Below are 57,671 nucleotides of genomic sequence, written 5' to 3'. Positions count from 1 at the left end.
TTGGTTTATTGCCTGCGGATATTGAGCCAACCGTTACCGGCCATATGCAGCCGATTATTGAGCTTATTCAGACACTGCAAGACAAAGGTTATGCCTATGTCAGCAAAGATGGCGATGTGCTGTTTGATGTTAGCAAGTACGATGCTTATGGTAAGTTGAGTCAACAGAACCTGGAGATGCTGCAGGCCGGTGCCCGGGTGGATGTCAATGACAACAAAGATGACCCGCTGGATTTTGTGTTATGGAAATCAGCTAAGCCGGGCGAGCCCAGCTGGGAGTCTCCCTGGGGCAAAGGTAGACCAGGCTGGCACATTGAATGTTCAGCCATGAGTGCCTGCCACCTGGGATCGCATTTTGATATTCATGGCGGTGGCTCGGATTTGCAGTTCCCGCACCACGAAAATGAGATTGCCCAGTCTACCTGTGCTCATGACAGCAAATACGCCAATACCTGGATCCACACCGGCATGGTGCAGGTGGATAAAGAAAAAATGTCCAAGTCGCTCGGCAACTTCTTCACGGTGCGTGAAGTCTTGGCGAAATACAATGCTGAGTCGGTACGTTATTTCTTGCTCTCAAGCCACTACCGCAGCCAGCTGAATTACAGTACCGAAAACCTCGAACAGGCGCATGCAGCACTCAGCCGTTTGTACACGGTACTGCGTGATTTGCCGCCAGCAGAAGAAGTCGAGCTGAGTGATGACGAAAGCTTGCAGTATGTCGATCGCTTTCAGCAAGCGATGGATGATGACTTTAATACGCCGGAAGCCTTGCCGGTACTGTTTGAGCTGGCGCGTGAAGCCAATCGCTGCAAAGACACTGATGTAGAAAAAGCACGCCAACTTGCAAGTCTGCTGCATATGCTGGGCGGCGTGCTGGGCATTTTACAAGGCGATGCCGGTGCATTCTTGCAGGGTGGCACAGCGGGTGCTCAGCAACAGGATGATGTGGCCGATATCGAAGCTCTGATCACCAAACGGAATAATGCCCGTGCGGAGAAAAACTGGGCTGCCGCGGATGCGGCCCGTGATCAACTCAGCGCTATGGGGATTATTCTGGAAGATAAAAATGGTGTTACCAGTTGGCGTCGTAGCTAATCTTTAAGAACTTAGCCCCTTGGATTCAGGCCACCAGCAAAACTGGTGGCCTGTTTTATTTCAGCTAGGCTTAATGGAGCCTGTAAGCCTGTCAGAGCAAACTACCTAAAAGGTGGTATACTGTTGATCCGGCGAAGAAAGTTAAAGCTAATTTTAAGGTAGGCGTATGCGCAATAACCAGCCAGTGACACAGCGAGAGCGGACATTTCCTAAAGAACAAAAGCTGATTTCAGCCACAGATACCAAAGGGGTGATTCAATACTGCAACGATGCCTTTGTTGAAATCAGTGGCTTCAGCCGTGAAGAGCTGATTGGCCAGCCGCACAACATTGTACGTCATCCGGATATGCCGACAGGGGCATACCAGGCCATGTGGTCGTATTTAAAGCAAGGCAAGCCCTGGATGGGATTGGTTAAAAACCGGTGTAAGAATGGCGACTACTACTGGGTAAATGCCTATGTGACGCCGGTGCATCAGAATGGCAAAGTTATCGGCTATGAGTCGGTGCGTGTTTGCCCTAAGCGTGACGATGTAGCGCGGGCAGAGGCTTTGTACGAACGTATTCGCACAGGTCAGTCAACTGATACCTGGCTGGCAAAAGCAAAGCGTTGGCTGCAAGTGAGCTGGGTACCGGCGACAGCGCTGCTGCTGGCTTTTGGCTTGTGGCAATTGGTTGGGGTGGGGGCTGCCGCCGTCTCTTTGGCTGCAACAACTTTGTTGGTGTATGCGCTATCCCAGTGGCAGTGTGCTGCCCGGCTTGGCCGGCTCGACGCTCTTTTGCCCCAAGCTTTTCGGGACCCTTTGGCCATGTTGTCTTACACCGACGCCAAAGGGGTAGAAGCATCTTTTGAGGTTGCTATTTTGGCAGAGCAGGCGCACTTGACTACCGTACTGACGCGCATTGAAGATGCTGCTGAACGGGTGTCTGGTTTTTCTACCGATGCCAAGGTGACGTCTGAGCAAGCCATTGCCCAGATTGGCCGGCAACAACAAGAGACCGAACAGGTGGCAACGGCGATGAATGAAATGACCACCACCATTGCCGAAGTGTCGGTGCATGTACAGGAAACAGCTTCGCAAGCCGATGATGCCGACAAGTTGGCACAATCCGGCTTGCAAATTGCCGGTGATACCCGTGGTGCCATCGTGCATCTGCAGCAGTCGGTCAATCAGATCAGCAATTCGGTGCAGGAGCTGGCGGCACAAACTGGCAGTATTGCTAAAGCCGCGCAAATTATTGAGCAAATTGCCGATCAAACCAATTTGCTGGCTTTGAATGCGGCCATTGAAGCGGCCCGGGCCGGTGAGCAGGGCCGTGGTTTTGCGGTAGTTGCTGATGAAGTGCGGCAACTGGCGGCACGCACGACTGAGTCCACCAAAGACATTCATGGCATTATCACCGAGCTAACCCGTAAAGCCGAAGCGGCTGTGCATGTTGCCGAAGCAGGTAAGGGCGATGCCGACAAAGGTGTCGCTATGGTAGCCGATGCAGAAAAAATGCTGGATGGCATCAGTCAGGCCATTAACAGCATTGCTGCTATGGCAATGCAAATGGCGACTGCCGTCGAGCAGCAGGCGCATGTGGCCGATGATATTAACCGTCAGGTGGTGAGTATCTCAGAACTGGCACAGGACAGCACCGGCAAAGGCCAGCATGCAGCCGACAGTGTGTCCCGCTTGCAAGGTACAGCGCATGATTTAAAAGATTTGGTGCAGCGTTTTAGCCGGCTGCATTAAAGTAAAGCAAAGGCTTTTCTGAAAAAACGCAGCAAGTTGCTGCGTTTTTTTGTACTTAGATTAAGGCTGGTCGTGATAGCGCTCGCAGGCTTCCAGCGTGTTTTCAATCAGACAGGCGACGGTCATAGGACCAACACCACCCGGTACCGGGGTGATAAAGGCAGCACGCTCGGCGGCTGTAGCAAAGCCAACATCGCCTACCAGCTTGCCTGATGGCAGCCGGTTGATGCCAACATCAATCACCAGGGCACCGGGTTTTATCCAGTCACCCGGAATAAAGTCGGGCTTGCCCACGGCAACCACTAAAAGCTCAGCCTGGCGCACATGGTATTCCAGATCGCGGGTAAAACGATGGCAAATGGTGGTGGTGCATCCTGCCAGCAGTAGCTCCAATCCCATTGGCCGGCCAACGATATTGGAAGCACCTACTACGACTGCATGCAAGCCTTTAATGTTCTGACCGGTGCTTTCCAGCAGCGCAATAATGCCTTTGGGGGTACAGGGGCGCAGTGCCGGCATCCGCTGGGCCAACCGGCCGATATTGTAGGGATGAAAGCCATCGACATCTTTGTGCGGATGAATGCGCTCTAAAATCAGCGATGCATCCAGTCCGGCTGGTAGCGGTAATTGTACTAAGATGCCATCCACCTCTGGATCCTGGTTCAGTTGATCAACTAAATCCAGCAGTTGTTGCTCGGAGCTGTCAGCGGGTAAATCGTAAGAAAAGGAGCGAAAACCAACTTCGTCACAGCTTTTGCGTTTGCTGCCAACATACACCTGGGATGCCGGATCCTGGCCTACCAGCACCACGGCAAGGCCGGGAGCGCGTTTGCCTTGCTGAATTCTGCTTTGTACTTTGGCGGCGACTTTGGCTTTTATCGACTGGGCGACGGCTTTACCATCGATCAACTGGGCGGTCATAACTTTTCTCAGCATAAGTGAATGCTGTTATTTTCTCATACCCACCGGCGGATGACCAGAGACTTGCGGTTGATCCAACCGAATGGTGTTGGCGTAATGTTTTGTGGTTAATTTTGCTTTTGTCGCCCGCCTGGTATAAATAAGCAGCAATTGATTGTCTGGACAAAAAAAAGGTTTGACGATACCTTGTCCGGGCGTTAATATTCCGCCCCGTTGCAGCGATGCAGCACAGTCGGTGATTGGCGCAGCTTGGTAGCGCACTTGGTTTGGGTCCAAGGGGTCGCAGGTTCAAATCCTGCATCACCGACCACTATCTCTCCCGCGTAGGCGTTTGACATGTGCGCCCGTAGCTCAGTTGGATAGAGCAACGGCCTTCTAAGCCGTGGGTCATAGGTTCGAATCCTATCGGGCGCGCCATTTGGGTGCAAGGCAAGTTTACATTGTGGTGGTTGTAGCTCAGTTGGTAGAGCCCCGGATTGTGATTCCGGTTGTCGTGGGTTCGAGCCCCATCATCCACCCCAACTCGTTCGAAATGTCGGTGATTGGCGCAGCTTGGTAGCGCACTTGGTTTGGGTCCAAGGGGTCGCAGGTTCAAATCCTGCATCACCGACCATTTCTCCTCTCTTTTTCTATCATTCAAATTATTAGTTATTCTTGCTTGCTATGTTCTTCGTAGCACGGCCAGGCTGGCGGATCTTTTTCCGGAACACGCTGTGAACCCATCCCTGGGCGCTCTTGACACGCCGTCCGGGCGTGTCAGGTTTCCGGAAAAAGTCCGTCCAGCCTGGCCTGATCCGGACTCAGCGTTTGGTTAGCTAGGGAACAGCCAGCTTTTGACAAAGCCGTAATAAGGTCTCCAGTGCCAAACCACTGGCTTGCACTGGGCTGTAGGCCAAACCTATCCGCCGTTCCAGCCCTGTTATGGCAATAGGGCGCAGTACCAGATCCTGGCGTTGTTGCAATTGCTCAAAATCCGGCACCAAAGCACAAGCCACTCCAGCGGATACCAAACCAAGCGCATACTCAATGGTATGAATATCGGCCCGGATATCCGGTTTGATGCCTTGACGCACCAACTCTGGATACAACTTTTGCCAGGCTTCACAAGGGGTACGTTTAATCAGGGCCAGCCCGGAGAAATCCTGCAAATGGATCTGTTGTTTAAGCGCTAACGGGTGGCCGGCTGGCAAGGCCAGCTGAAAGTGGTCATGGTACATCGGCTGAAATTGTTCGCCACTTTTTAACAGTTCCGGGCTGATAATGCGGGCATCACAAGGATCATCCGGCTCCACCAGCTGCAACTCCAGGCCGGGTAATTGCAGGCTGAACTGTCGTAATAAGTCACTCATTCGCTCAACGCCCAGCGCTCGAATTAAGCCAAGCCGAAAACGAATTTTATCGACCGGTTCGGTAAAAGAGCGCTGCAGCGCCTGAAACTGCCCCAGCAACCGGCAGGCATGGCCATAGAGCCGCTCGCCATCCTCGGTCGGGGTAACCCCTTTGGGCTGGCGCAGAAACAAAGTGACATTCAGTTGCTGCTCCAACTGGCGAATGGCGGCCGAAAGCGAAGGCTGGGCTACAAAGCACTGGCGCGAAGCGGCGCTGACACTGCCTTGTTCGTACACCGCGACAAAATACTTCAGATGGCGTATATCCATAGTTTAAATCTATACCAGATACCAAAATAATATATTTTAACTTTACACCAAGGCTGGCTAATCTGGCTAGTAACCGATCTGTTTTTTAAGGAAAACACACCATGAGCAGAGCCCCATTCAACTGGCAAGACCCGTTCCATTTATCCGACATGCTGAGCGAAGAAGAGCGGATGATCCGCGACAGCGCCCATCAGTATTGCCAGGAGCGGTTGATGCCGCGCATTTTGCTGGCTAACCGTAACGAACACTTCGATCGCGCCATTATGACGGAATTGGGCGAGCTCGGCCTGCTGGGGGCTACCTTACCGGAAGAATATGGCTGCGCTGGCGTAAACCATGTCTGTTATGGGCTGGTTGCCCGTGAAGTAGAGCGGGTCGACAGTGGCTACCGCAGTGCCATGAGTGTGCAATCCTCCCTGGTGATGCACCCCATTCATGCCTATGGCACCGAAGCCCAGCGTCAAAAGTACCTGCCGAAACTAGCCACCGGTGAATGGGTAGGTTGCTTTGGTTTGACCGAGCCGGATGCAGGCTCTGATCCGGCCAGCATGCGGACCACGGCTAAGAAAATTGATGGCGGCTATCTGCTAAACGGCAGCAAGATGTGGATCACCAACTCGCCAATTGCCGATGTGTTTGTGGTCTGGGCCAAACTGGACGGTGAAATCCGTGGCTTTGTGCTCGATAAAGGTTTAAAGGGCCTGAGCGCACCGAAAATTGAAGGCAAGTTTTCGCTGCGTGCTTCCATCACTGGCGAAATCGTGATGGATCAGGTGGAAGTCACCGAAGAGGCATTATTGCCTAATGTCAGTGGTTTGAAAGGCCCCTTTGGTTGCTTGAACAAAGCCCGTTATGGCATTGCCTGGGGCGCGCTAGGCGCCGCCGAATTCTGCTGGCATGCAGCCCGTCAGTACACCCTGGATCGTACCCAATTCAACCGGCCACTGGCAGCCACTCAACTGGTGCAGAAAAAACTGGCCGATATGCAAACCGACATCAGCTTGGGGCTGCTGGGTTGTTTGCAGGCTGGGCGCCTGATGGATGCCGGTACCCTGGCACCGGAGACCATTTCACTGATTAAACGCAACTCCTGTGGCAAGGCGCTGGACATCGCCCGTCAGGCCCGCGACATGCACGGTGGCAACGGCATCGCCGATGAATACCATGTGATCCGCCATGTAATGAACCTGGAGGCAGTCAATACCTACGAAGGCACCCATGATGTGCATGCCTTGATCTTAGGCCGTGCCCAAACTGGTTTACAGGCTTTCGGTTAACAGTCCCTTGGGGCTTAGGCCCCAATACGATCCAACAGGAGTTCCGATGGCCAGTTCACAGCATCCCTGGCTGCAGGCCTATTTGCAGCGTATCGAGCAGCAGCAGTTACCCGAAGTTGCTGCCAGTCGGGGTGATTTAGCCCCAGCCTTGTTGTTTCAGTTGTTTGAAAGCCAGCTGCAAAGCCGCTTGCTGGATTTACGCTCGCGGCTGATGCAAGCCAAGGGGCAGAGTTTTTACACCATCGGCAGCAGCGGCCATGAAGCCAATGCCGCCGTTGCCGCAGCACTTCGCCCGACCGATCCGGCTTTTCTGCATTACCGCAGCGGTGCCTTTTTTATACAGCGCAGCAAGCAGGTGGAAGGCCAGACACCGCTGTACGATATGCTGCTGTCATTCGCCGCCTCGGCCGAGGATCCTATTTCCGGTGGCCGCCACAAGGTACTTGGCAGCCTGGCGCTAAATATACCGCCCCAAACCAGCACCATAGCGTCGCACTTGCCCAAAGCCGTTGGGACGGCGTTTGCCATTGCGCTTTCCAAGCGCTTGCAGCACCAGGGCAGCTGGCCGCATGACAGCATTGCTTACTGCAGCTTTGGCGATGCCTCGCTCAATCACTCCACCACCCAAGGGGCTTTGAATGCCGCTTGTTGGGCTGCTTTTCAGCAGGTGCCGGTGCCGGTGCTTTTTGTTTGCGAAGATAATGGGCTGGGTATTTCCACCCCAAGTCCCACCGGTTGGGTGCAGCAAAACCTGAACAACCGACCAGGTCTGACGTATTTTCATGCCGATGGCCGCGATCTTGCCGGCACCTATCAGGTGGCGCAGCAAGCCGCCATTTATGTGCGGCGCTACCGCAAACCAGCCGTACTGCATTTGGCCACAGTACGACTGTTTGGCCACGCCGGCTCCGATGCGGAAGTGGCCTATCGCAAAAAAGAACGGATTGCCGATGAGCTGGAGCTGGATCCTTTGCTGTTTAGCACGGCACAGATCCTCGAGCAGGGCTGGATGAACCCGACTGAGCTAAGCGACTGGGTGCAGGCGCTGGATCAGCGCATTGAGCGCATTGCCGAACAGGCCAGCAGCCGGCCAAAACTGAACTCAGCCGCAGCGGTGATGGCGTCCATCGCACCAGATCGGCCAGCACAGCCATTGCCAGCGCTACCGGATGCGGCTCTGCGCCAGGATTTATTTGCGTTTGATAAACACAATCAAGGCAAACCGCAGCATCTGGCCAAGCTGCTGAACTGGGCGCTGCACGATCTGATGGCGCAATACCCTGAGATAGTGCTCTGTGGTGAAGACATTGCCAAAAAGGGTGGGGTGTACAACGTGACTCAGCATTTGGTGCATGCCTTTGGCTACAATCGGGTGATCAACACCTTGCTGGATGAGCAAAGCATCCTGGGGCTGGCAATAGGGCTGGCGCAGCAGGGCTTTGTCGCCATGCCGGAAATTCAGTTTCTGGCTTATGTGCACAATGCCGAGGATCAAATTCGGGGTGAGGCGGCCACTCTGCCGTTTTTCTCCAATGGCCAGTACCACAATGGCATGGTGATCCGTATTGCCGGCCTGGCTTACCAGAAAGGTTTTGGCGGTCATTTTCATAACGACAACTCCTTTGCGGTGTTCCGGGATATTCCTGGTCTTATTCTACTGTGCCCGTCCCATGGCGAAGATGCGGCTTTGCTGCTGCGCCAGGCGGTGCGGCTGGCACACGAGCAAAAGCGGCTGGTGGTTTTTTTGGAGCCGATAGCACTTTATATGACGCGGGATCTGCTGCAGCCGGGCGATGGCCTCTGGCTGCGTGATTACCCAAGCCCGGATACGCCACTGCCCGCTTTAGGCGAGCCTGCGGTGTTTGGTGATGGCAAGGAGCTCTGCATTCTGAGCTACGGCAATGGCTATTATCTGTCACGCCAGGCCGAGTTGGATTTGCGAGCCAAAGGCTATGCACTGCGGCTGTTGGATCTTCGCTGCCTGATCCCATTGCAGCTGGATGCCATCCTCAGCGCCATCGGGCCTTGCAGCAAGTTGTTGATGGTTGATGAGTGCCGTCGCCGCGGCTCAGTCAGTGAAGAGCTGATGACCTTGCTGCATGAAGCCAAACCCGGACAGTTTCAGATGGAACGGATCACGGGCGAAGACAGCTTTATTCCGCTTGGGGCTGCTGCCTATCAGGTGCTGCCATCGAAAGAGCAGATCATCGCCAGCATCCAGCGCATGCTGGGTTCAGGGGCAAACACAGAACCACAGGAGCGCAGAGCATGAAAAAAACCGCTGTGGTGGTATGCCCGGGGCGGGGCAGTTACAACAAACCGGAGCTTGGCAGCATTGGCCGCTGGCATGGCGATAAAGCCGCTGTGCTTGCTGAGCTCGATAAAGTGCGGGCTGAGCTTAGTCTGGCTAGCATTGCTGAGCTGGATGGTGCGGCGCATTATGCCAGCCGGCTGCATCAACAGGCAGAAAACGCTGCCGGCCTTATTTTCAGTGCCGGTCTGTTGGATTATCAGAGCATCAATCCGGCAGAGTACGAGGTGGTGGCTATTACCGGCAATTCGATGGGCTGGTACACGGCCCTTGGCTGCGCCGGTGTCTGGCACCCGGCGGCCGCGATGCAGTATGTCTGCCAGATGGCTACACTCACCGCTGGCGCAGCAGGAGGTCAGTGCATTTACCCACTGGTCAACAGCGATTGGCAACCCGACGCGGAAAAAATTGCGCTGGTCAAGGCGCTGCTGGCCGACTATGCCGGTGAGCTGTTCGAATCGATTCGCTTTGGCGGCTATGCGGTGCTGGCAGGCAGTGAAACAGCAATGCAAGCTGTGCTCAGCCGGTTACCCAAAGTCGATGAGCGTTTCCCGCTGCTGTTACCTGGCCATGCCGCCTTCCACTCACCATTGATGGCAGAGGCCGCTAGCAAAGCCATGGCCGCGATCCCTGAGAGCGCTTTTGACCGGCCCAGGCTGCCGTTAATCGACGGTTGTGGCCACATCTGGCAGCCTTATAGCACCGAGGCCGCAGCGCTCAAACGCTACACCCTGGATCGCCAGGTGCAGGGCTGTTACGATTTTGGCCTGGCGATTGAAGTCGCGGTTAAGGAGTTTGCTCCTGATGCACTTATTCTGCTTGGGCCGGGCAGCAGCTTAGGGGGCGCGGTGGCACAAAGCCTGATCCGGCTGAACTGGCAGGGGCTTGGCAGCAAAGCCGATTTCAGTGCCCGCCAGCAACAGGACCCGTTGTTGCTTTCGATGGGGCTGGCCGAGCAGCGCAGCCTGGTGCTGTAACTGCTGCTTTATTGCAGTGCCTGAGCACTCCCTTAGATTGTTCAACCACTGCTATCCTTTAGAACCGCAGTCGGGATGCTGCGGTTTTTGTAATTTTATTACAGAATAATAAAGCGGGATAATACTACTGTTTTGGCCAAAAAATAAGCGCTAATCAGTTTTGCGTGAGTAAATTCATGTTTAATATAGGTATTTTTGTAGGTTATAGTGTCTATAAGTTAGCTGCTTTCTGAAAGCCGGTGGTGCCGAGTTACAAAATTTGCTATCATAGCCACGGTTTCAAAAACGGAGGAGCTATGTTGAACCCATCCTGGCGCAGGATAGTGCTGAAAGTCGGTAGTGCATTAATTGCCCCCGATCCCCAGGCCGGTTGCAGTGAAAAATATTTAGGCCCCATCGCTGATTTCATCCGTCAATGTCGTGACCGCGATATTGAGGTGATCCTGGTTTCATCAGGCAGTGTTGCTGCAGGCAGGCATCATTTTAATTTCAATCATCACCGGGTTCCCATTGCCTTAAAACGGGCCATGGCCGCGGTTGGTCAAAACCAGATGATGAATTTCTGGTCCAACTGTTTTGATTTTCCTTGTGCTCAGGTATTGCTGACCCATGGTGATCTGAGTGATCGGGTGCGTCATGTCAATGTGCGTAATACCTTCAGGCGTTTATTGGATCATCAGGTGTTGCCGATCGTCAATGAAAACGACACCATTGCCACTGAAGAAATCAAAGTAGGAGACAATGATAACCTGGCTGCCATGGTCGCCACCGTTGCCAATGCGGATGCGCTGATCATTTGTTCGGACATTACCGGGCTTTTTACCGCCGATCCCAACAAGGATCCATCAGCCCAGCTGATCCCGGAAGTACGGACCATTGATGAGCGTATTTATAGCCTGGCCGGCGGGGCCAGCTCGAGCGTTGGCACAGGCGGCATGCGGACCAAGGTACAGGCGGCCGAAAAGGCTACCACCCATGGTGTGGATACCCTGATTGTCGATGGTCACCAGCAGGATACCTTTACCCGTTTGCTGGATGGCTTTAATCCGGGCACTATTTTTCATGGCCACAAAGACCCGATGTCCGGTAAAAAACATTGGGTGCGCCATACTCTGCGCGCCAAAGGCGAAATTTGGGTGGATGATGGCTGCATGAAAGCATTGTGTCATCAGGGGGCTTCCCTGCTGTGCAGTGGCATTGTGCATGTGCAGGGGGAATTTGAACCCGGCGATGCGGTGATTGTTCGTTGCGGCAGTGGTAAAGTATCCATTGCCAAAGGCGTCAGTCGTTACAGTGCCCGTGAGCTATTTAGCATCAAAGGTCAGCAGACCAGTGAAATCGCAGAGCACCTGGGGGATATCCTGCCGGGCAGCACCTACGAAGTGATTCACCGTGATGAGATGACATTATTGGAGAGATTATGAGTACCCTTAGTTTGGGAACCAGTGCGGCGAGTCTTGCCGCTCAGGCTGCCAAAGCAGCCAAAGCCGTTGCGCATTTATCAACGGAACAGAAGAATTACGTGTTGCAAAGCATGGCCAATGCCATCCGCTCTGCAACCCCGGCGATTTTAAAGGCCAATGCGGCGGAGCTGGAAACGGCCCAAAGCAACAATACCAGTGCAGCCATGCTGGATCGCCTTACCTTAACCCCAGAGCGGATTGATGCAATGGCTGCGGCCATCGAGCAAATCATTCATTTGCCGGATCCGGTGGGCAGTAAACGCTTTATTGAAGAGCGTCCCAATGGCATCCGCATTGAAAAACGCCGTATTCCACTGGGCGTGATTTGTATGATTTACGAAGCACGGCCCAATGTCACCGCCGATGCCGGTGCCTTGTGTTTTAAATCCGGCAATGCGGTGATTTTACGCTGTGGTCGTGAAGCTATTCAAACCAGCCTGGCGATTGCCAAAGCCATGCACCAGGCACTGGCCGAGCATTCGTTACCCGAAGAGGTGATCACCATAGTGCCGGATCCGGATCGGCAACTGATGCTGGACTTGATTCAGCAAGATCAGTTTATTGACCTGGTGATCCCGCGCGGTGGTGAAGGCTTAATCCGCTTTGTCACCGACAACAGCCGGGTACCGGTGATCCAGCATTTTAAAGGCGTGTGCCACCTGTATGTGGATCAAAGTGCCGATCTGAATATGGCGTTGGAATTACTGTTAAACGGCAAAGTGCAGCGTCCTGGCGTCTGCAATGCCTTGGAATGCCTGTTGGTCAATAAGCATCAGGCTGCCGACTTTTTGCCAATGGTGGCTGAAGCCTTCCGTGCTCATCAGGTCAAAGTGCATGCCTGTGAGTACAGCATTGGTTACTTTGATGGCGCCGAGCCGATTGCCGCTGGTGATTTTGGCCAGGAATACCTGGCGCCGGAAATCGCCATCAGGCTGGTGGATGACTTGGATGCAGCCATGGCGCATATCGATCAGTTTGGCAGCTACCATACCGAGGTGATCTGTACTCAGGATCAGGCCAGTGCCGATACCTTTATCAATCAGGTCGATGCGGCCGTGGTGATGCACAATGCCTCATCCCGTTTCTCCGATGGCGGCGAGCTTGGCCTTGGTGCTGAAATCGGCATCTCGACCAGCAAGCTGCATGCGTACGGCCCAATGGGCTTGGAAGCGCTGACCACAGAGCGTTTTGTGGTCACCGGCCAGGGCCAGACCCGTTAACAGGTTGAGCTCAGTTACAACAAGCCGCCTACGGGCGGCTTGTTGTTATCTGGAAGCACTGATTTTAGGGGCAAATGACGAAACTGGAGCAGGGGGCTCGACTTGCTGTTTTACGCTCGCTATAATGCCGCGTCCTATTTAACTACAAGTCTGTTGAGCTGCGGCTCAGGCGAGAATCAGACTCGATTTTTTCGGCGTGACATCAAGCGCCTGAATTTGATTTTGAGGTAACAAGATGCAAGTTTCTGTGGAAACCACTCAGGGTTTAGAGCGCCGTTTAACCATTACCGTACCGGCTGATGCCATTCAGTCTGAAGTTAAAAACCGATTGCGTGATCTGGCTAAGCGTCAGCGCATCGACGGTTTCCGTCCAGGCAAAGCGCCTGTATCCATCATTCAAAAGCGTTATGGTCAAGCGGTATTGCAGGAAGTTGCTTCCGAGCAAATGCAGCGCAGCTTCTACGAAGCCATTATTGAGCAGAAAATTACCCCTGCTGGTTCTCCAACCTTCGCACCACAGGCACTGGAAGCAGGTAAAGATTTGCAGTTCGCTGCCACTTTTGAAGTCTATCCTGAAGTTGAAGTGCAGGCACTGGACAAAATTGAAGTTAGCAAGCCGGTTGTCGAAATCAATGACGCCGATCTGGACAAAATGCTGGAAACCCTGCGCAAGCAGCACGCGACCTGGGCTGAGAAGAAAGGCAAAGCAGCTAAAAATGACCGTATCATTATGGACTTTGTTGGCAGCATTGATGGTGAGGAATTTGAAGGCGGCAAAGCCTCTGACTTTACGCTGGAACTTGGCCAGGGCCGCATGATCCCAGGCTTTGAAGAAGGCCTGATTGGCAAGAAAGCCGGTGAAGAAACCACGCTGGAAGTCACTTTCCCGGAAGATTACCATGCTGAAAACTTAAAAGGCAAAGCTGCCAGCTTCGCAGTGACTGTGAAGAAAGTGGAAAAGCAGGTATTGCCAGAGCTGAATGACGAGTTTGCTGCTTTGTTTGGTTTAACCGAAGCTACGGTGGATGCACTGAAAACGGAAGTGCGTAAAAACATGGAGCGTGAGTTAAAGCAAACGGTACGTGGCAAAGTCAAAGATCAAGTGATCAAAGGCCTGTTAGCCAACAACGAAGTAGAAGTTCCTAAGTCGTTGATTGCCGGTGAAGTTGATGTGCTGCGTAAGCAAGCCATGCAACGCTTTGGTCAGAACCTGGATCCGAAGCAATTGCCAGAGCTGCCAGCGTCCTTGTTTGAAGAGCAAGCCAAAGATCGCGTGAAAGTTGGTTTGTTGTTGGGTGAAATCATCAAGACCAATGAGCTGAAAGTAGACGACAGCCGTGTGCAGGAGCTGATTGCCGATGTGGCGTCTGCTTACGAAGACCCGCAGGAAGTCGTCCAGTACTACAACAGCAATCAGGAGCTGCTGCAAAGCATGCGTAACGTTGCGTTGGAAGATCAAGCCATCGAGCTGGTACTGAGCAAAGCCACTGTGACCGATGCCCCTGCCAAGTTTGATGAGATCATGAATCCACAACAGGCTGCCAACTAAGCTGGCTAAGTCAACTAGGATTGACTTCTGCTGGTAACGCAGTTTTAATGGCTCGGACATTTTGTTCGGGCCATTTCATTTTCCGGCGGTAAACCGCCACTCATCAGGAAGCTATCTATGTCGTTTCAAAACACGCCACATCAGGATCTTATCAACGCTTTAGTTCCCATTGTGATTGAACAAACCGCCAAAGGTGAGCGCTCTTTTGATATCTACTCCCGCTTGCTGAAAGAGCGTGTTATTTTCCTTACCGGTCCGGTGGAAGATCACATGGCCAATCTGATTTGCGCTCAGCTGTTGTTCTTAGAGTCTGAGAACCCGGAAAAAGACATCTACATTTACATCAACTCTCCAGGTGGTGTCGTCACAGCCGGCATGTCGATTTACGATACCATGCAGTTTATCAAGCCGGATGTAGCTACTGTCTGTATGGGCCAGGCTGCCAGCATGGGTGCTTTTCTGTTATCCGGTGGTGCCAAGGGCAAACGTTTCTGTCTGCCGAATGCCCGGGTGATGATCCACCAGCCGCTCGGCGGTTTTCAGGGGCAAGCTACCGATATTGAGATCCACGCCCGTGAGATCTTAAGTATAAAGGAACGATTGAATCGTTTACTGGCAGAGCATACCGGCCAGAGCTACGAGAAAATTTGCCATGACACTGAGCGCGATAACTTCTTAACCGCCGAGATGGCAAAAGAATATGGCCTGGTTGATGCAATTTTGACACAACGGGACGCGAAATAACGGCATTTTTTTGCTATGGTATGAAGTAGCAATGCCCCCAGTACGTTACTGCGGGGGAAGTGAAAGAGGAAGTTACATGGCTGATAACCGCACTGACGGTGACAAAGGCGGTAAATTGTTGTACTGCTCCTTTTGTGGCAAGTCACAGCACGAGGTGCGCAAGCTGATCGCAGGCCCGCAGGTTTATATCTGTGATGAGTGCGTCGATTTATGCAACGATATTATCCGTGAAGAAATCAAGGATATCTCGCCCAAGCGTGAAGCAGATAAACTGCCTACTCCGCATGAAATCCGTCATCACCTCGATGACTATGTGATTGGTCAGGAGCATGCCAAAAAAGTCCTGGCTGTCGCTGTGTACAATCACTATAAGCGGTTGCGTAATGCAGGCAACAAGCCGGATGTTGAGCTGGGCAAAAGCAATATCCTGCTGATTGGCCCAACTGGCAGCGGTAAAACCTTGCTGGCAGAAACCCTGGCCCGTTTGCTGGATGTGCCTTTTACCATGGCCGACGCCACCACTTTAACCGAAGCAGGTTATGTCGGTGAAGATGTGGAAAACATCATTCAGAAGCTGCTGCAAAAATGCGACTACGACGTAGAAAAAGCCCAGCGTGGCATCGTCTACATCGATGAAATTGATAAAATTTCCCGCAAGTCCGATAACCCTTCTATCACCAGGGATGTATCGGGTGAAGGTGTGCAGCAGGCCTTGTTAAAACTGATTGAAGGCACCATTGCTTCGGTACCTCCGCAAGGTGGCCGTAAGCATCCGCAGCAGGAGTTCTTGCAGGTAGATACTTCCAAGATCCTCTTTATCTGTGGTGGTGCTTTTGCCGGGCTGGATAAGGTGATCGAGCAACGCTCTGCCAAAGGCGCCGGTATTGGTTTTGGCGCTGAAGTGAAAAGCAGAGAAAGCAGCCGCAGTCTGACCGAAACCTTCAAAGATGTTGAACCGGAAGATTTGGTGAAGTACGGTCTGATCCCGGAGTTCATTGGTCGTTTGCCAGTGGTTGCTACCTTAACCGAGCTGGATGCGGATGCGCTGGTGCAAATCCTCAGTCAGCCAAAGAATGCACTGGTCAAACAGTTTGCCTCTTTGTTTGATATGGAAGGGGTCGAGCTGGAGTTCCGTGAAGATGCGTTAAAGGCCATTGCGCAAAAAGCCATGGAGCGGAAAACCGGTGCCCGTGGTTTGCGCTCCATCGTCGAAGGTGTCCTGCTGGATACCATGTACGAGCTGCCATCGATGGAAGATGTCAGCAAGGTAGTGATTGATGATACCGTGATTCGCGGTGAGTCCGATCCTATTTTGATTTACCAACGTAAAGATCCTGCGGTCGCTGAATCGCATTAAACCTTCACCGGGCAGCGAGCTGCTGCCCGGGCTATTTCAGGCTTGGCACATGCAGATGCAGGAAATCAGCAGCAAGCAATTGAAGTTCTGAAAACCGGCCTCATATAGTTACCATATCCGTTTGCAGCTGCATGCAACTTATTCGAGAGTGAAAAATGACTGAACAACAGATTGAACGTCGTCATATGCCGGTGTTGGCTCTGCGCGATGTGGTGGTATACCCGCATATGGTGATCCCTTTGTTTGTCGGTCGGGCGAAATCCATCAAATGCCTGGACGCCGCCATGGACAATGACAAGCAAATTTTTCTGGTGGCACAAAAAGACGCCAGCCAGGATGATCCTAAAGCTGAAGACCTGTACCAGATTGGTACTGTGGCCACCATTTTGCAACTGCTTAAATTACCGGATGGCACTGTAAAAGTGTTGGTGGAAGGCAGCCAGCGGGCCCGTTTGCTTGAATTTACCGAAACCGAACACAGTTTTGCTGCTGATATCGAAATGGTCGCTACCTCGGATGTCGACAGCAAAGAGCAAGAGGTATTCCTACGCTCTGCTATCAATCAGTTTGAAGGTTACATCAAACTGAATAAGAAGATCCCGCCGGAAGTCCTGACAGCCTTAAGTGGCATCGAGGATGCCGCCCGCTTGGCCGATACCATGGCTGCTCATATGCCGCTTAAAGTCGAAGACAAGCAAAAGGTGCTGGAAATCAGCAATGTCACCGAGCGGCTTGAATTCTTAATGGCGATGATGGAAAGCGAAATCGACATCCTTCAGGTCGAACGTCGTATCCGCAGTCGTGTTAAAAAACAGATGGAGAAAAGCCAGCGCGAGTACTATTTGAATGAGCAAATGAAAGCCATTCAAAAAGAACTGGGCGAGTTGGAAGATGCGCTGGACGAATTTGAAACGCTGAGCAATAAGATAGAGCAAGCCAAAATGCCAGCCGAAGCGGCGGATAAGGCTAAAGCCGAACTGCAAAAGCTGAAGATGATGTCGCCGATGTCGGCGGAAGCTACGGTGGTACGTAGCTACATCGACTGGTTGAGCAATGTGCCCTGGAAAACCCGTAGTAAGGTGAAAAAGGATTTGGCCGGTGCTGAGAAAATTCTCGACTCGGATCACTACGGTTTGGAGAAAGTGAAAGAGCGCATCATCGAGTATTTGGCGGTGCAGCAGCGGGTCAATAAATTAAAAGGCCCGATCTTGTGCCTGGTTGGCCCGCCTGGGGTGGGTAAAACCTCGTTAGGGCAGTCGATTGCCAAAGCCACCGGCCGTAAGTACGTGCGAATGGCGCTGGGTGGTGTGCGGGATGAAGCAGAGATCCGTGGTCATCGCCGTACCTACATTGGCTCAATGCCAGGCAAGATTATCCAGAAAATGGCCAAAGTAGGGGTGCGTAATCCGCTGTTTCTGTTGGATGAAATCGACAAGATGGCCTCAGATTTCCGGGGCGATCCAGCCGCGGCGTTACTGGAGGTGCTGGATCCAGAGCAAAACACCAGCTTCAGCGATCATTACCTGGAAGTTGATTACGACTTATCCGATGTGATGTTTGTTGCTACGTCCAACAGTCTGAACATTCCGGCACCCTTGCTGGATCGGATGGAGGTCATTCGTCTGTCCGGTTACACCGAAGACGAAAAGCTGAATATTGCCAAGCAGCATCTGATCAGCAAGCAGGTAGGACGTAATGGCTTAAAACCGCATGAAATCGACATTAAAGACGATGCCATTATCGGTATTATCCGTTATTACACCCGGGAAGCCGGGGTACGTAGCCTGGAGCGGGAAATTTCCAAGCTGTGTCGCAAAGCAGTCAAAGAAATTTTGCTGAACAAAGACACCAAAACCGTGGTAATAGAGCAAGCGAACCTGGAAAGCTATCTGGGGGTGCAGCGTTATGACTATGGCAAAGCAGAAGACAACAACCGCATTGGTCAGGTTACTGGCCTGGCCTGGACCGAAGTGGGTGGTGATTTACTGACCATTGAAGCTGCCGCCGTAGTTGGTAAAGGCAAACTCACTTTTACCGGCTCGCTCGGTGATGTGATGAAAGAATCGATTCAGGCGGCAATGACCGTTGTGCGTAGCCGGGCAGAATTGCTGCGTATTAATGATGACTTCTACGAAACCCGTGATATCCATGTGCATGTACCAGAAGGTGCGACACCAAAAGATGGTCCGAGCGCTGGTATTGGCATGGTGACGGCCCTGGTCTCCAGTTTAACCGGCAATCCGGTAAGGGCAGATGTCGCCATGACGGGTGAAATTACCTTGCGCGGTGAAGTACTGCCGATTGGTGGTTTGAAAGAAAAACTGCTGGCAGCACATCGTGGTGGTATCAAGCGGGTGTTGATCCCACATGATAACCTGCGCGATTTAAAAGAAATTCCTGACAACGTCAAAGCCGATCTGGAAATTAAAGCGGTTAAATGGATTGACGAAGTGTTGGAGTTGGCTCTGCAAGAGCCGATAAGCCGCTTTCAGCCTGAGATCCTGACAAAAAAAGCAGCAAAAAGCGCAAAAATAGAAAAAAATGCCCATTAAAGGCTTTTCATTCTCTATGGCTGTGCTAACTTAGTGAAAGTTCTCCAGCCCTTATCTGATAAGGGCTGGGCTCAAAGTGGAAAAATTGTTGTATGAAGCTCTCTTCTGCTTGCAAGCGCTCTGAATGCTTGTTATAACAAGGAGCGTGATTACAACATCAATACGTGTAGTTGTTGAAAACAATAACAATTGAAGGGGATGATATTGTGAACAAGTCTCAACTTATCGACAAAATTGCTGCTGGTGCAGAACTGTCTAAAGCCGATGCTGGCCGTGCGCTGGACGCTTTTATCGGTGCTGTGACTGAGGCTCTGAAAGAGGGTGATTCTGTTGCTCTGGTTGGTTTTGGTACTTATGCTGTTCGTGAGCGTGCTGCCCGTACCGGCCGCAACCCACAAACGGGTGCGACCATCCAGATCGCTTCAGCGAAGATTCCTTCATTCAAGCCAGGCAAAGCGTTAAAAGACGCAGTCAACTAAGAATGAGCTTTACTCGGCGCGCCGGGTAAACCAGTCAGGCATCCGAAGTAGTGTATTGGTAGCGAAAGCAACTAATTTTAAGGCTTCAGGTTTCATCGCCAACTGCTTCGCCAGGACTTCAATCAGAAAGGCGCATCTGTTAAGATGCGCTTTTTTTATGACGTGATTTTATGCGTTGCAAACAGAGATAAAGGCACGATGTTAGAGAAAATCAGAGAAGGTTCACAGGGACTAACCGCCAAGATTATTCTTGGTTTGGTGATCCTGACATTCGCCCTGGCCGGGGTGGGTGGCTACCTTGGTTCAACCAAGGAAACACCGGCTGCAGAGGTGAATGGCGAAAGCGTATCACGGGTTGCTCTGGAGCAGGCTTACCAAAGTGAGCGGGCCCGGATGGAACAGCAGTTTGGTGAGATGTTCGAAATGTTGGCATCCGACCAGGCGTATATGGCGGGTTTTCGTGCCGATGTACTGGAGCGGTTGATTGACGAGACATTGCAAAAGCAATACGCCAGACAACTGGGGCTTCGCGTCAGCGATGACGTGGTGCGTGATTTGATACGTTCATTGCCTGAATTCCAGATCGGTGGTCAGTTTAATAATGAACGTTATCTGGCATTGTTACGCCAGACGGGCATGCAAACCGGAGAATTCCGCGATATGCTGCGGGAGCAAATGACCCGCCAACAGCTGATCCGTGGCCTGATTTTATCTGAGTTTGCCACTCCGCGAGAATTGCAGCGTTTGCTTGCCTTGCAACAGCAAAGCCGGGATATCCAGCATGTGATATTTTCTGCTGGAAAATTTGTTGATCAGGTGGAACTGACAGATGCGATGATCGAGCAGTTTTATTACGACAACTTACAGCGCTATGAAACGGAAGAAAAAGTAGCGGTGCAGTTTATTGAGTTGTCGGTAGAGCAGATCGCACGGGAGATTTCAGTCTCTGAAGCCGAAGCACGGGCATTTTATGACGCAAATCTGGCTTTATACAGTACTGAAGAACGTCGTCAGGTGGCGCACATCCTGTTTGAGAGCAATGGTCGCAATGATGAGATCAAAGCCAAAGCAGAACAGGTACTGGCTGAATTACAGGCTGGAGCCAACTTTGCCGAAGTTGCCGCCCGAGAGTCTGACGATACTTTTTCCGCAGCAGAAGGTGGAGTGCTACCTTGGTTAAATCGCGGGGATATGGAAGCTTCTTTTGAGAATGCTGCTTACGCATTAACAGAGCAAGGTGCTTTGAGCCCGGTAGTACGAAGCAGCTTTGGTTACCATATTATTCAACTGCACAATTTTGAACCGTCAGTACCACAAGATTTTGCTGAGGTGAAAACGGATATTATCCATAGTCTGCAGCAAGAGCGTGCTTATGATCGCTTCTTTGAGATCCAGCAATTGCTTGCGGATGTCAGCTTCGATGTGCCAGACAACCTGCAGGAAGCAGCTGATGTGACTCAATTGCCCCTGCGCAGTCAGGCTTTATTCTCACGTCAGCAGGCCCCAGCCCCATTAAACCATCCGCAGGTACTGCAGCGTTTGTTTAATTTGCGCTTTATTGGCCAGGCTTTGAACAGTGAGCCGATTGAAATTGGTGCCCAACATCAAGTGGTGGTCCGTGTGACCGAGCATCAGCCTGCCCGCACACAGTCGCTGGACGAGGTGCGGGATCAGGTAGTGGCATCACTGCGCCGTCAGCAGAGCTCAGAGCTGGCTCGTCAGCAAGCGGATGCGGTATTGGCGCAGTTCCGTCAAGACGGTGATTTTGCTGCGGCTGTTAAAGCTGTGGGGCTGGAGCCTCAAACGGCCAACAACGCTTCACGTTTTGGTGGCAGCCTGGACGCGGAGATCCGCGCCAAAGCTTTTGCTCTGCCTCGACCGAATGAGGAGCAAGCAGTGAGTGCCGAACTGGTTGAGCTGATGAGTGGTGATATGGCTCTGGTAGCGGTCACAGCAGTTCGCGATGTTGAAGTAACTGAAGAGCCAGGTGTCGAAGATCTGGAGCGCTTTGCTAACCAGCATGCGCAACAGACTTACGAAGCCATGCTGGCGGCATTGAAAGCCAATGCAAAAATTAAACGGCCCCGCCTGGATGTCACGGATGAGCGTTTCTAACACACGGTAGGGTAGCAATAAAACCCCGCGCTTTGTCGCGGGGTTTTTGTTGGAGAAGCTGCGTACTTAACTTAGTCCCATCAGTTTTTTCGTATGCGGGTGCTGTGGTTGCAGCAACAGCTGCTCCGTTGGACCGGACTCGACAACCTTGCCATGCTGCATCACCAGGCAATAGTCACTGATATGGCGAACCAGCCGTAAGTTCTTACTGATCAGCAAATACGACAAGCTTCTTTGTTGCTGTAACTCCAGCAGCAAGTTGACAATTTGGGCCCGCAATGTCGGGTCCAGCACTGTCAGGGCTTCATCCAGGATCAGGATCTTGGGGTCCAGGATCAAAGCCCTGGCCAGAGCCAGCCGCTGTTGTTGTCCGGCTGAAAACATATGCGGATAAAAGCTAATGTGCTCATCCAGCAAGCCAACTTGTTGCAGGCTCTGCAGGACTTTCTGCTGGCGCTGTTTTTCATCCAGTACTGTGCTAAAGCGCAGCACATCGTCCAGCATAGCTCCAACTTTCTGACTTGGGTTCAGCGCCCGCTCGGCATCCTGGAACATGTAGCGGATTACATGATTGTATTTCCGATAATGACTGAGGGTAACGGACTGACCAGCCAGGCGGATTTCCCCCTGATCAGGTTGTTCTATGCCAACCAGCACTTTAGCCAGCGTACTTTTTCCTGAGCCAGTCTCTCCTACCACCGCCAGGGTTTCACCAGCATTCATGGAAAAACTCACTTGGTCCAGTGCTGTAACCGTGGTTTGCCGGAATAACCCCTGCTGTTTGCGGTAACTCTTGCTTAGATCGACCACTTCCAACAAATGACTCATCGTGGTTCCTTGTACTGCAGTGGGAAATGGCAGCTAAAGTAATGATGCTGTTTGCGCTCCAGGCTGGGAGTATGCACACATTCACGGCGGGCATTGGGACAACGTGGGCCCAGCCGGCAACCCACCGGCAGATGTTGCAAGGTGGGGATACTTCCCGGCAGAGCGTACAATTGGCTTTTGGGTGCCAAATCTGGTTGAAACTCAGGCACACTTTTAATCAGTGCATCGGTGTAAGGGTGATAGGGTTGTGCTAATAGTTTAGCGGTTTCGCCGGATTCAACCAACTGGCCACAGTAGAGGACCGATAAACGATGGGTATAGCGGGCGATACTATCCAGCTCGTTGCTGATCAGCAGTACGGACATGCTTTTTAGTTGATTCAGGCTGCTGATTAAACGAAACAGTTGGGCCTGGGTCGAAGCCTCCAGTGCCGTGGTGGGCTCATCGGCAATCAGTAACTTCGGATTTTTCGCAATGGCCATGGCGATCATCACTTTTTGACAGACACCTTCCGATAACTGATAAGGGTAGCTTTCCAACACCGATTGATGTTCCTTGATACCTACTTTATGCAGCAACGCGATGGCTTTTTTACGCTTTTGCCGGGCTCTGTTCCACCAGCTTCCTTTCAGCTGGCTATTGGGGATCGACTCATGCAACTGCTCCGCTATCAGAGCGGTAGGATCTAGACATTTACTCGGTTCCTGGTAGATCATCGCAATGTCACGACCAATAATCTTTCGTTGCTGATCGTACGGGAGTTGCAGCAAATCGACACCGCACCAGTGGAAGCGATCGGCTTTGATGCGCCAGCGTTGATTCAGTACCCCGACAATGGCTTTGGCAATCAGACTTTTACCTGAGCCAGATTCACCGACCAAACCACGTATTTCACCTTCCCGCAGGCTTAGGCTCACCCGATCAACTGCTCTTATCAGGCCCTGGCTGGTTTCCAGCTCCAGCGTCAGATTTCGGATATCCAGTAGTAACATCAGCTTTCCTGTCGTTTGCGCACAGCAGTTCTCAGGCCATCAGATACCAGATTGACGCTAAGCACTGCAATAAAAATAAGTAAGCCAGGCAAAGCAATACTCCAGGGTGACAGGTAAATCAGATCCAATGCATCTGCCACCATCAGGCCCCATTCAGCTGCGGGTGCCTGAGCACCAAGACCCAGAAAGCCCAAGGCAGCAATATCCAGTATAGCGGTGGATAAGGCCATACTAAACAGAACGGTGAGTTGCTCCCAGGTATTGGGGAAAATGACATGACGTAAGATTTGCCAATTGTTGGCACCATCCAGCCGGTAGGCAACAACATAATCCTGCTCCAACTGCTGCAAAATAGTGTTGCGTATCCCATGCACAAACTGGGGTAGCAGTGCCAGCATAATGGCCCAGATGGTATTCATCAGACCAGGGCCAAGGATCGCGACAATAATGATAGCCAGCAGTAAGGACGGAATGGTTAATGCCAGATCCAGGATATGATTAAAGACACTGGCACGAAAACCTTTACTCATACCTGCCAGTACTCCCAACAACAGGCCCAGCAAAAGAGCTCCTAATGCCGTAATGAGTGCAATGCCAAAGGTATAACTGGCCCCTTTGATCAGACGTGAGAACTGGTCCCGACCCAGATCGTCTGTGCCAAGTAAGTAGCGTACATCCCCCATATCATCCCAGGATGGAGGCAACAGCAGAACATCCGGGTTTTGCAGGTAGGGATCATAAGGGGTGAGTAGTGGACCAAACAAAGCGATTAAACCAAAAAAGCCAAACAAGATCAGGCCAATCACCGCAGAATGCTGTTGACGGAAACTGGCCCAGAGCTGACTCAGTGGTCCATGTTCTGTTTTGTGCTGCAACCACTGAAATTTAGCCATTGGCTTGCTTCCTTGCCAGTGGGTTTAACAAGGTATGGAGTATATCCATCAGGATATTCACCAGAATCACCAGACTGGAAATCACCAGCAAACCGCCCTGAATGGCCGGATAGTTGCGTTGGCTGATGCTGTCGAGCAACCAGAGACCGATGCCGGGCCAGGAAAAAATCAGTTCAGAAATCATCGCCAGGGTGACCAGAGTGCTAAATTGCAGGCCAAGTTGACGCAGTACCGGCAGCATGGCATTGCGCAGGGCATGCCGATACAGCACCTGACTGCGGCGCAGACCTTTGGCTCGCGCAGTCTTAATGTAACTCTGTTGCCAGACATTCAGCATCGCATCCCGGGTAAAGCGAATCATTACCGTAGTCGGATAGGTCGCCAGTACAAAAGCGGGCAGCCACAAGTGACGGATGGCATCCTGCATTGCAGCCTGCCAGTAGGTTTGGCCAGATAACAGGATATCCGGCAGCATAAAGCCAGTAACGACAGGGATCTCATAGAGCACACTAATGCGGCCAGAGGTTGGGAACCAACCTAAGCCAATACTAAATAGCATGATCATCAACAAAGCCCACCAGAAAATGGGCAGCGAATAGCCAAGCAAAGCGATGGTTGAAATAGCCCGGCCAGACCAATGGTTGACTTTGATAGCCGCCAGAAGGCCAAGAGGAACACCCAGTACAAAGGAGATCAGCAGTGCATAAGCCACTAGTTCCAGGGTTGCAGGAAACACCTGCATCAGCTCATGCAGCACAGGCTGCTGGCTTGCCAGCGATAAGCCCCAATCCCCTTGTAAAATCCGTTGTAAAAAAGCGATGTATTGCTGCAAGTAGCCATTATCCAACTGGTATTGTTGCACCAGTATCGGCAGCAGTTCATCATCCGGCTGCTGAATACCACTGAAGTTCACCAGCGCATCGCCCGGAAACAAATGGCCAAGACTGAAGGCAAAGCAAGTCAGAGCAAAGAATACAAAAGACAGTAAAAATAAACGACGTATCAGATAATGCCAGATCATGGCGTATCCTCATCAGCCGTCTGTTTGTATGCTTTGGACAGGTCAATACCCCCATAAGGGTTGATGGTGATACCGCCGATATTGGCATTCACCGCTTGAAAACGTTTGGCATGCGCCAGCGGCAGCAAGGGCAGATGTTCCGCCAGATACTGCTGGGCGGCCCAGTAGTAACTGCGGCGTATTGCTTGATCATCCGTCAGGAGTGCCTGTGCCAGTAAGGCATCGAAGGCCGGATCGCACCAGAGCGCTCTGTTTGTGCCGCTGTTTACGCCGTTACAGCTTAATAGTGGCCGGAAGAAGTTATCCGGATCGGTGTTGTCGGCATTCCAGCCCAACAACACCGAATCGTGCTCACCCAGGCGTAACTGGCGGCGAAATGCATTCCACTCCAGAGTGATAATACTGGCCCGGACGCCAATACGGGCCAGATCCGCTTGCATCATTTCAGCCATCCGTGGGGCATTGGGATTGTACAACCGTTGTATCGGCATGGCCCAGATGGTCATAGTAAAGCCATAGGGATAGCCCGCTTCACTGAGCAACTGTCTGGCGGCATCGGGGTCGTAGCGCTCAGCAACCAGGGTAGGATTATGACCCCAGGATGTAGGGGGCAGCAGGGTTGAAGCCGCCTCTGCCTGACCAAAGTACACCGCTTGTAAAATAGCATCGCGGTTAATGGCCATGGCCAGTGCTCGCCTTACCCGTGCATCATCAAAAGGAGCCCTGCTGGTATTAAAAGCCCAGAAGCCAACATTCATGCTGGTTTGTTGTTGGACCCGGATATCCTCCCGTTTGCTGATCAGCTCCAGCTCAGCCATTCGCGGGTAAGCCGTGATGTCGCATTCGTGGGTTAGTAAACGCGCCATACGCTTGGCATTATTGGGCTCAATATCGATCACCAGCTGTTCCAACTGGCTTGGTACTCCCCAATAGTTATTATGACGGTAATAGCGTATAAACACATCTTTACGGTATTCACGAAACTTAAAGGGGCCGGTACCTATTGGGTGGGTATCCAGCCGCTGTCGTTGGTTTTGCTCCAGCAGTTGTTGCGCGTATTCAGCCGAATGGATCACGGCAAAATCGGTTGCCAGATTGGATAAGAAAGAGCTATCGCGCTGGCGCAGATAAAAGACCACCTGATCCGCTGTTGGGGTCGCAATACGAGTGACGCGGTTGCCCCAGTCGACGGTTTGAAAATACGGGTATTCACCACCGCTCACGGCATGGTAGGGGTGGTCCTGTTGCATCACCCGTTCAAAACTAAAGCGCACATCTGCGGAGTTGAGCGCTCTGCTGGGGGTAAAATAATCGGTTTGGTGAAACTGTACCTCAGGTCGCAGATAAAAGGTGTAACTAAGACCATCTTCGCGGCGTTCCCAATGAGTGGCAAGGGCGGGGACAAACTCACCGGTCTCAGGGTCAATATCCAGCAGACGGTCATACAATTGACGGCTGGTGGCATCAATGGTGGTGCCCGAGGTAATCAGTTGCGGATTAAAGCTTTCTGGCGAGCCTTCACTGCAGTACACCAGGCCAGAGCGAACTTCCGCTGGCATTTCAGGCTGACATGCGGTGAGCAGTAAGCCAACAAGTGCGACGGGGGCGATGGCATTAATCGCTGGTTTCGGCATGAGAGTCCTGCTGGCTGTCCAATAACTGGTATTTTTTCATGTAACCACGTAACTGATGATAGGTTAAACCCAGGCATTCGGCAGTTTTTTTCTGATTGTATTGGCAAGCCGCCAAGGCTTGCTTCAGTAAATTGATTTCAAACTCTTGTGAGAGCGTTTTAAAATCTACCGGTTGTTCCGGGTTCAGCGCTGGTGTTTGAGGCTGCACTGGATGGTTGCTTTGGTCCGGGGCGTTGGAAGCATTTTGCAAAGAGCTGGTTTTGGTTGCCGTGGTCTGGCGATCTCTGGTTTTGACCCGCTGCTTTGGACGGAAAGGAGACTCAAAGGGATCCAGCAAAATCTCATGCACGGGTACATAAGGGTTGTTGGTGCGGTAGACACTGCGCTCCACCACATTTTTTAGCTCACGTACATTGCCTGGCCAGTGGTAGTCCAGCAGCACTCTTTTTGCTTTCTCGCTAAAGCCACTGAACAATTCAAACTCAAGTTCACGTGCCATGTTGATGGCAAAGTGTTCGGCCAGCAACAGAATATCTTCCCGTCGCTCGCGCATTGGCGGCAGGGTGATGACATCAAAAGCTAACCTGTCCAGCAGATCAGCCCGGAACTCGCCTTGCTCGGCCAGCGCCGGTAAGTCTTCATTGGTGGCGCATATCAGTCGAACATCGACTTTAACGGAGCGACTGCCACCGACTCGTTCAAATTCGCCGTATTCAATCACCCGCAATAATTTTTCCTGCACCAGGCTTGGGGTATTGGCCAGTTCATCCAAAAATAAAGTACCGCCATTGGCGCGTTCAAAGCGGCCTTCATGGCGCTTACTGGCACCGGTAAAAGCACCTGCTTCATGGCCAAAGAGTTCACTCTCCAACAAGTTTTCATTGAGGGCAGCGCAGTTCAGTGTCAGGTAATTCTGATCCCAGCGTTGCGACAAAAAGTGCAAGCGGGCAGCTATCAATTCTTTACCGGTGCCGCGTTCACCGATAATAAGCACCGGTTTACTTAGCGGGGCGGCTTGCGATACCTGCTCCAGCACGGTCAGAAAACTGTTGGACTGGCCGATCAGATTATCTTGTTGTTGTGTTCTGCGCATCGGATTACTTTAGCGAAAATGACCAAATAGTAGTGTATTTCATTATAGAGCTAAGCCCTAGTGCTTTCTGCATAATTTATTTCATTAATAAAATCAGTAGTTAAGCAATAGATAAAAGTTGGCAAGAAATGTGAATGGTCTCTAGTGTATCCCAACCAATTGAAGAGGTAACTACGATGGGTATTTTCAGTCGCTTTACAGACATTATCAACTCAAATTTAAACTCGCTGCTGGATAAAGCCGAAGATCCGGAAAAAATGGTGCGGCTGATCATTCAGGAGATGGAAGACACTCTGGTAGAGGTGCGTTCTTCTTCTGCCAAGACCATTGCCGAGAAAAAAGATTTGCAACGGGCGTTGAATCGCCTGAATGATGAAGTCACCGACTGGCAGAGCAAAGCCGAGTTAGCATTATCGAAAGAGCGGGAAGATTTAGCTCGTGCTGCTTTGGTCGAGCGTGAAAAAGCGGCCGATCAAGTCAGAGCGGCGGAAGCGGATATTGCGCAACTGGACGAGCACATCAACAAATTGCAGCATGAAGTGGCGCAATTGCAGGAAAAACTGGCGGATGCCAAAGCCCGGCAGAAGTCGATGCTGATGCGGCAAAAAACCGTCGCCAGCCGTCTGGATGTGAAGCGGACGCTGAACAGCGATAAGCTAAACGATGCCATGCACAAGTTTGAGCGCTATGAGCAAAAGATTGATTCGATGGAAGCGCAGGTCGAATCCTACGATCTGGGTAAGAAAACCCTGAAAGATGAATTTGCCGAGTTGGCCGCGCAAGATAAGATTGATAATGAGCTGGCAGCATTAAAAGCAAAAGTTGGCAGCAAAAAAGACAGCAAAGCGGACTAAGCGGACCAGGCAGACAAGGAGCCAGCTATGGACATTCAGCAAATGATTTTTGTGCCCATGATCTTATTTATGATCTTTGTGGCACCGCTATGGGTGATTATGCACTACCGTAGCAAAAACAAGATTGGTCAGGGACTGACCGATCAGGAACTGGGCCAGCTCAATGAGCTGGCGCGTAAAGCCGATAAAATGGCCGAACGCATTAAAACGCTGGAGGCGATTTTAGATGCCGAAAGCCCGCGCTGGAGGCAGCGTCATGACTAAGTCACGCAAACCGCTATTACGCGATGATCGCAATGGCAAACTTGCCGGGGTCTGTGCCGGTGTTGCTGATTACTTTGGTATGGAAAACTGGCTGGTTCGTATCATTACCCTGGCCGCTTTGTTCCTTGGTATGGGTAGCTTTGTGCTGGTGCTTTATTTTGCCGCCTGGGTGGTGCTGGAGAAGAAATCCAAGTACGAGGCCAACCATGGCAGTATTGCGCCGGGCAGGGACGAAGACAGTGTCGAGGTAAAAACCCAAGTGTGGCAAAAAGGTGAGCCGCCAAAGCAGGCACTGCAGCATCTGAACCATAAATTTACCAGCCTGGAATTACGGCTGCGGGATATAGAGCGTCATGTGACTTCCAGTACTTTCCAACTGAACCGTGAGTTCAATAACTTGTGAACTTTGGTTGACACTTTGCCGATGGCCTGCTGAATCATCCGGACAGCAAGCCGTCTGGCTTGCTTCCAATCACGGTAATTTCTGCTATCTGTAGTGCATCCATCCATCCGTTGAATAATGAACAGGTCGTATGCACAGCACGTCAAAATCCCCAGCCACTTTATGCATTCATGCTGGTAAAACACGCAATGAACATGGCAGTTTAGCCACCCCTTTGTATCAAAGTTCTACCTTTATTTTTGACAATGCCGAGCAAGGTGCCGCCCGCTTTGCCGGCGAGGAAGGCGGTTACATCTACACCCGGCTTGGAAATCCTACCACCCGTGAGCTGGAGCTGAAAATTGCTGCGCTCGAAGGGATGGAAGATGGCGCTGCAACAGCCACGGGCATGGCCGCCGTATCGGCTGCTACGCTGACGTTCTTGCAGCAGGGCGATCACATGATATGCAGCAAGGCCGTCTATGGCTGCAGTTTTGCTCTGTTTAGTCATCAGTTTGCCCGCTATGGCATCGAGGTGAGCTTTGTGGATATGACCGATCATGCGGCGGTGCAGGCTGCGCTTCGACCCAACACCAAATTGCTGTTTGCTGAGACCCCGATTAACCCCAATCTGGTGGTGCTGGACTTAGCGTTTTTGGGCAGCTTTGCCCGCCAACATGGCTTGCTTTCAGTGATTGATAATACCTTTTTAACGCCGTTACTGCAGCGCCCGGTCGACTTTGGCATTGATATAGTCATTCACAGCGCAACCAAGTATCTCAATGGCCATGGCGATGTGGTCGCCGGCCTGGTGGTAGCGAGCAGTGCTTTGATCCATCAAATCAAAATGACCACCTTAAAAGACATTGGCGGAACCATTAGTCCGCATGATGCCTGGCTGATCATTCGTGGCATGAAAACCCTGGCTGTGCGGATGGAGCGCCATTGTCAGAATGCGCAGCGGGTGGCTGAGTTTTTACAGCAACACCCGGCAATAGCTAGGGTTTACTATCCCGGCTTGCCAGATCACCCCGGGTACCGTTTTCTAGGTACACAGATGAAAGCGGCGGGTGGGGTGCTGGCATTTGAGCTCGATGGCAGCCTGGAAGATGGCCGCTACTTTATCAATCAATGTCAGTTGCTTAGCCTGGCAGTTAGCCTGGGCGATGCCGAGTCACTGATCCAGCATCCGGCTTCAATGACACACAGCCCTTACACCGCGGAAGAGCGTGCCATGGCCGGCATCAGCGATGGTTTGATCCGGGTCTCGGTAGGACTGGAACAGGTGGAAGATATCATGGCTGATCTGGCCCAGGCTTTAGCCGCCATGCAGGCTCAGCAGGCTAGCTCAGCCTGATTGACGACCACTCGGTAAGCCCCGTTGTAATTTAATCTTTACGACCAGCCGCAGGCTAAGTTGCGCTGGCCTGATTAACAGCCGAACCCATTTCGACTAGTATCGGTCACAGCTACAAGGGCTGGTCCCGCAAAAGAATACAAGCAACAGGGTGTCTATGAGTAAGTCAAGCAACTATGTGTCGAGGCAGTCCGACGAGCATGGTGTTATTGCCTGGTCGGACGAAGAAAATCAAATCTGGCATGAACTGATCACACGTCAGCTCAGCTGCATTGAAGGTAAAGCCTGCGATGAGTTTATGGCCGGGTTGGAGCGGCTGCAACTGCCGACGGATCGCATTCCGCAACTGGAAGAAGTGAGCAAGGTGCTGCGGGAAACTACCGGCTGGGAATGTGCCGAAGTGCCGGCACTGATCAGCTTTGATCGCTTTTTTGAGCTGCTGGCCAACAAGCGTTTTCCGGTCGCGACCTTTATTCGCTCGCGCGAAGAGTTCGATTATCTGCAAGAGCCGGATATTTTCCACGAAATCTTTGGTCATTGCGCCATGCTCACCAATCCGGCTTTTGCCGAGTTCACCCACGCTTATGGCAAAATTGGCCTGGCTGCCAGCAAAGAAGACCGGGTCTACCTGGCGCGTTTGTACTGGTTTACCATTGAGTTTGGTTTGCTGCAAACCCAAGACGGCCTGCGCATCTACGGGGGCGGCATTTTATCCTCCCCGGGAGAAACCATTTATGCGCTGGAGTCGGAAAAACCGGAGCGGAAGTCCTTTGATGCCATCGATGTGTTAAGAACTCCGTACCGCATTGATATCATGCAGCCAATATACTTTACCATCAGCCAAATCAATGATCTGTTTGATATTGCGCACCTGGACATGATGTCGCTGGTGCAGCAGGCCAAGCAGTTGGGTTTGCATGCGCCTAAATTTCCGCCTAAACAAAAACAAGCAAGTTAGAGAGGAATCGATGTCAGAGTTAACCACCATGAAGTGCGAGGCATGCCGCGCCGATGCACCCAGAGTATCCGATGACGAATTGCCGGTATTGATGCGACAAATCCCGGATTGGACCCCTGTCGTGCGAGACGGTATTTTGCAACTGGAGCGCCAGTACAAGTTTAAAAACTTCAAAACGGCCTGGGCTTTTCACCATAAAGTGGCCGAGATGGCGGAAGAAGAAGGCCACCACCCAGCCTTGCTGTTGGAGTGGGGCAAACTAACGGTAACCTGGTGGTCGCACTCCATCAAAGGCCTGCATAAAAACGACTTTATCTGTGCCGCTAAAACCGACGCTTTGCTGGCTGAGTAAAGAAGTCAAAGCGACTGCCGAGGCAGTCGCTGCTTTATTCTGTCATTGGTTAGACAAGACAACTTGAGCTCTCTAAATCCTTTTGATTCCCTGGATCTTCCATGTCTTCTACCCACTCAGATGCTTTTCTGGCAGCATCGATAGTGTTATTCAGTACTTTGAACACTAGCTTGCTTTGAGCAATGTCTTTATCTAAATCACTAATCTCACTAAGCAAATCAAGGACCTGAACTGAGCCATTAATATGCTCAGTAACCAATACCCGGATAAAGCGTTCAGCTGTTTCTGTTGGCGTGCCTTTTTCATAATTTGCTATGGTTTGATCGGTAACTCCTAACAATTTACCCAAGCTGCCTTGAGACAAATCAAGATATTTTCTCAAAAAACGAAACTCCCGACCAGACAGTTCACTTTCCCGCCTGATGATAGTTTCTGCAATTTTTGCATGCAGCCCTTCAATATCCTCAATGGATACAGCCTCTCCAAAGGGTGTCTCTTTTTTAATGTATCCATTAACTAAGTACACGTTCTCAAGACCGCAACTCTTGTAATGAAACATATTTTTCTCCGTCATATCACGGTGACTATTACAGCAAAAGACCGGTTTTCGGGTTCGACAGGCTGCACAGCGACTGCAACCCTTATCCATCTCCCGGAAGTTTTACCTTCGACCGTCAACCTATAGTTGCCCTTGCTATTATCAAAATACGGGCCTTCAACGATTGCACCTGCCCTTAATATTCTAATGACATCCAGTCTATCTATATCGCGTTCAGCTGCTCGTTGTTCTGCGTGGGCAGTGTAAAAGACTTTACCACTATCCTCTGCTGCATTTCGTAAAAACTGCTTAACTTCAGCATCTGTAAAAGTGTCAGATTGGATGTTCACTCATCTATCTCCCACTTACAGGCGCATTATGCCCATCCTTGGTAACGACAGTGACTCTGCATAATGAGAACTCCCCCAGAAAACTATAAATATTATAGGTTCATTGCGCTGGAATTGCCAAGTAATATCAGTATTGCTTTAGAGGCTTTATTGCCACTATTTTAAGAGTGTAAGCAGGGAGCGGGAAGTAACTTCATGCTAAGGTTCCTTTCTTTTTATCAGTGCTACGCTCAAAGATTGATTATGAATCAATTATTCGTTATTTTGATCGTGTCGAGTAAATATATATACCATCTGAGCTTGTATAGAACAAGCGCTGATGCAGTAGCTGCTTTGGCAGCTAGCTGTTTGCAATTTTTTTGTAATTTTAAGCTGTCTGGTTGGCGCTCTTTGGCTATGATCAACCGCAGTAAGTAGAGGAATACTATGCACCAGCACATCGAGACGCTTTATCAAACTGCCGCAAAAAGCCAGCGGAAGATCATTGGTCTGATGAGTGGTACCTCACTGGATGGTCTGGATATCGCTTTATGCACCGTGACCGGTGAAGGACTGAATACCGAGGTGGTACTGGAACGCTTCACCACCCTGAGTTATCACGATGATTTTCGTAGCCGGGTGCGTTCAGTATTTTCAAAGCGTGCTGTTGATTTACAAACCGTCACTTTATTAAACCCCTGGATAGGCCAGGAACATGGTCGAATGGTAAATGAGTGTCTGGCTTTGTGGCAGATCCCTCATACAGAAATTGATGTGATTGCCAGCCATGGACAAACCATTTTCCATTGCCCCAGCCGGCAACACAACGACAACCGTTGGGGCAATGCAACTTTACAACTTGGTGATGGCGATCACCTTGCGGTCACTACGGGTATAACGACCATCAGTGATTTCCGGCAAAAGCATATTGCAGCCGGAGGTGAAGGAGCACCCTTAGCAGTCTACGGTGACTTTTTATTATTCAGCTCCTCTGCTGAAAACCGTATCATGCTGAATATTGGTGGTATTGCTAACCTTACCTGGTTGCCAAAGTCTCAGGATGCGACCGCTGTATTTAGCAGCGATATTGGCCCGGGTAATACCATCATGGATGCCTACATACAGCAGAATTTTCCTGGCCTGCTGTATGATGAAGGCGCAAAGGTTGCTGCCAGTGGCAAGGTCTCTGCCGAGCTGCTGATGGCTCTGCAGCAGGATCCTTTTTTTGCACTGGATTTCCCGAAAACATCCGGACCAGAGGTGTTCAACCTGGATTATCTGGCGCGGGCGCAACAAGACAGTGCTACCCAGGACCTGGCTCCGGCTGATGTGATGGCCACGCTAAACCGCTTTAGTGCCGAGATGATTATCCGTGCGATACAGCAAAGCTGCCAGGGACAAAATTGCACCATTTATGCCAGTGGGGGAGGGATTCACAACCCTTTATTAATGGAACAGTTAGCTGCTGCCCTGCCACACTATCGGCTCACCACCACAGCAGAGTTAGCCATTAATCCTGATGCGAAAGAAGCGGTGCTCTTTGCGGTATTAGCGAATGAATGTTTGGTAGGCGGTAAGCAGCCGTTTAGTAATGCACGCGAAGGGATCCCGGCCGTTACTATGGGTAAAATCAGCTTTGCCGATTAAGTATGAACCAGAGCCTGGCTCCTGGCCGGTCAGGCTATTCGGGGATTAGCCTGACTTTTTCCGCACTCCCCAAGCAATCATTACCGCGCCTGACGCAAACATAATTAAGCTATAAATCGCTGAAGGGATGGCCATGGTGCTGTTGTTTAGCAGCAGTGGGGAAGTCGCAATGGCGATGCCCAAAGTACCATTTTGAATCCCCACTTCGATGGTCATGGAGCGGGTTTGCGGGCCATGACAGCCAATACTGCGAGCCGCCAGGTAACCAGCCAGCATGCTCAGCAGGTTCAGCAACAAAGCTGCGATGCCAATGGCGAGGAAAAAGCCCAGCAGCCTGTCCATCTCACGCAGCAGGGCGCCGGCTACCACCGCAATTAAAAAGAATGAAGAGAGCCATTTCACCGGTTGCTGGCAGCGTCTGGAAAAATCGGGCCAACGGGCTCTTAGCCACATCCCCAAGGAAACCGGCAGCAAAATAATCACCAACAGCTGCAACACGGTGCGGGGTACCGACAGGGCTACGTACTGACCTTCGCCCAAAAACAGCAAGGAGGCCAGATTCACCAACAGCGGCAGGCTGATTATCACAATCAGGCTGCTGATAGCGGTCAGGCTGATGGAAAGCGCGGTATCGGCATGGGCCAGATGTGCAATCAGATTGGAGGTGGGGCCTCCCGGGCAGGCTGCTATGAGCACCAAACCTACTGCCAGCTCCGGCGGCAGTTGCAGCAGAGAAGCCAGTAGAAACGCCAGTGCCGGTATGGCGATAATTTGCATGCAAAGACCGGTCAGCACAGGTTTGGGGGTTTGCCAAAGCTGTTTGAAATGCACCGGTTTGAGCGACAAGCCCATACCGAGCATGATCACGGCCAGCGCCAGCGGCAGAAAAACCTGGGTAAAAATATTGGCTTCCATAATGACCTTAGCAGCACTTCGTTGCCGTTACTATGACAAAGCATGTCTGTTAAGACAAGATGTTCATAATTCTTTACAAAAAATCTGGTCTAATTGAAGGGCTTTGTCGTATGATGCTGCAACTGATTAAGCATGAGGTTACATCATCGCTATGCGCCTTGAAATACATTGTCAGGACCGGTTAGGGATTGCACAGGAAATTCTGAATATTCTGGTTAGCTATCAGCTGGACTTACGTGGCATCGAAGTCGATGCTGCCTCCAGCCGCATGTTTGTCTCGTTTCCCAGCATTCATTTTGAACAGTTTCAGGAGCTGATGGCCAAGATGCGGCGCATCCCAGGTGTGGCGGATGTCAAAACCACGGCTTTTATGCCATCCGAGCGCCATCAAAACGAACTGACTACGCTGTTAAAAACACTGCCGGATGGCATTATTGGTATTGATACCAAGGCGCAGGTCAGTGTGATCAATGATGCCGCGTTGGATGCGCTGGGAGTGGAGCGCCAGGCTATCAAAGAAGAGCAACTGCCAAATCTGGTTAAGGGCTTTAACTTTCTGCGCTGGCTGGAAAGCGATGATGTGCTTGCGCAAACCCGGCGGGTGGAGATCCAGGGCAAGCACTTTATTGCGGACTTATTGCCGGTGATGGTACCGGATGAAAGCGGCCATGAGGTGCTGGCCGGTGCGGTCATCAACCTGAAATCGGAAAGCCGGTTGGGCCAACATATGCTCGCCTTTAACAAGGGCAATCAGGAAAGCTTTCAGACACTGCAAGCGAACAGCCCGCAAATGCGGAAAGTCATTCGTGAAGCCAAGAAAATGGCGCTGCTGGATGGGCCTTTGTTGATCACCGGCGAAACCGGTACCGGCAAAGAGCTGCTGGCGCGGGCTTGCCATGCTGCCGGTAGCCGGGCAGGCAAACCCTTTTTAGCGGTGAACTGTGCCTCGATGCCGGATAATGTGGCCGAGTCTGAGCTGTTTGGCTATGGCCCTAATGCCTTTGCCGGTTCCACTGTGGGCAAAAAAGGCATTTTTGAACAGGCCAATGGCGGCATTGTGTTTCTGGATGAAGTCGGCGAGATGTCGCGTGAGCTGCAAACCAAGTTACTGCGTTTTTTACAGGATGGCTCCTTTCGCCGTGTCGCCGATGAAAACGAGGTGAAAGTCGATGTGCGGGTGATTTGTACCACGCAAAAAGACTTACCGGCCATGGTGCAGGAAGGCAAATTCCGCGAAGATCTGTATTACCGGCTCAATGTGTTCACGCTGGCCTTGCCGGCGCTGCGCGAGCGCAAGCAGGATATCGTGCCGCTGACCGAACATTTTGTTGCCCGTTTTGCCGCCAGGCTGGGGCGTAAAGCACCCAAGCTCAGCGATAGTTGTGTGCAGTTTTTGCAAAGCTACCCCTGGCCAGGCAATGTGCGCCAGCTGGAGAATGCGTTGTACCGGGCGGTCACCCTGCTGGAAGGGTATCAACTGGATAAAGAGCACCTGCAGTTGCCCAGCTTTACCAGTGATTTTGGATATCTGGAGCAGGACTTTGATGGCACCCTGGATGAAGCGGTCAAACGCTTTGAAGCCAGCTTGCTGCGCAAGTTGTACCCGGCGTACCCCAGCTCACGGCAACTGGCAAAAAAGCTGGGGCTTAGCCATACCGCGGTGGCCAATAAACTGCGTGATTACGGCATAAATCGCAAGACTGTAAAAATTTAATGCCACTTTGTGCGTAAAACGATACTCCGAGCCGCCAGCTCAAGCAGGCTGGTGGCTGTTACCTGCTGAATACCTCATAAAACCCTGCGTTGTACTTATTTCTTTACGATTTTTGGCGGCCGCTGTGATGCCAGCAAAAATGACAGTGGATGTTCATTCTGGTCAAACTAAAGCAAGATAGCGCCAACCGCAGCTAGGCTGCAGAGACTGGGCATAATTAGCATAATTAGATCGTGGAGATGTCGCATGCAAGACGTGTATAACCCTTTAGGTACCGATGGTTTCGAGTTTGTTGAATACACCGCCGCTGATGCACAGGGGATTCAAAAGCTGAAAGATTTGTTTCATGGGCTTGGGTTTACTGAGGTCGCCAAACATCGCTCGAAAGAGGCCTGGTTGTACAAGCAGGGGGATATTAACTTTATCATCAATGCGCAGCCGAACTCGCAGGCGGAAGAGTTTGCCCGCAAGCATGGCCCAAGCGTCTGCGCCATGGCATTCCGGGTGCAGGATGCTGCCAAAGCTCTGCAGCATGCACTTGCTAATGGTGCCAAAGAGTACAAAAACCAAATCGGCCCGATGGAGCTGAATATTCCGGCTGTGTACGGTATTGGCAGCAGCCTGCTGTATTTTGTTGATCGCTACGGCGCCTCTTCGGTGTACGACATCGATTTTAAATACTACGACAACTGGCAAACCGAGATGGCCAAGCATGGCGTTGGTCTGGAAGTGCTGGATCATTTAACGCACAATGTGATGCGCGGCAACATGAATGTCTGGTCTGGTTTTTACGAGAAGATTGGTAACTTCCGCGAGATCCGTTATTTTGATATCGAAGGCAAGCTCACCGGCCTGGTATCCCGCGCCATGACCGCGCCTTGTGGCAAAATCCGTATTCCAATCAACGAGTCATCGGACGATAAATCACAGATCGAAGAATTCTTGCGCGAGTACAATGGCGAAGGCATTCAGCATATCGCCCTGACGACCGAAGATATTTATCAGACAGTACGTACCCTGCGTGAGCGTGGTATGGACTTTATGCCAACGCCGGATACTTACTACGACAAAGTAAACAGCCGGGTCGAAGGGCATGAGGAAGATTTGGATCAACTGCGCGAGCTGCGTATTCTGATCGATGGCGCGCCAATGAAAGACGGTATCTTGCTGCAGATCTTTACCAAAACCGTGATTGGTCCGGTCTTCTTTGAAATCATTCAGCGTAAAGGCAATGAAGGCTTCGGTGAGGGCAACTTTAAAGCCTTGTTCGAGTCGATTGAAGAAGATCAAATCCAGCGTGGAGTGTTAGCGAATGCGTAAATGGGCCTCTTTTCCACTGCGGGAAGGTGATGTGTCGCGTCAGGCACATGCCGACTTCCCGGAACAAGCGATTTATGAGCGTGAAACCGGTCGTAGTGGTTTTTTTGGTCCGGCTACACATTTCCATCACCGCCATGCCCCAACCGGCTGGAGCGATTGGCAGGGGCCTTTGCGCCCCCGCTTGTTCGATTTAAACCAGCTCAATGAAAATCAGGTTGAGTCGCCCTGGCAGGTGCCTTTGTTGCTGCACAATGCTCACTGCAAAATGCGCACCTGGCGTGTGCAGGAGAAGATGCCCTATCTGGTGCGCAATGCCGACGGCGATGAGCTGTTGTTTGTGCACGAAGGCAGTGCTGATCTCTACTGCGACTATGGCCATCTGGAAATTGTCGAAGGCGATTACGTGGTGATCCCACGCAGTACCATGTGGCGGCTGGAGCCCAAAAGCCCCATGTTGCTGCTGATGATTGAAGCCACCAACGACTCCTACCAGCTGCCGGAAAAAGGCCTGGTGGGAAACCATGCGATTTTTGACCCGGCCATGCTGGATACGCCAAAAATCAATGAGGCCTTCAAAGCGCAGTACTCAGAGCAGAGTTGGCAGGTGCAGATCAAGCGTCACGGTCAGACCTCGGTAGTGACCTACCCCTACAACCCGCTGGATGCCATCGGCTGGCACGGTGATTTGGCGGTGATGCGTATCAACTGGCGCGATATCCGGCCGCTGATGAGCCATCGCTATCATTTACCGCCATCGGCGCACACCACCTTTGTGGCGCAGCGTTTTGTGGTCTGTACCTTTGTACCCCGGCCGATTGAGAGCGATCCGGGGGCCTTGAAGGTACCTTTTTACCACAACAACGACGATTACGATGAAGTGCTGTTTTACCATGCCGGTGATTTCTTCAGCCGCGATAATATCGAAAAGGGCATGGTCACTTTCCATCCGGCCGGTTTTACCCATGGCCCGCATCCGAAAGCCTTTCAGGCTGGCCAGGAGTACCGGAAGAAATTTACCGATGAAGTGGCGGTGATGCTGGATACCCGTGATGCGCTGGAGATTGGCGAAGCTGCGCTTGCTACCGAGAACCCAGCCTACGTTAACAGCTGGCAGGTTAAATAATTTGGGCATCTGATTTGGGCACTGACTAATGAGTGCCGCAGTACAAGGATTAACAATGAAATTTGCAACATTAAATACCGGCGGCCGTGATGGTCAGCTGGTGCTGGTAAGCCGTGATTTAACCCGCTGTGTCGCTATCCCACAGATCGCGACCACCTTGCAACAGTTGCTGGATAACTGGTCGGAAAAAGCACCGCAGGCAGAGGAAGTCTATCAGGCGCTGAATGCCGGCACCGTGCAGGGCAGTCAGCCGTTTGAACAAACGCAGTGCGCATCGCCATTGCCACGTGCCTATCACTGGGCCGATGGCAGCGCTTATGTCAATCATGTCGAGCTGGTGCGTAAAGCCCGTAATGCCGAGATGCCACCCAGCTTCTGGACCGATCCGCTGATGTATCAGGGCGGCTCCGATGCGTTTTTAGCGCCTTATGCACCGATTGAAGTGGCCAGTGAAGATTTTGGCATTGATTTCGAAGGTGAAATCGCCGTGATTACTGACGATGTCGCCATGGGCATACCGGCAGAGCAGGCACGTGATCGTATTCGCCTGGTGATGCTGGTCAATGATGTGTCGTTGCGGGGCTTGATCCCGAATGAGCTGGGCAAAGGGTTTGGTTTTTATCAGTCCAAGCCATCGTCCAGCTTTAGCCCGGTGGCCGTGACCCTGGATGAGCTGGAAGGTGTCTGGCAGGATGCCAAGTTGCACCTGCCGCTATTATCCACCTACAATGGCGAAGCCTTTGGTAAACCCAATGCCGGTGTCGATATGACCTTTGATTTTGGCCAGCTGATTGCGCATGCCGCCCGCACCCGGCCGCTCTGTGCTGGGACTATTATTGGTTCAGGCACCGTTTCGAACAAGCAAGGCACTGAGTATGGTACTGCCATTGCTGAAGGTGGGGTTGGTTATAGCTGCATCGCTGAAATCCGTATGATTGAAACCATCCGTGATGGCAAACCGGGTACCAGCTTTATGCGCTTTGGCGATCGTATTCGCATTGAAATGCTGGATCAGCAGGGCCAAAGTATCTTTGGTGCCATCGACCAGCAAGTGGTAGAGTATCGCTATCAGGGCTAATGCCTTTGGCAGTATGCATTAATTAAAGAAAGAGCTGCTGTGGCAGCTCTTTTTGTATCAAAGGAACAATGAATCGATGAAACTTTATGGTTACTGGCGCTCCTCGGCGGCTTACCGGGTGCGCATTGCTCTGGCGCTTAAAGGCATGGCATACGAGTCCATTCCGGTGCATCTGGTAAAGGACGGTGGTCAGCAGCATCAAGCGAGCTATCAGGAACTGAACCCGGCTGAGCTGGTGCCCACTTTGGTCGATAACGAGCTGACACTGAATCAGTCGCTGGCGATTGTTGAGTACCTGGATGCCGTGCAGCCAGAGCCTGCTTTAGTGCCGGCAGAGCCTAAGAAGGCCGCCCTGGTGCGAGCGATGGCGCTGGATATCGCCTGCGATATTCATCCGCTGAATAACTTGCGGGTGCTGCAGTATCTGACCGGCCCGTTGCAACTTACCGAACAGCAAAAAACTGCCTGGATCCATCATTGGTTGAACACCGGCTTTCAGGCCTTAGAGCAGCGTCTGCAACAAAGTGCCGGCCGCTGTTGCTTTGGTGATGCCGTCAGCCTGGCGGATATTTGCCTGGTGCCGCAAGTCTACAACGCGCTGCGCTTTGGGCTGGATATGACGCCATACCCGACCATTCAGGCCATCTATCAGCACTGCAACAGTCTTGCCGCCTTTGCACAGGCAGCACCGGAAGCGCAAGCCGATGCGCAGTAACTGGATCCCCTGCTTTCCAAAACGCTGGCTGAACCGGTCATTATTTTTGATTGGGGCTGCAGGCATTGCTTTGCAGTGGCTGGCGGTGGGTTACGCCTGGTGGCAGGGGTTCAGTGTGTCTTTTCATTGGTGGTTTCACTGGCTGGCGCCCCTGATGTGTGTGCTCTGGGGCACCATCCCGAGATTGCAGCTGCAGCCAGAGCCCAAGCATTGACCACTGTCGTGTGGTGCTTACTGGCGGGGACGTAACAAGCTTTTGGGTTCGACCCCGGTAATACCGGTATCATCGAAAGTAAAATCAATCTGCCCAATGTTGCGGCTAAAATGATGCCGCACCCCATCAATCTCAATCACAAAACTGCCGGGCATGCGCAAGCCGTCTTCCTGGTATAGTTTGAGTTGATGGCCGGCAATTTTAAACTCAAACCCCAGCAGCGGCGCGTCGGCAAAATCAGTGACCCAAACCGCCTCGTTGTTGTGCAGCACCAGGGACAATGAATACTTTTGTGGTACCTGAGGAACTGCCAGCTTGTGAGGGCCGGCAATAAAGGTGTGACGTCCATCAATCCGGGTATAAGTAAAGCCAAACTCTATCAGCCGGCTGCTGCCGTCTTGCAGCTGAACTACACCGCTGCCACGTACATCGAAATAAGCCTGAGCCGGGAAACACAGTACCAGCCCAAACAGAGCGCTGAGTAGTAAAGTTTTCATCCGATCTCCTTGCTATCAGGATTGAGTAATATCAACCAGCAAACGAAGTTGCTGCCCAGGTTGCAGGTGTTGGTCAATACTTAGTTGGTTCCACTTCAGTATATCAGCTACCTGAACCCGGTAGCGTTGCGCAATGCGCGACAATGAATCACCACGACGTACCCGGTAGTTGATGGTACGGGTTACGCCGGGGCTGCCTTGCGTTGCTGCAGTCGAACTGGTTTGTGCCTGCACAATCACCAATTGCTGGCCTGGCCGAATTGTATCCCGTGCGGTCATGCCATTCCAACGAGCCAGTTCGTTAACACTCACCTGGTGTGCCCGACTGATATCCCACAGGGTATCTCCCTGTTTGACCGTGTAGTGGATGCGTTGTTCCGGATTGGTGCGTTGTTGTGCCTGAGCAATGCGTCCTGGCTGGCTTAGCTGGTAGGCATCCGCATTTTTAGCAGAAACCGGTACCAACAAATGCTGGCCAATCCGAATGGTATGGCCATTGATGTCATTCAACCGCTGAATAGCTGCCACAGAAGTCTGATACTGCTGTGCTATTTTGCCCAGGGTGTCACCACGGACCACGGTGTGTCGTTGCCAGCTTAACCACTGGTCGGTTGGTGTGTTGGCCAGTTGTTCACGGAATTGAGGTTTGTTATCCAGCGGCAATACCAGCCGGTGGCTGCCATCCGGATCCGTGGCCCATTGATTAAAAGCCGGGTTTAATGCATGCAGTTCATTCAGGCTAAGGCCTGCCATTTCGGCAGCCACCGCCAAATCGATTTGACGGCCAACCTCGACAATGCCGATTTGGCGCTGATTCGGGATCGGTTGCCATGCAATATTGTAGGTTTCCGGCTGGCGCACCAGGTCTACCAGCGCCAATAGTTTTGGTACGTACGCGGTGGTCTCCCGCGGTAAGCTGAGCGACCAGAAGTCGGTTGGCAGATTGCGGTTTTTATTGTGCCGAATAGCCCGGAGCAAACGGCCTTCACCAGAGTTGTAGGCGGCAATGGCGTTGAGCCAGTCGCCTTCCAGGCGATCGTGCAGGTATTGCAAGTAATCCAGAGCGGCGCGGGTCGATTCAATCACATCACGGCGGCCGTCATACCAGAAGTTTTGCTGCAAACCAAAACGCTTGCCGGTGGCAGGCATAAACTGCCAGAGGCCAGAAGCACGGGCATGGGAGTAAGCAAAGGGATCAAAGGCGCTTTCGACGATAGGCAGTAGGGCCAGCTCCAGTGGCATATTGCGGGCTTCCAGTTGCTCGACAATATAATGCAGGTAGGGCTCTGCCCGGGTGGAAACCCGATCCAGATACGCCTGATTACGGGCAAAAAAGTTGCGTTGCTCGGCAATAGCCCGGTACTCAGGCACTTCAAAGGTTAATTGCAGTTGGATACGTTGCCACACATCATCGACTTTGGTTGGATCCAGTGGCGTAACGGTGGGGGCTTGCTGATTGGCGGCTGTAAGCAAGTTGGCAGCAATCAGCTCTGCACTGGCAGCCTGGTCGAAAGACGCATGGGACGTTTTACTGACGGGTTCGGTCGCTGTTTGCGGTTGATTGGTGCTAGCACAACCTGCTAATAGAGCGGTCGCAACAACAGTTAAAACGCGTACTTTCATGCAATAGTCCTGTCAATTTTTCCATCAGCTTGCATGTTACCTGCTTGCAGACTGATTGCAAGTCAGGATTTAAACTGGTCTTTATCCGTGCGTAATGCTGTAAAGGTAGCCTGTGCCGAACTGCAATCATATTTTCTTTGCAGATCAGGTAAGTGGCAACGAAGAAAGGGGTTGATTGCTTTTTCTGTTGCCAAAGTGCTGGGCAATGTTGGCTGTTGATTATGGCGCAGTTGTTGGCAATGCGCCAGGTGTGCAATGACGGCCTGGTTGTCAGGCTCGACTGCTCGGGCAAAAGCCAGGTTGGCTAAGGTGTATTCGTGGGTGCAATAAACCCGGGTTTCATCCGGTAAGTTGACCAATCGCTGCAAGGACTGATGCATCTGCTCCGGGCTGCCTTCAAATAAGCGGCCACAACCGGCGCTGAACAGAGTGTCGCCGCAAAATAACCAAGGGGCATGATGAGGCAGGGCAGCGTAATAGCCGATATGTCCGAGCGTATGGCCTGGCAGATGCAGCACGTTCAAAGTGAGGCCAAAGTCGGGGAGTGTAAGGCTATCGTTATCTTGCACACTGTGCGTCAGGGTGCTGATCTGGTTGGCTTCATAGGCCGGTCCATACACCCGAACATCTGGCCATTGTTGTTTCAGTGCGGCAATGCCGTCGGTATGATCCCAATGATGGTGGGTTACCAGGATGCTGGTTAATTGCTTGCGGTTGCTATGGGCAAACTGCTTGACCACATCTGCATCGCCCGGGTCGACCACCAGCAACGCATCGCTATCCGGCTGGGTCAGGCACCAGATGTAATTGTCCTGAAAAGCGGTTAATGGCGTGATGGTCAGTTTCTCTGGCTGCATCTGGTATACTCAATGGGTTGAATCGGATAACAAGGGCACAGCTACTGATGAAACCCGCTTTAAGCGCCCGTAACCGGCCAGGCCCCGCCAACTGGCAGCAAATCCCGCAAGGGGAAGCGTTGCGGGCGGCTACTGAACAGCAGTTGGCAGCGTGGTGGCCACAAATCTTCGGCTACTATCTGCTAAAGGTGGGCGACCTGAGCTGTCAGCTGGATACCACGGCCAGCCCTATTAAGCATCATATTTCGTTGGGGATCAAGGCAAGCCACTGCCAAATCAAAGCAGAATCGGATGCACTGCCTGTGCAGGATCTGAGTATGGATGCGCTCTTGCTGTGTCATGCCAATGAATTTTGTACGGATCCTCACCATCTGATGCGTGAGGTGCACCGGGTGTTGCGTGCCGATGGCTACCTGGTACTGACCGGCTTTAACCCATTTAGCCTGGCAGGGTTGATGAAGCTAAACCCCTGGTTGCGGCAGAAATCCCCCTGGAATGGGCGTTTTTTTACCCTGGCCCGTTTAAAAGACTGGCTGTACTTACTGGGTTTTGAGGTGTTAGCAGAGCAGCGCTTTTATGCCTCCAGCCTGCTTGGTAAAGTACCCGCCGACAGTCGCTGGCGTCGTTGGCTGGCGAAAAGTTTTGGTAGCAGTTATTTATTGGTAGCCCGCAAACGGGAATTACCACTTACCCCCATTCGGCCCAAGTGGCAGTTGGCAGCCAATTATGCGCCGGCGGTATCAGGAACGTTAACAACTAACCGCCGACCTCATCGTTAGATGTTGTTTTTATGAAAGCTGCCATTACAGGGACGACAGGGCTGGCGTGTTACCGGGCTTTTGAGATAGAATAGCACGCTGGCAGACAAAGTTACCAGATTGTAGCCATCCAGGGAGCGGAAATGACCAATTCAATGTTTCGACAAGACAACTCGAGTTCTTTTTTCTATCGCTTTGTCGATCTTCTTATTCTTGTGGTCACCCTGCTTAGTTGCCTCATCGCCTACTCGCAAAGCCTGACCAAAGATTACTTACTGATATTACTGGCTTATCTACTCTGCTATGCCTTTGTGGCTGAGTCGGTGCAATTGTATCGCTCCTGGCGGGTTGGTCGTTTTGGCCGGATGCTGTTTCTCTTAATAGCGGTTCACACCCTCTGTTTTCTGGCCTTGTTATCCACTCTTTTCTTCTTAAAACAAGGCGCCAGTTTTTCCCGGGTGGTCCTGGTCGGCTGGTATGGGCTGAGTATCCTCTGCCTGATCAGTTGGCGGGTTATGGCCAAAGAAGTGAAAACGTTGCGGCGAAAAAAAGGCCTGAGCATGCAGCGTGTCGCCATTATTGGCTACACCGATACTGGCCGGCGCTTGCACCAGCAGATGCAGGAGCACATTGAGCTTGGGTTTGATTGTGTTGGTTTTTTCGACGACAGGGCATTAAACCGGCTTGGTGAGGGTGCAGCTCCGCTGATTAAAGGCAGTGTCGAAAGCGCTGTGATGATGGCGCAGCAAGGTCGGATCCAAAAGCTCTATATCTGCTTACCAATGCTGGCAGAAAAACGTATTGCCGATATTATTCAACGGCTTGGCGATAGCACCGTCGATGTATTGATGATTCCTGACTTTCTGCTGAAAAATCTGATGCACGCCCGTATTGGCAGTGTGGGGGAAGTGGACACCCTGAGTGTGTTTGAATCACCGGTTTATGGCATTAAAGAATTTTACAAGCGAGCCTTCGATTTTTTGTTCAGCGCTGCTGTGTTATTGCTGATTTCGCCGCTGATGCTGACGATAGCGGCCGCGATAAAAGCAACCTCGGCTGGCCCGGTGTTTTTCCGCCAGCAACGTTATGGTCTGGATGGCAAGCCGATTAATGTGTTGAAGTTTCGCTCCATGCGGGTGATGGAAAATGGCGCTAAGGTCACCCAGGCCACCAAGGGTGACCCACGTATTACGCCGATAGGTGCTTTTTTGCGTCGGACTTCGCTGGATGAGTTGCCACAATTTATCAATGTGTTGCTGGGGGATATGTCTGTGGTTGGGCCAAGACCGCATGCTTCCGCGCACAATGAAGAGTACCGCAAGCAGGTAGATTACTACATGCTCAGACACAAGGTACGACCAGGTATTACCGGCTGGGCTCAGATCAACGGCTGGCGTGGTGAAACCGATACGCTGGATAAAATGGCCATGCGTGTCAAATACGATCTGGAATACATCCGGCAATGGTCCTTATGGCTGGATATAAAGATTATTGTTTTGACCTTATTTAAAGGTTTTTCAGGGAAAAATGCATACTAAAGGAGCGCTTATGAAATCCAATTTTTTTCGTTTAAGCATGGTATCAGCGTTGGTATCCACCGCTTTTACTGTGGTTGCTGATGATCGCGCTGGCGCTATACCTACTGCCAGCGGCATTGATATTGTGCCGGAGTTAACATGGGAGTTGAAGCACGATAACAACGTCGCCAATACCCGTACCGACAAAGTTTCCAGCTTTGTCAGTGAGCTAACGCCTTCTGTCGCCATGGTATTAACCGATGGTGTCAACGAGTACAGCCTGGCTTCTGCTTTCCGCCTCGGTGATTATTTCCAAAGCCGCCAGGACAACTTCTTTGATGCAGGCTTCCGGGCTGATGCGAAAATGGAGTTTACCGACCGTCACCGCATCCGCCTGCAGGGCAATACTATTTTTGGCCATGAGCAACGTGGTCAGGGAGTGTCTGACTCATTAGGTTTTGAGGTGGACGAACCAGGTCGCTTCGAAGAGTATGAGATCAAAGGCCATTACGAATTTGGTGCCCGCTCAACGCCGGCGCGTTTGCGTCTGTCGGCTGGTTACCTGGATAAAGGCTACACCAATCTGCGTGAATTCTCTCAGTTCCGTGATTTTGATCGCCGCACTGTGGGTGCTACCTTCTTCTTCAGTACCCTGGCCTCCACCGATTTAGTGGCTGAAGTGATGCGTAATGACATCAACTACAAAGTGGTCGATATTGACCGCGGCAGCCGTGATAACAAAGACATCAGCTACCGTGTTGGTTTGGATTGGGAGATCACCGCACTGACCTCCGGTGAACTGCGTATTGGACAGCAGCGTAAAACCTTCGATAACCCATTGCGGGAAGATTTTAAAGGCCTGTCTTGGAATCTATCGGTAACCTATGAGCCGCTGTCGTACAGCCGCTTTACGCTCGAGACCGGCCGCCGTGCGACCGATCCAATGACAGCAGCGGATTACGTCAAAGATTCCACCTATGGTGGTAACTGGCAACACGACTGGAACAGTGACTTGAAAACCAATGTGCATGTGCGTTATGTCAACTCAGACTTCGTTGGTGTTACCCAGCGCAATAAATTCTGGAACTACGGTGCGGATGTGAACTACCGTCTGTCTTACTGGCTGACAGTGTTTGCAGGTTTTGATATTGCTGACAGGGATTCAACGGTCGAGCGCTTTATTTACGATAAGCGGGTTATCAGCCTGGGATTACGGGTAGGGATCTAAGCATGAAAGGGTGGTATTTGCTCAAAGGAATGGTGTTGGCAATGGCGTTGTTCGCCTTGCCACTGCAGGCCGATCAAAGTTATCGGCTGGGCCCGGGTGATCACATTGATATCCGGGTACATGGTCAGGATGATTTGGCGCTTTCGGTGCAGCTAACCGACAGTGGTACCATCAATTATCCTTTCTTAGGGACAATCCAGCTGGCAGGGCTTACCCTGAAAGAGGTTGAGCAACTACTGCACAATGGACTGCAAGGGGATTACCTGGTCAGTCCCAGTGTGTATGTCGGTATTACCGAATACCGCCCGTTTTACATTCATGGCGAGGTACGCCGCCCCGGCGGCTACCCGTATCAGCCGGGCATGACAGTGAACCAGGCCATTGCCCTGGCAGGTGGTCTGACCGAGCGAGCTTCACGTGATCGCATTCAAATCAGCCGCGAAGGCCAGAAAAATGAGCCAGAGCAGGCGAATGTGAACAGCCGGGTCTTTGCCGGTGATACCATTACTATTTCACAGAGATTTTTCTAACCATGACGGTCACAGAAACCACACAACGAACGGAATCGGCCAATACGCAGGTCATCGATTTAACCCATATGTTCCGGGTACTTTGGCGTGCTAAGTGGCGTATTTTTTTATTGTCCATGCTGTGTAGCATTCTGGCCGTACTGGTGGTACTGAATTTACCGCAAATTTACCGCGCCAGCTCTACCTTATTGATCGAGGCTCAGCAGGCCCGGGCGGTAAAGATTGAAGAAGTGTATGGCTTTAACTCCATGCAGCAGGAATACTACCAGACCCAGTTTGAAATCCTGAAATCACGAGCCATTGCCGAGCGGGTCTTCCGGCAGCTGAATTTGGCAGAACATCCAGAGTTCCAAAGCGAGCCGTCGCTAACGGCTAAGCTACGATCTTCGATAGATTTTTTGCCGAAAGCGCCCGCTTTACCGGCAGAGGAAGTTGCTGAGCGGCGTTTTAAGCGTCAGGTTGATAGCTTTATGAAGCGATTAACCATCTCGCCGGTTCGCCGTACTCAACTGGTGGTGATTCATTTTGAAGCTGAAGATCCGCGCCTGGCGCAGCAGGTTACCAATGCCATTGGCGAAGCCTATATTGACAGCCAACTGGAAGCCCGGATGGGAATTACCCAGCAAGCCAGTAGCTGGTTGGGTGGTCGGCTGGATGAACTTCGGCTCCGGCTGGATGAATCGGAGCAGCGCTTGCATGCTTTTAGGGATACCCACAACTTAGTGGATGTAGCTGGTGTTACCAGCCTGGATGCCCGCGAGCTGGAACGTTTATCCGAAGATTTAACCCGTGCCCGTTCTCGCAAAGCGCAAGCCGATACCTTCCTTGCACTGTTAAACCGGCATCGCAACGATATGGAACGTTTGCAAAGCCTGCCGGAAGTGACTTCGCATCCATCCATTCAAAACATCAAGCGTGAGCAGGTGGCGGTAGAGCGTCGTCAGTCGGAGCTGGCCAAAGTTTATGGCCCGCGCCATCCGCGCATGATAGCGGTGCAGGCTGAAGTTCTGGCGGTGCAGGATAACCTCAATCGTCAAATCCGCAACCTGATCAACGGTATTGAAGAAGAGGCCCAAACTGCCAGCCGTAATCTGGCTTCGCTGGAGCAGCAAATTGCCGAGTCGCGTGGTGCTTTTTCCGGCATGTCCGGGGTTGAAGCAGAGTATCGTCGTATCAAACGTGAGGTGGAGACCAACCGGGTCTTGTTTGAAACCTTCTTATCACGCCAGCGTGAGACCGAAGTAACCAGTGATTATCACTCACCAGTAGCACGTTTCACCGACAGAGCCGTAGTGCCTACTAAACCGGTGAAGCCGCAACGAAAGCTGATCGTAATGTTGGTGTTTGTTGCTACCTTTGGTTTGGGCATGGTGATGGCATTGGTGTCTGATGCACTGAACGATACCATTAAAACGGCCAAAGATGCAGAAGATCAACTGATGCAGCGGGCGCTGGGCTACATTCCCAAATCAGCCAAACGCACCAGTTTGCAACAGCAGACCTTTGCCTACTTTGACGAGTCGATGAAACTCCATGCCGAGGCGGTACGCTCCATTCGAACCAGCCTCAAGCTGATGGCCATCGACAAGCCCTTACAGCTGATTGAGGTGACGTCGAGCTTACCGGCAGAAGGCAAATCGACAGTCAGCCTGAACCTGGCTTTTAGTTTCTCGTCATCGGGGCGGGTTCTGCTGATTGACGCCGATATGCGCAAGCCAACCTTGGGCAAACGGCTGGAGCAACCGGCCTATCAGCCTGGTCTGGCCAACTACCTGAGTGACAGCAATAGCCTGGATGAGTGCATTGTGCGTGGGATCCGGCCGAATGTAGACTTAATGCCGGCTGGCTCTATTCCGCTCAACCCGCTGGAGCTGCTGAGCTCAGAGCGCAAGGTAGAGCTGTTGGAGCTGCTGAAACAGCAGTACGACACCATTATTATTGATACGCCGCCGGTATTGGCAGTCAGCGATGCGCTGGTACTGTCGCCGCTGGTCGATGCCACCATCATGGTGGTCAAAGCCGATGCGACACGACGTGGTCAGGTGAATCTGGCGCTGGGCCGGTTGGCACATGCTCATGCCCGTATCTATGGTGTGGTACTTAATCAACTGGATACCGGTAAAGCTGAGAACTACTATGGTCATGGTGGCTATGGCTATTATCAAACCTACGAACAGGCAGGCAAGAATGCATGATTGATCTGCATTGTCATTTATTACCGGGCATCGACGATGGTGCCCGGGATCTGGATGAGACACTGCGATTAATCCGGCAGGCACAGGCGCAAGGTATTCTCCGTATTGTCACCACCCCGCACTGGATGCCTGGTCGCTTCGACAACGATGCCAGCAAGGTACTGACCGAGTTAGCCGCCTTACAACAGGCATTGAAAGAGCACAACATTGAGCTACCCATCCGGGCAGCTCAGGAAGTTCGGATCAGCGATGCGCTGCTTGATGCTTTGCCACAGCAGCGTTTGTTATTTCTGGGCCAGTACCGCGACCAGAACGTGCTGTTGCTGGAGTTTCCACACAGCCATCTGACGCCTGGCTACGAGGTGTTGATCCGTTGGTTGCTGAAGCAAGGTATTCTCCCGATGATAGCTCACCCAGAGCGGAATCGGGAGCTGCTGGAGCATCCGGGCCGGATCAAGGTATTGCAGCAGTTTGGTTGTCTGTTTCAGTTGACTGCGTCATCCTTGCTGGGGGATATGGGCCGCGACAGCCAGTTGCTGGCCGAGCGTTACCTGCAAGATGGCATTTTCGATATTATCGCAACCGATACTCATTCGCTAAAACGGCGTCCGCCACGTTTGGCTGAAGCCCGTGAACGGGCTGCTGAGCTGCTGGGTTCGGCGCATGCCCAACAGCTGGTGTTTGATACGCCGCAGCACATCAGCGATGCGCTGTTCCGGGATGCCAGCTAATGCACAGCAGTAGTCTGTTGGCGATTATTGCGCTTCCTTTGTTGTGTTGGCAACTGCTGGTACTTAGCCAGCAAGGCTTGGCCAGCGCGCATCATTTTAAAAACCGCTACTACCTGCAGCAGTGGCAGCAATCGGATGTTTCGGCAGAAAGTTATCAGGACGCTTTGCGCAGTGCTCAGCTTGCCATGCAGAAAAGCCCGGCGCATCCACATTATGTTCTGAGCTTAGCTAAGACCCAGGAGTGGGGCCTGTTTGCCGGGCTGGAGACGTCGCCAGAGCCATCATTAGCCTTTTTGTACGAACATGCCATAGCCTTGCGGCCAGGCTGGCCAAATGCCTATGCTGACTACGCCTGGAGCAAAGCCTATCTTGAGGGGGATCTTGCCAGCAGCATGCAGTTACTGCGTCAGGCCAGAAAGTTTGGTCCTTATGCGGACGAAGTGCTCGAAAAGCATGCCAGCATCGGTTTGGATCATTGGCAATACCTAAGTGTGGATGACAAATTCTACCTGCTGGATGTGTTTGCAGTGATGAGCCAATCGCACTGGCGTATTTACCGGGTATTGCAGCAACAGGTGGAAGGGCATGCACAGCAGCGGTTGATTTGCCGTTATTTGCTGAATCAACCACTAAGCCCTGATCATGCCACTCGACTGGAGCGTCAGCTTTGCCGCCGTTTTGCTGGCAGGTAGCGCGCCATCACCGCCATCGCCAGGATGGTGCAAAACAATAAAGTATTGGCCGGCGCCTGCAGGCTGAAATCCACACTGCTGTGAAACAACATATGCACTATGGCCATGGCTGCCCCAAAGCCTACCCCCTGATACAGCCTGGTCTGACGCTGCTGCATACTGCGAAGTGCCAGCCACAAAGCTATCAGCAACCAGAGCCCTAAAAGCATTGTTACCGGAACGCCCAGTTCAATGGCAAATTGCAGGTAATCGTTGTGGGCGTGGTCGTAAAAGCCGGCAAAAGAGTATTGCTGCCAGCCTGGGAATACGGTGTAAAAACTGCCACCGCCAGTGCCGGTTAACCAATGCTCTTGCAACAGCGGTATACTATGCAGCACCACTTCGTCTCTGGTTTCACTGGCAAAACTGGTCTCTTGCAGACGCTCTTTTACCTTATCGACCCCAAACATCGAGCCAATGATGATCATGTCCAGCACAAAGATACTAAGCACCACCGGCTTCAACCAGCGGGGTGGGTTCCGATACAGCCACAGCGCCAGCAAGGATACAATGGCCAGTGCCGCAAAGAAGCCTGCATTGCCCATACGGGAGCGGCTCATCACCAATGCCAGTATCATCACCACCACCGCGAGGCGTAGCAAGACTTTCTGGCTTAATAAGGCTGTACTTAGTTCGCGTAGCCACTGCCGGAAGCTTAAAGTGCGCTGTTGCCGGCTTAACTCACTTAGCATCCAGCCAATCGCCAAGGCCAGACAGAGGGCGATGTAGTTGGCAAAATGGTTCTGATAGACAAAGCTGCCTCTGGCTCTGTCCAGCTCTGGCAGGTTAAAAAACCAGGAGCCATGCATGCCGGCCAGATAGATGCTGCTGCCATAAGCGGCTTGCAGGGTGCCGGTAAGGATGATACCAGTCAGCAGTAGTTTCAAATCATCATGATTGCGGCAGTACTGGCTAAGCAGGTATAAAAACAAGGCCAGGTACAGGCTACGTTGCAGCATCATGGTGCTTTGAAAGGGATCAGCCGTGCTAAAGCCTGCTACCGCCTGTAATTGCAGGCAAAGTACCGCAGCCACCAGTAAAGGGCCAGCCACAATCAATGCCTGGTACTTATGGTGCCACCAGGGTTGACGGAACCAGGCGCTTACCAGGACATGGCCAATAGCTACCAGGGCAATCAAAGTATGCAACAGGCTCCAGGCCCAGATGCGGTTACTGCCCAAAGGCCAGGGCGCAAAAAAGACAATAGCAATCAGGCACCACAGCAGGGTGCGCTGAAAGCGGGGCAGGGCTGAAGTGCTTGCAATCATGAGGCCGGCTCTGTGAATTCAGCTACAAGGATACCGAATACAAAACAGGGCCTTGCAAGGCCCTGTTTTCGGAATGATGTCAGTACAGCTGGGAAAAGCTACTGCAATCAGTTGGTAGAGATGGTGCCACTGCCACCGCCAGTACCGCCACCAAAGCCAACAGTGCCTGGTGCAGGGGCTGCTGCAGCTCCGGCCGGAGCCAGTGGGCCAGCAGCGGTTGCGGTATCAAGCGCACTGGTTACCAGGGATGGGTCTACACCAGCCAGCAAAGAGGCTGCCAGCAGGTTGTCGGCTGGAACACCAGCAGCTGCTGATTTACGCAAAATAGACAGAATCAGTTCTTCATCACCAGCCGCTTGCTCCAGCGCATAACGGATAACATCTTCCGCTTCGTTTACATCCGTTGGCAGCTCGCCATTTAACACATACTGATCGATGTACTGAGCCATGCTCAGTGATTGGTCGGCACGCTCAGCGTAAGCACGCTCAATATCTGCAACACCGAAAGCTGCAGCCTGAAAACCGACTGTTAACATCGCAGCGGCCAGGATGCCTTTTGTCATATGCTTTACCATAACGTTCCCTCATTGTAGGCGGATTAAAGAATTTTCTATTAGTGATTCTAAACTAGTTTTCCCGCCATTGCACAGCTTTTCTTGTGACACTACCGTGAATTTTTGTTCGACAGCGATACCATGGCCTTGTAAACCGTCCAGATGCAGTTGTTGGCACAACTCTTCCACAGCGGCATGTTCAATGCTGGCTGCCAGTACCTTAATGCCGATGCCATGACAAATCTGCACCATGCTTTGTACATAGAAACGGGTTTTTTCATCCTCTAAGTGCCGGATCAGGCTGCCATCTACCTTTACAAAATCGACATCCAGTTTAAGCATGTAGTGAAACGCCGATAAACTGGCACCAAATTGATCGATCACCACGCGGATTTGCCGGGCTTTGAACGCATCCACCAAGGCTGTCAGATGATCCGGGGCTTGCAAAAAAGCACTTTCTTTGATTTCGAACAGCAGCGGTGGCAAATCGGCTTGCAACACATCCAGCAGTTGCAACAACCAGTCTTGTTGTTCCGGATCTTTAATAAAGGCGTTGCTCAGATTGATGGCAACCGGGGTCTGCTCTACCCCTTGCAGGCGCCACAGGGTGTAACACAACACCGCCTTTTCCAGCGGCAAAGCCAGTTGCAAGCGTTCTGCCATGGCAAAGGTCTCTGCGGTAGAGAGTTGTTGTTGTTGGTAGCGAAAGCGCACAAAGCTCTCGATATACAGGGGCTCTTTATCGGTGTTAACGACCGGTTGCAGGATCCAGTCAAAATAACTGCTCATCGCCTCGCATTGCTGCAAAAAGCTTGCTTTATCACGAATAGGCTCGTCACTGCTAAGGCGGGTATAAGGTGCCAGCAGTGTCTGCCAGGTTTCACGGCTAAAGGTGGGGTGCTTTGGATCGGCAAGGTGCGGATGGCTGCTGGTATCCAATCGCTGCATGCAATCGGTAAAGGATTCGTTTGCTAATACCCTGGTCATCCGGCAGCGGGCAAAGCCCGCCGGAAATGCATCCGACTGCAGCCGGGTCGCTTCATCATTCAGAGCTTGCAACAGATGGTTTGCTGCCTGCTCACTGCACCAGGCCAGGATCGCAAACTCCGAACCGGATAAACGGTACAAAGCAGAATGCTGCTCCGGCAGCAACCGGGCAAAGTGCCCGGCTGCCTGGCAGACGTAAGCATCGCCATGGCTGTAACCATCGCGGGTATTGATGGCTGTCAGAGAGGGTAAGTCCAGCATCAGTAAAGCCAATTGATCACCGGCGGCAGTGGCGTCATCACGCCATAGCTCGAATTGTTGCAATAAGGCCCGGCGGTTTCTCAGACCAGTCAGGCTGTCTTTATAGACTTCTGTTGACAGACGCTCTGCATTCAAGGTTTGCTCCTGAAAGCTTTGTGCAATGGTGGCAACCATTCGGTTAAGCGCGTGCACCACGCTGCGCAGTTCCAGCGTAAAAGGCTGTTCAGGGTTTGGCGTAAAATCTTTGCGCATTACCGCTTCGGCTTGCTGGTGAATGCTGTGCAGCGGTCGCAATACCCGTTGCAGTATCAGATAGCCGGCTACCAGGCACAGTAGCAGGGCGATCAGCATGCGACTGCTTAATTGCTGCGCCTGATGCCATAAGGCCTGGTAAGCAGCGCCCGGGTGCGATTGCACCAGCAGGCGGCCGGCCGGGATCCAGCCATTGGAGACCTCGGTACTCATCAACGGTGGTGCCAACGGAAATAAGCGACTGAACCAGGCCGGTATCGAGTGGGGCACCGCCGGGTAATGGCGTTGAAAAACCACCTCACCGCTTAAGGTTTCAAACTGGATCTGTTGGTAATAGCCAGAGTCAAACAAGGCACTGGCCATGGTTTCAGCCAGCACCAGGCCCTGCTCATCGAGGTAGGGCGCGATCGACAAGCCCAGGTGATGGGCCGCATCCTGCGCATGCGATGCCAGTTGCTGTTGCTGGTAATGCCGCATGCCATTGATGTTGGTGTAAAGTGCAGCGGCATAGGCCACCAGGGCCAGCGCAACCACCAGGGCATAAATCTGTGTTTTAAGGGATAATCCGGCCATTGTGTCCTCGTTGCATTATTCGCCTCGCTCAATGCGTTCCAGCAGCACTGTCCAGTCCCGTACGCCGGGACTGTTGGGTACTTTTTGTCCTAAGCCCTGTGCGCGCGCCATCCATAGCCCCTGGCCATTAAAGGAGTACACAGGCCGTAAATCGGTGCGTTCATTGGCAGGCAGGATCCGGTTGGTCAGGTTGTCCAGCACCAGGGGAAATTGATCCGGCTCTTCAAAGTAAATCAGCACCATATGAGGTTCGTCGATGCTCAGCGCCCGCACATACATTAAGCGAAGGCGTTCTTCAGGCACTCCCAGCGCCCGTAAGCTGGCATATTTTAAAATCACATAGTCTTCACAGTCACCTTTGCCGGTGCCTAATGTTTCCAGTGGGGTAGCCCAGTAGTCATTCTGCCCCCAATGCTCCAGATCAGAGGCGTAGCCCACGGTATCATTGGCAAAGCGATTCACTGCCTGCAGCATGGTGTGAATGTCACTTTGCCGGTGTTGATCCAGCAAGCGCTGCCAACGTTCTACCCGAAAGCGTCCGGCACGGCCATAGCGCTCTTCCACCGACCGAAGCATGCTATCGGTAATGCGAAAATGCTCCAGTGTACTCCAGCCAGAGCTGGCACAGAGCAACAACAGCAACAGAGCTGCCGTACTGAATAACCACCGAACCGCAACTTTAGCCGGCATGATGACTCATAGTATCCGATTCTCCGCCAGTAAAGCATAACGCAAAAGGTTGATACATAAAGTACATTACTATACCTGACTCTGGTACAGCTGCAATACTGTACGTTTTCGTCATAAATTATTCATCAATTCCTTTTAACCTGAGGGGCATGATGATAGAATTGCCGCCCGATAGCTACAAGCGGAAAGCTATCATTTTCGCGCGGTACAAGGACGAACCAGTAAAACGCAGGCTTGCTCCTTACCGTTTTTTGTTTATTTTTTGTTATGGAAAACGCCATGTCTTCTTCCTCTTATTCTTCAGTAGGCGCTCCTCGTGTAACCAAAGCTGTTATTCCGGTTGCAGGCCTTGGCACCCGCATGCTGCCAGCGACCAAAGCTATTCCAAAAGAAATGTTGACCGTGGTGGATAAACCGCTGATCCAACATGTGGTACAAGAGGCTGTAGCGGCCGGTATCACAGAAATCGTGTTGGTGACGCATTCGTCCAAGAACAGCATTGAAAACCACTTTGATAAAAGCTTCGAGCTGGAAGCCACGCTGGAAAAGCGGGTAAAACGCCAGCTGCTGGAAGATGTGCGTAGCATAGTTCCTAAAAACGTCACTATTATTTCGGTGCGTCAGCCGGTCGCGCTGGGCCTGGGCCATGCCATTTTGTGTGCCCGTCCGGTCATTGGTGACGTGCCATTTGCCGTGATGTTGCCGGATGTGTTGATTGATCCGTTTCAAAGCAATCTGAA

The 57,671-nt window shown here is 51.9% G+C and carries 52 protein-coding genes and 4 tRNA genes (2 of these 56 only partly in view); 38 read left to right on the top strand and 18 right to left on the bottom strand.

The window, feature by feature from the left end; genetic code table 11:
- Both cysS and ABC502_RS01930 read left to right on the top strand, forming a co-directional pair.
- On the top strand, positions 1–1,097 hold the 3' portion of the coding sequence (gene cysS, locus ABC502_RS01935) for a cysteine--tRNA ligase (RefSeq protein ID WP_330087866.1). 304 nt of this gene lie to the left of the window's left edge; 1,097 of the gene's 1,401 nt are visible here — the last part of the coding sequence; its start codon lies off the left edge, out of view; it ends in the stop codon at positions 1,095–1,097.
- A gap of 166 nt (positions 1,098–1,263) precedes the next feature.
- Complete coding sequence (locus ABC502_RS01930) at positions 1,264–2,835, top strand: PAS domain-containing methyl-accepting chemotaxis protein (RefSeq protein WP_330087865.1); 1,572 nt, start codon at positions 1,264–1,266, stop codon at positions 2,833–2,835.
- A 60-nt stretch (positions 2,836–2,895) separates the two neighbouring features.
- On the opposite strand, the gene folD is transcribed toward ABC502_RS01930, so the two are convergent.
- Complete coding sequence (folD, locus tag ABC502_RS01925; protein ID WP_345915126.1) at positions 2,896–3,756, bottom strand: bifunctional methylenetetrahydrofolate dehydrogenase/methenyltetrahydrofolate cyclohydrolase FolD; 861 nt, start codon at positions 3,754–3,756, stop codon at positions 2,896–2,898.
- A gap of 233 nt (positions 3,757–3,989) precedes the next feature.
- On the opposite strand from folD, the gene ABC502_RS01920 reads away from it, so the two are divergent.
- From ABC502_RS01920 to ABC502_RS01905, 4 genes are all read left to right on the top strand, one after another.
- Positions 3,990–4,066, top strand: a tRNA-Pro gene (locus ABC502_RS01920).
- Between the two features lie 30 nt (positions 4,067–4,096).
- Positions 4,097–4,173 (top strand) — tRNA-Arg (locus ABC502_RS01915).
- 28 nt (positions 4,174–4,201) lie between these two features.
- Positions 4,202–4,277: transfer RNA gene (locus ABC502_RS01910), tRNA-His, on the top strand.
- A gap of 15 nt (positions 4,278–4,292) precedes the next feature.
- A tRNA-Pro gene (locus ABC502_RS01905) sits at positions 4,293–4,369 on the top strand.
- A 202-nt stretch (positions 4,370–4,571) separates the two neighbouring features.
- Here the strand turns inward: ABC502_RS01905 and ABC502_RS01900 are convergent.
- Positions 4,572–5,414 carry a LysR family transcriptional regulator gene (locus ABC502_RS01900; RefSeq protein ID WP_345914728.1) on the bottom strand — a complete coding sequence of 281 codons (843 nt, stop codon included), beginning with the start codon at positions 5,412–5,414 and terminating at the stop codon, positions 4,572–4,574.
- 101 nt (positions 5,415–5,515) lie between these two features.
- On the opposite strand from ABC502_RS01900, the gene ABC502_RS01895 reads away from it, so the two are divergent.
- The 11 genes from ABC502_RS01895 (at position 5,516) to ABC502_RS01845 (ending at position 21,458) form a co-directional block, all read left to right on the top strand.
- Entirely contained in the window at positions 5,516–6,691 is a 1,176-nt protein-coding gene (locus ABC502_RS01895) for an acyl-CoA dehydrogenase (protein WP_345914727.1), read from the top strand.
- A gap of 46 nt (positions 6,692–6,737) precedes the next feature.
- The gene (locus tag ABC502_RS01890) at positions 6,738–8,963 is read left to right on the top strand and encodes a thiamine pyrophosphate-dependent enzyme (protein WP_345914726.1); all 2,226 of its coding nucleotides are present in this window, start codon (positions 6,738–6,740) and stop codon (positions 8,961–8,963) included.
- Positions 8,960–9,979, top strand: coding sequence for a malonyl CoA-ACP transacylase (locus tag ABC502_RS01885; RefSeq protein ID WP_345914725.1), 1,020 nt, complete (start codon positions 8,960–8,962; stop codon positions 9,977–9,979). Before ABC502_RS01890 ends, ABC502_RS01885 begins: the two co-directional genes overlap by 4 nt.
- A gap of 296 nt (positions 9,980–10,275) precedes the next feature.
- Positions 10,276–11,403, top strand: coding sequence for a glutamate 5-kinase (proB, locus tag ABC502_RS01880; protein WP_345914724.1), 1,128 nt, complete (start codon positions 10,276–10,278; stop codon positions 11,401–11,403).
- Entirely contained in the window at positions 11,400–12,662 is a 1,263-nt protein-coding gene (locus tag ABC502_RS01875; RefSeq protein ID WP_345914723.1) for a glutamate-5-semialdehyde dehydrogenase, read from the top strand. The genes proB and ABC502_RS01875 overlap by 4 nt, the downstream gene beginning before the upstream one ends.
- A 235-nt stretch (positions 12,663–12,897) precedes the next feature.
- Positions 12,898–14,211, top strand: coding sequence for a trigger factor (gene tig, locus ABC502_RS01870; protein ID WP_345914722.1), 1,314 nt, complete (start codon positions 12,898–12,900; stop codon positions 14,209–14,211).
- A gap of 117 nt (positions 14,212–14,328) precedes the next feature.
- Positions 14,329–14,955 carry an ATP-dependent Clp endopeptidase proteolytic subunit ClpP gene (gene clpP / locus ABC502_RS01865; RefSeq protein WP_330087855.1) on the top strand — a complete coding sequence of 209 codons (627 nt, stop codon included), beginning with the start codon at positions 14,329–14,331 and terminating at the stop codon, positions 14,953–14,955.
- Between the two features lie 76 nt (positions 14,956–15,031).
- A complete protein-coding gene (clpX, locus tag ABC502_RS01860) occupies positions 15,032–16,312 on the top strand; it encodes an ATP-dependent protease ATP-binding subunit ClpX (protein ID WP_330087854.1) in 1,281 nt (426 codons plus the stop codon).
- Between the two features lie 155 nt (positions 16,313–16,467).
- Complete coding sequence (gene lon / locus ABC502_RS01855; protein ID WP_345914721.1) at positions 16,468–18,864, top strand: endopeptidase La; 2,397 nt, start codon at positions 16,468–16,470, stop codon at positions 18,862–18,864.
- A 206-nt stretch (positions 18,865–19,070) separates the two neighbouring features.
- Positions 19,071–19,343: a nucleoid-associated protein HU-beta gene (gene hupB / locus ABC502_RS01850; RefSeq protein ID WP_330087852.1), complete on the top strand. Its 273-nt coding sequence runs from the start codon at positions 19,071–19,073 to the stop codon at positions 19,341–19,343.
- A 198-nt stretch (positions 19,344–19,541) separates the two neighbouring features.
- A complete protein-coding gene (locus ABC502_RS01845) occupies positions 19,542–21,458 on the top strand; it encodes a SurA N-terminal domain-containing protein (RefSeq protein ID WP_345914720.1) in 1,917 nt (638 codons plus the stop codon).
- Between the two features lie 66 nt (positions 21,459–21,524).
- On the opposite strand, the gene ABC502_RS01840 is transcribed toward ABC502_RS01845, so the two are convergent.
- Genes ABC502_RS01840 through pspF form a run of 6 tightly spaced genes read right to left on the bottom strand, consistent with a single transcriptional unit; the run spans position 21,525 to position 27,919 of the window.
- Positions 21,525–22,286 (bottom strand): ATP-binding cassette domain-containing protein, encoded by a 762-nt coding sequence (locus ABC502_RS01840; protein WP_345914719.1) that lies wholly within the window; start codon positions 22,284–22,286, stop codon positions 21,525–21,527.
- Positions 22,283–23,278 (bottom strand): oligopeptide/dipeptide ABC transporter ATP-binding protein, encoded by a 996-nt coding sequence (locus ABC502_RS01835; RefSeq protein ID WP_330087849.1) that lies wholly within the window; start codon positions 23,276–23,278, stop codon positions 22,283–22,285. The genes ABC502_RS01840 and ABC502_RS01835 overlap by 4 nt, the downstream gene beginning before the upstream one ends.
- Positions 23,278–24,171: an ABC transporter permease subunit gene (locus ABC502_RS01830; protein WP_330087848.1), complete on the bottom strand. Its 894-nt coding sequence runs from the start codon at positions 24,169–24,171 to the stop codon at positions 23,278–23,280. Before ABC502_RS01830 ends, ABC502_RS01835 begins: the two co-directional genes overlap by 1 nt.
- Positions 24,164–25,192, bottom strand: coding sequence for an ABC transporter permease (locus ABC502_RS01825; RefSeq protein ID WP_330087847.1), 1,029 nt, complete (start codon positions 25,190–25,192; stop codon positions 24,164–24,166). Before ABC502_RS01825 ends, ABC502_RS01830 begins: the two co-directional genes overlap by 8 nt.
- Positions 25,189–26,826, bottom strand: coding sequence for an ABC transporter substrate-binding protein (locus ABC502_RS01820; protein ID WP_345914718.1), 1,638 nt, complete (start codon positions 26,824–26,826; stop codon positions 25,189–25,191). Before ABC502_RS01820 ends, ABC502_RS01825 begins: the two co-directional genes overlap by 4 nt.
- Positions 26,807–27,919, bottom strand: coding sequence for a phage shock protein operon transcriptional activator (gene pspF, locus ABC502_RS01815; protein ID WP_330087845.1), 1,113 nt, complete (start codon positions 27,917–27,919; stop codon positions 26,807–26,809). Before pspF ends, ABC502_RS01820 begins: the two co-directional genes overlap by 20 nt.
- Positions 27,920–28,095: 176 nt before the next feature.
- Between pspF and pspA the strand changes: the two genes are divergently transcribed.
- The 6 genes from pspA to ABC502_RS01785 all read left to right on the top strand — a co-directional run bounded on the left by pspA (position 28,096) and on the right by ABC502_RS01785 (position 32,086).
- Positions 28,096–28,773 (top strand): phage shock protein PspA, encoded by a 678-nt coding sequence (gene pspA, locus ABC502_RS01810; RefSeq protein WP_330087844.1) that lies wholly within the window; start codon positions 28,096–28,098, stop codon positions 28,771–28,773.
- A 27-nt stretch (positions 28,774–28,800) separates the two neighbouring features.
- A complete protein-coding gene (pspB, locus tag ABC502_RS01805; RefSeq protein WP_330087843.1) occupies positions 28,801–29,037 on the top strand; it encodes an envelope stress response membrane protein PspB in 237 nt (78 codons plus the stop codon).
- Positions 29,030–29,440, top strand: coding sequence for an envelope stress response membrane protein PspC (gene pspC / locus ABC502_RS01800; RefSeq protein WP_330087842.1), 411 nt, complete (start codon positions 29,030–29,032; stop codon positions 29,438–29,440). The genes pspB and pspC overlap by 8 nt, the downstream gene beginning before the upstream one ends.
- 130 nt (positions 29,441–29,570) lie before the next feature.
- Positions 29,571–30,776, top strand: a complete 1,206-nt coding sequence (locus ABC502_RS01795) for a PLP-dependent transferase (RefSeq protein WP_345914717.1) — start codon at positions 29,571–29,573, stop codon at positions 30,774–30,776.
- Between the two features lie 157 nt (positions 30,777–30,933).
- Positions 30,934–31,734, top strand: a complete 801-nt coding sequence (gene phhA / locus ABC502_RS01790) for a phenylalanine 4-monooxygenase (RefSeq protein WP_345914716.1) — start codon at positions 30,934–30,936, stop codon at positions 31,732–31,734.
- A gap of 10 nt (positions 31,735–31,744) precedes the next feature.
- Complete coding sequence (locus ABC502_RS01785; protein ID WP_330087839.1) at positions 31,745–32,086, top strand: 4a-hydroxytetrahydrobiopterin dehydratase; 342 nt, start codon at positions 31,745–31,747, stop codon at positions 32,084–32,086.
- Between the two features lie 49 nt (positions 32,087–32,135).
- Here the strand turns inward: ABC502_RS01785 and ABC502_RS01780 are convergent, their stop codons facing one another.
- Positions 32,136–32,645 (bottom strand): helix-turn-helix domain-containing protein, encoded by a 510-nt coding sequence (locus ABC502_RS01780; RefSeq protein WP_345914715.1) that lies wholly within the window; start codon positions 32,643–32,645, stop codon positions 32,136–32,138.
- Between the two features lie 11 nt (positions 32,646–32,656).
- Positions 32,657–32,974: a DUF4258 domain-containing protein gene (locus tag ABC502_RS01775; protein ID WP_345914714.1), complete on the bottom strand. Its 318-nt coding sequence runs from the start codon at positions 32,972–32,974 to the stop codon at positions 32,657–32,659.
- Positions 32,975–33,400: 426 nt separating this feature from the next.
- On the opposite strand from ABC502_RS01775, the gene ABC502_RS01770 reads away from it, so the two are divergent.
- On the top strand, positions 33,401–34,600 hold the full coding sequence (locus tag ABC502_RS01770) for an anhydro-N-acetylmuramic acid kinase (protein ID WP_345914713.1): 1,200 nt from the start codon (positions 33,401–33,403) through the stop codon (positions 34,598–34,600).
- A 45-nt stretch (positions 34,601–34,645) separates the two neighbouring features.
- Here the strand turns inward: ABC502_RS01770 and ABC502_RS01765 are convergent, their stop codons facing one another.
- Positions 34,646–35,515, bottom strand: coding sequence for a bile acid:sodium symporter family protein (locus ABC502_RS01765; RefSeq protein WP_345914712.1), 870 nt, complete (start codon positions 35,513–35,515; stop codon positions 34,646–34,648).
- Positions 35,516–35,666: 151 nt separating this feature from the next.
- On the opposite strand from ABC502_RS01765, the gene tyrR reads away from it, so the two are divergent.
- The 6 genes from tyrR (at position 35,667) to ABC502_RS01735 (ending at position 41,679) form a co-directional block, all read left to right on the top strand.
- Positions 35,667–37,229, top strand: a complete 1,563-nt coding sequence (gene tyrR, locus ABC502_RS01760) for a transcriptional regulator TyrR (RefSeq protein WP_330087835.1) — start codon at positions 35,667–35,669, stop codon at positions 37,227–37,229.
- Between the two features lie 246 nt (positions 37,230–37,475).
- Complete coding sequence (hppD, locus tag ABC502_RS01755; RefSeq protein WP_330126993.1) at positions 37,476–38,549, top strand: 4-hydroxyphenylpyruvate dioxygenase; 1,074 nt, start codon at positions 37,476–37,478, stop codon at positions 38,547–38,549.
- Positions 38,542–39,672, top strand: coding sequence for a homogentisate 1,2-dioxygenase (locus ABC502_RS01750; protein ID WP_345914711.1), 1,131 nt, complete (start codon positions 38,542–38,544; stop codon positions 39,670–39,672). The genes hppD and ABC502_RS01750 overlap by 8 nt, the downstream gene beginning before the upstream one ends.
- 55 nt (positions 39,673–39,727) lie before the next feature.
- Positions 39,728–40,750 (top strand): fumarylacetoacetate hydrolase family protein, encoded by a 1,023-nt coding sequence (locus tag ABC502_RS01745; protein WP_330126995.1) that lies wholly within the window; start codon positions 39,728–39,730, stop codon positions 40,748–40,750.
- Between the two features lie 76 nt (positions 40,751–40,826).
- Positions 40,827–41,465: a maleylacetoacetate isomerase gene (gene maiA, locus ABC502_RS01740; RefSeq protein ID WP_345914710.1), complete on the top strand. Its 639-nt coding sequence runs from the start codon at positions 40,827–40,829 to the stop codon at positions 41,463–41,465.
- Positions 41,455–41,679: a hypothetical protein gene (locus ABC502_RS01735; protein ID WP_345914709.1), complete on the top strand. Its 225-nt coding sequence runs from the start codon at positions 41,455–41,457 to the stop codon at positions 41,677–41,679. The genes maiA and ABC502_RS01735 overlap by 11 nt, the downstream gene beginning before the upstream one ends.
- Before the next feature lie 17 nt (positions 41,680–41,696).
- On the opposite strand, the gene ABC502_RS01730 is transcribed toward ABC502_RS01735, so the two are convergent.
- From ABC502_RS01730 to gloB, 3 genes are all read right to left on the bottom strand, one after another.
- Positions 41,697–42,176 (bottom strand): hypothetical protein, encoded by a 480-nt coding sequence (locus tag ABC502_RS01730; protein ID WP_330087829.1) that lies wholly within the window; start codon positions 42,174–42,176, stop codon positions 41,697–41,699.
- Positions 42,177–42,191: 15 nt separating this feature from the next.
- The gene (locus ABC502_RS01725) at positions 42,192–43,799 is read right to left on the bottom strand and encodes a LysM peptidoglycan-binding domain-containing protein (protein ID WP_345914708.1); all 1,608 of its coding nucleotides are present in this window, start codon (positions 43,797–43,799) and stop codon (positions 42,192–42,194) included.
- 62 nt (positions 43,800–43,861) lie between these two features.
- On the bottom strand, positions 43,862–44,656 hold the full coding sequence (gene gloB, locus ABC502_RS01720) for a hydroxyacylglutathione hydrolase (RefSeq protein WP_330087827.1): 795 nt from the start codon (positions 44,654–44,656) through the stop codon (positions 43,862–43,864).
- A gap of 47 nt (positions 44,657–44,703) precedes the next feature.
- Here gloB and ABC502_RS01715 point away from each other — a divergent pair, with 47 nt between their 5' ends.
- The 7 genes from ABC502_RS01715 (at position 44,704) to ABC502_RS01685 (ending at position 52,307) form a co-directional block, all read left to right on the top strand.
- Entirely contained in the window at positions 44,704–45,435 is a 732-nt protein-coding gene (locus ABC502_RS01715) for a methyltransferase domain-containing protein (RefSeq protein WP_330087826.1), read from the top strand.
- Between the two features lie 122 nt (positions 45,436–45,557).
- The gene (locus ABC502_RS01710) at positions 45,558–46,952 is read left to right on the top strand and encodes an undecaprenyl-phosphate glucose phosphotransferase (protein WP_345914707.1); all 1,395 of its coding nucleotides are present in this window, start codon (positions 45,558–45,560) and stop codon (positions 46,950–46,952) included.
- 10 nt (positions 46,953–46,962) lie between these two features.
- Entirely contained in the window at positions 46,963–48,159 is a 1,197-nt protein-coding gene (locus ABC502_RS01705; RefSeq protein WP_345914706.1) for an outer membrane beta-barrel protein, read from the top strand.
- A 2-nt stretch (positions 48,160–48,161) separates the two neighbouring features.
- Entirely contained in the window at positions 48,162–48,689 is a 528-nt protein-coding gene (locus ABC502_RS01700) for a polysaccharide biosynthesis/export family protein (RefSeq protein ID WP_330087823.1), read from the top strand.
- Positions 48,690–48,691: 2 nt separating this feature from the next.
- Positions 48,692–50,884 carry a polysaccharide biosynthesis tyrosine autokinase gene (locus ABC502_RS01695; protein WP_330087822.1) on the top strand — a complete coding sequence of 731 codons (2,193 nt, stop codon included), beginning with the start codon at positions 48,692–48,694 and terminating at the stop codon, positions 50,882–50,884.
- Positions 50,881–51,615, top strand: a complete 735-nt coding sequence (locus ABC502_RS01690; RefSeq protein WP_345914705.1) for a CpsB/CapC family capsule biosynthesis tyrosine phosphatase — start codon at positions 50,881–50,883, stop codon at positions 51,613–51,615. The genes ABC502_RS01695 and ABC502_RS01690 overlap by 4 nt, the downstream gene beginning before the upstream one ends.
- On the top strand, positions 51,615–52,307 hold the full coding sequence (locus ABC502_RS01685) for a hypothetical protein (protein ID WP_345914704.1): 693 nt from the start codon (positions 51,615–51,617) through the stop codon (positions 52,305–52,307). Before ABC502_RS01690 ends, ABC502_RS01685 begins: the two co-directional genes overlap by 1 nt.
- Here ABC502_RS01685 and ABC502_RS01680 read toward each other — a convergent pair.
- The 4 genes from ABC502_RS01680 to ABC502_RS01665 all read right to left on the bottom strand — a co-directional run bounded on the left by ABC502_RS01680 (position 52,277) and on the right by ABC502_RS01665 (position 56,931).
- On the bottom strand, positions 52,277–53,614 hold the full coding sequence (locus ABC502_RS01680) for an O-antigen ligase family protein (RefSeq protein WP_345914703.1): 1,338 nt from the start codon (positions 53,612–53,614) through the stop codon (positions 52,277–52,279). The two genes, ABC502_RS01685 and ABC502_RS01680, sit on opposite strands and share 31 nt — an antisense overlap.
- A gap of 107 nt (positions 53,615–53,721) precedes the next feature.
- Complete coding sequence (locus ABC502_RS01675; RefSeq protein WP_345914702.1) at positions 53,722–54,177, bottom strand: hypothetical protein; 456 nt, start codon at positions 54,175–54,177, stop codon at positions 53,722–53,724.
- A 21-nt stretch (positions 54,178–54,198) separates the two neighbouring features.
- The gene (locus ABC502_RS01670; protein ID WP_345914701.1) at positions 54,199–56,241 is read right to left on the bottom strand and encodes an EAL domain-containing protein; all 2,043 of its coding nucleotides are present in this window, start codon (positions 56,239–56,241) and stop codon (positions 54,199–54,201) included.
- Positions 56,242–56,256: 15 nt separating this feature from the next.
- On the bottom strand, positions 56,257–56,931 hold the full coding sequence (locus tag ABC502_RS01665; RefSeq protein ID WP_330087816.1) for a transglutaminase-like cysteine peptidase: 675 nt from the start codon (positions 56,929–56,931) through the stop codon (positions 56,257–56,259).
- A gap of 279 nt (positions 56,932–57,210) precedes the next feature.
- Here ABC502_RS01665 and galU point away from each other — a divergent pair, with 279 nt between their 5' ends.
- A protein-coding gene (gene galU / locus ABC502_RS01660; protein WP_330087815.1) for a UTP--glucose-1-phosphate uridylyltransferase GalU crosses the window boundary here: on the top strand, positions 57,211–57,671 show its beginning. The gene runs 511 nt beyond the window's last position; only the first 461 of its 972 coding nucleotides appear in the window; its start codon is at positions 57,211–57,213; its stop codon lies off the right edge, out of view.

Source organism: Alkalimonas sp. NCh-2, from assembly GCF_039631345.1.
Lineage (GTDB): Bacteria > Pseudomonadota > Gammaproteobacteria > Enterobacterales > Alteromonadaceae > Alkalimonas > Alkalimonas mucilaginosa.
The sequence above is the reverse complement of the archived record's forward strand: the minus strand, read 5'-3'. Positions and strand labels throughout refer to the sequence as shown.

Bases quoted from the DNA above. Each gene is read 5' to 3' on its own strand.
- ABC502_RS01930 (WP_330087865.1), top strand. From the start codon at position 1,264: ATGCGCAATAACCAGCCAGTGACACAGCGAGAGCGGACATTTCCTAAA.
- folD (WP_345915126.1), bottom strand. From the start codon at position 3,756: ATGACCGCCCAGTTGATCGATGGTAAAGCCGTCGCCCAGTCGATAAAA.
- ABC502_RS01900 (WP_345914728.1), bottom strand. From the start codon at position 5,414: ATGGATATACGCCATCTGAAGTATTTTGTCGCGGTGTACGAACAAGGC.
- ABC502_RS01895 (WP_345914727.1), top strand. From the start codon at position 5,516: ATGAGCAGAGCCCCATTCAACTGGCAAGACCCGTTCCATTTATCCGAC.
- ABC502_RS01890 (WP_345914726.1), top strand. From the start codon at position 6,738: ATGGCCAGTTCACAGCATCCCTGGCTGCAGGCCTATTTGCAGCGTATC.
- ABC502_RS01885 (WP_345914725.1), top strand. From the start codon at position 8,960: ATGAAAAAAACCGCTGTGGTGGTATGCCCGGGGCGGGGCAGTTACAAC.
- proB (WP_345914724.1), top strand. From the start codon at position 10,276: ATGTTGAACCCATCCTGGCGCAGGATAGTGCTGAAAGTCGGTAGTGCA.
- ABC502_RS01875 (WP_345914723.1), top strand. From the start codon at position 11,400: ATGAGTACCCTTAGTTTGGGAACCAGTGCGGCGAGTCTTGCCGCTCAG.
- tig (WP_345914722.1), top strand. From the start codon at position 12,898: ATGCAAGTTTCTGTGGAAACCACTCAGGGTTTAGAGCGCCGTTTAACC.
- clpP (WP_330087855.1), top strand. From the start codon at position 14,329: ATGTCGTTTCAAAACACGCCACATCAGGATCTTATCAACGCTTTAGTT.
- clpX (WP_330087854.1), top strand. From the start codon at position 15,032: ATGGCTGATAACCGCACTGACGGTGACAAAGGCGGTAAATTGTTGTAC.
- lon (WP_345914721.1), top strand. From the start codon at position 16,468: ATGACTGAACAACAGATTGAACGTCGTCATATGCCGGTGTTGGCTCTG.
- ABC502_RS01845 (WP_345914720.1), top strand. From the start codon at position 19,542: ATGTTAGAGAAAATCAGAGAAGGTTCACAGGGACTAACCGCCAAGATT.
- ABC502_RS01840 (WP_345914719.1), bottom strand. From the start codon at position 22,286: ATGAGTCATTTGTTGGAAGTGGTCGATCTAAGCAAGAGTTACCGCAAA.
- ABC502_RS01835 (WP_330087849.1), bottom strand. From the start codon at position 23,278: ATGTTACTACTGGATATCCGAAATCTGACGCTGGAGCTGGAAACCAGC.
- ABC502_RS01830 (WP_330087848.1), bottom strand. From the start codon at position 24,171: ATGGCTAAATTTCAGTGGTTGCAGCACAAAACAGAACATGGACCACTG.
- ABC502_RS01825 (WP_330087847.1), bottom strand. From the start codon at position 25,192: ATGATCTGGCATTATCTGATACGTCGTTTATTTTTACTGTCTTTTGTA.
- ABC502_RS01820 (WP_345914718.1), bottom strand. From the start codon at position 26,826: ATGCCGAAACCAGCGATTAATGCCATCGCCCCCGTCGCACTTGTTGGC.
- pspF (WP_330087845.1), bottom strand. From the start codon at position 27,919: ATGCGCAGAACACAACAACAAGATAATCTGATCGGCCAGTCCAACAGT.
- pspA (WP_330087844.1), top strand. From the start codon at position 28,096: ATGGGTATTTTCAGTCGCTTTACAGACATTATCAACTCAAATTTAAAC.
- pspB (WP_330087843.1), top strand. From the start codon at position 28,801: ATGGACATTCAGCAAATGATTTTTGTGCCCATGATCTTATTTATGATC.
- pspC (WP_330087842.1), top strand. From the start codon at position 29,030: ATGACTAAGTCACGCAAACCGCTATTACGCGATGATCGCAATGGCAAA.
- ABC502_RS01795 (WP_345914717.1), top strand. From the start codon at position 29,571: ATGCACAGCACGTCAAAATCCCCAGCCACTTTATGCATTCATGCTGGT.
- phhA (WP_345914716.1), top strand. From the start codon at position 30,934: ATGAGTAAGTCAAGCAACTATGTGTCGAGGCAGTCCGACGAGCATGGT.
- ABC502_RS01785 (WP_330087839.1), top strand. From the start codon at position 31,745: ATGTCAGAGTTAACCACCATGAAGTGCGAGGCATGCCGCGCCGATGCA.
- ABC502_RS01780 (WP_345914715.1), bottom strand. From the start codon at position 32,645: ATGTTTCATTACAAGAGTTGCGGTCTTGAGAACGTGTACTTAGTTAAT.
- ABC502_RS01770 (WP_345914713.1), top strand. From the start codon at position 33,401: ATGCACCAGCACATCGAGACGCTTTATCAAACTGCCGCAAAAAGCCAG.
- ABC502_RS01765 (WP_345914712.1), bottom strand. From the start codon at position 35,515: ATGGAAGCCAATATTTTTACCCAGGTTTTTCTGCCGCTGGCGCTGGCC.
- tyrR (WP_330087835.1), top strand. From the start codon at position 35,667: ATGCGCCTTGAAATACATTGTCAGGACCGGTTAGGGATTGCACAGGAA.
- hppD (WP_330126993.1), top strand. From the start codon at position 37,476: ATGCAAGACGTGTATAACCCTTTAGGTACCGATGGTTTCGAGTTTGTT.
- ABC502_RS01750 (WP_345914711.1), top strand. From the start codon at position 38,542: ATGCGTAAATGGGCCTCTTTTCCACTGCGGGAAGGTGATGTGTCGCGT.
- ABC502_RS01745 (WP_330126995.1), top strand. From the start codon at position 39,728: ATGAAATTTGCAACATTAAATACCGGCGGCCGTGATGGTCAGCTGGTG.
- maiA (WP_345914710.1), top strand. From the start codon at position 40,827: ATGAAACTTTATGGTTACTGGCGCTCCTCGGCGGCTTACCGGGTGCGC.
- ABC502_RS01735 (WP_345914709.1), top strand. From the start codon at position 41,455: ATGCGCAGTAACTGGATCCCCTGCTTTCCAAAACGCTGGCTGAACCGG.
- ABC502_RS01730 (WP_330087829.1), bottom strand. From the start codon at position 42,176: ATGAAAACTTTACTACTCAGCGCTCTGTTTGGGCTGGTACTGTGTTTC.
- ABC502_RS01725 (WP_345914708.1), bottom strand. From the start codon at position 43,799: ATGAAAGTACGCGTTTTAACTGTTGTTGCGACCGCTCTATTAGCAGGT.
- gloB (WP_330087827.1), bottom strand. From the start codon at position 44,656: ATGCAGCCAGAGAAACTGACCATCACGCCATTAACCGCTTTTCAGGAC.
- ABC502_RS01715 (WP_330087826.1), top strand. From the start codon at position 44,704: ATGAAACCCGCTTTAAGCGCCCGTAACCGGCCAGGCCCCGCCAACTGG.
- ABC502_RS01710 (WP_345914707.1), top strand. From the start codon at position 45,558: ATGACCAATTCAATGTTTCGACAAGACAACTCGAGTTCTTTTTTCTAT.
- ABC502_RS01705 (WP_345914706.1), top strand. From the start codon at position 46,963: ATGAAATCCAATTTTTTTCGTTTAAGCATGGTATCAGCGTTGGTATCC.
- ABC502_RS01700 (WP_330087823.1), top strand. From the start codon at position 48,162: ATGAAAGGGTGGTATTTGCTCAAAGGAATGGTGTTGGCAATGGCGTTG.
- ABC502_RS01695 (WP_330087822.1), top strand. From the start codon at position 48,692: ATGACGGTCACAGAAACCACACAACGAACGGAATCGGCCAATACGCAG.
- ABC502_RS01690 (WP_345914705.1), top strand. From the start codon at position 50,881: ATGATTGATCTGCATTGTCATTTATTACCGGGCATCGACGATGGTGCC.
- ABC502_RS01685 (WP_345914704.1), top strand. From the start codon at position 51,615: ATGCACAGCAGTAGTCTGTTGGCGATTATTGCGCTTCCTTTGTTGTGT.
- ABC502_RS01680 (WP_345914703.1), bottom strand. From the start codon at position 53,614: ATGATTGCAAGCACTTCAGCCCTGCCCCGCTTTCAGCGCACCCTGCTG.
- ABC502_RS01675 (WP_345914702.1), bottom strand. From the start codon at position 54,177: ATGACAAAAGGCATCCTGGCCGCTGCGATGTTAACAGTCGGTTTTCAG.
- ABC502_RS01670 (WP_345914701.1), bottom strand. From the start codon at position 56,241: ATGGCCGGATTATCCCTTAAAACACAGATTTATGCCCTGGTGGTTGCG.
- ABC502_RS01665 (WP_330087816.1), bottom strand. From the start codon at position 56,931: ATGCCGGCTAAAGTTGCGGTTCGGTGGTTATTCAGTACGGCAGCTCTG.